The sequence below is a fragment of the Gammaproteobacteria bacterium genome (genome assembly GCA_021648145.1).
In the GTDB taxonomy this organism is placed as follows: Bacteria; Pseudomonadota; Gammaproteobacteria; order JAADGQ01; family JAADGQ01; genus S141-38.
The window spans coordinates 115,344-172,714 of the sequence record JAKITI010000004.1; the positions used below are offsets into that span (position 1 = coordinate 115,344).

The window sequence follows — 57,371 nt, forward strand, 5'->3', positions numbered from 1 at the left end:
GAAGGTTCTGTTGTAAACGTACTGACTTCTTTGGTTGGTAACGTATTCGGATTTAAAGCAATTCGTTCTTTAAGACTTGAAGATATCCGTTTCCCAGTTGCATTTGTTAAAACTTGCATGGGTCCTCCAAGTGGTATCCAGGTTGAACGCGACAAATTAAATAAATACGGTCGCCCAATGTTGGGTTGTACTATCAAGCCTAAATTAGGTCTGTCTGCCAAGAATTACGGTCGTGCAGTTTATGAGTGTCTTCGTGGTGGTCTTGATTTCACTAAAGATGATGAAAACATTAACTGTCAGCCTTTCATGCGCTGGAGAAATCGTTTTGAATTCGTTGCTGAAGCGGTTCATAAAGCACAAGCCGAAACGGGTGAGGTTAAAGGTCATTATCTGAACGTTACTGCGGCAGATTGTGAAGCGATGATTGAACGTGCAGAATTTGCTAAAGAATTGGGTATGCCAATCATTATGCATGACTTCTTGACCGCTGGTTTTAGTGCGAATACTTCGCTGGCTAAATGGTGTCGTAAAAATGGCATGTTGTTACATATCCATCGCGCAATGCATGCAGTAATTGACCGTAATCCTCGTCACGGCATTCATTTTCGTGTTCTTGTTAAATGTTTACGTTTGTCTGGTGGTGATCATCTGCATACTGGAACCGTTGTTGGTAAGTTGGAAGGTGATCGTGCGACAACTTTGGGTTTTGTTGACTTGTTGCGTGAAGATTTCATTCCAGAAGATCGTGCTCGTGGAATCTTCTTTGATCAAGACTGGGCCTCTATGCCTGGTGTATTCGCAGTAGCATCGGGTGGTATTCATGTATGGCACATGCCTGCACTGTTAAATATCTTTGGTGACGACTCTGTTCTACAGTTTGGTGGTGGAACACAAGGTCATCCAGATGGAAATGCAGCGGGTGCAGCAGCAAACCGTGTTGCATTGGAAGCTTGTGTTAAAGCTCGTAACGAAGGTCGTGATTTAGAAAAAGAAGGTGGTGACATCTTACGTGAGGCGGCTCAGCACAGTAAGGAACTTGCTGTTGCTCTTGAGACTTGGAAAGAGATCAAGTTTGAGTTTGATACTGTTGACAAGCTAGACGTACGTTAATTTTTTATTAGTTAATATATATATAAGCATTTAATAGGAGTTCAATTATGAGCCAACAAATTCAAGAAGATTACCGCACAAAGTACACCCTGGAGACCTTTTCTTTTTTGCCTCCATTAACTTCTGATGAGATCTATAACCAGATCGTTTACATTATTAATCAAGGCTGGACACCTGCTCTTGAGCATGAAACACCTGAGTCAGCTTCTGCCCATTACTGGGGTATGTGGAAACTACCATTCTTCGGTATGCGTGATCCTAATGAGGTTTTGCAAGAAATTGAGGCGTGCCGTCAACAATACCCAGATCACCTGATCAGAGTGTTGGGATATGATAGCTATACTCAATGTCAAGGTCACAACTTTGTGGTTTATCGCCCTAGAGGCATGTAGTCATCAGCAAAGAAAGAGTATGGAGCCTTTAATATGAGTAATTCTATAAATGACGTGAGCGGACGCTCGCAGTCAAAGGCACGTCGTAAGTCAAAGCTTTCTGGTGGAAAATCAGGTGTAGCTAGAGCGACAAGAGTCCCTAGAAAAAAATCTGAGCCAGTCATTTTGGCTTCAGGTTCTAGTGCTTCTGTTGTAGCTGCGCCTGTTAAGTCTGAATTCACTTCAGCTTCTACAAAGCGTCAATCGCCTTCTCTGCAATCCATTACAGTTGCTGAAGGGCGTGCGATGGCGAAGCAAAAAAGAAAGCGGATGATTCGTGGTAAAACTGGGTCATCTCAAACAAATACGCAAGGTTCTTTGAAAACGAGAAAAAAGCCTGATGAGATGATTGAGCTTCGTTCTACTACTACAAGTAAAAGCGCTGCTTTGAAGGGTAAAAAAGTTTCTCCTGCTATTAATAAATCGCAGGTTAAATCTGAATCATCAAAGGGTCGCAATATGTCAAAAGCCAGGCGTAAAGCTCTTGTCAAAGGCAAAGCTGGTCAGTCCTCTTTTAGTAGTCAGTCTAGCTCTGTTGCCAAGATGGCTAATCCCGGCGCTTCGGTAAGAGATGTGGCTCGAGTGGTAAGGGCAGAGCGCTGCAGCAAAGGCAAGACAGTTTGTTCTGCTGTTACAAAGTCTTCTAGGCGACAAAAGCGTAAAAGTGTAAATGATGCTCCAGAAAAAGTTTCTTTATCTGAAACTTTGAGTGGTAGCGTTGTTTCTGGCGTGCATGTGGGTCAAGGCCAGTTAACTGGCGCAGAGAAAGGTGCTTGCAAAAATGTGAGTGGTACTGAGTATTTGGGAATGGAAGAGTTTGTAACGCACTGCTCTACTGTTCCTGAAGCATCACCTTCAAAAGTTTCTTTTACTCAAACAAGTAAAGGAAGAACGGTGAGTGGTACTGAGTTTGGGCAAGACAAATCTGTCACGGGTGATAGAGCGGGGCTATGCTCTTCAGTGACGGGTACAGAGTACCTTCCTGCGGATCAAGGTGATTTGTTTTGTGGTGCTGATCAAGCGTTAACGAAGTCTGACACAGGTTCTATGATTCCACGTCTAATGAAGCCGAGTTGTACGCCTAAGTCAAAAGCTGTTCCTGCTAAAGTGGTTATTTCAACGACAATGGCTGGGAATATGACGACTGGCACACAAGTTGGAAGAGGCTTGTCCGTGACTGGTGATGAACGTGGTTACTGTCAAGCAATTACTGGTATTGGTTATCAAGGTAAAGAGGAGGTTTCGGCTGTTTGTGAAACGAAATCTCCTGTTTCCCCGCCTGCTAAAGTATTAGTTTCTGGTACGGTGGGTGGTCAAATTGTGACGGGCGATCGTAGTGGCAGCGTAAGTGGAATGACCGGTGCAGAAATTGGAAGCTGTCAGCCTGTGAGCGGAACTGCTTATGTAGGCACAGAGTTTGCCTCAGATAGTTGTTCAGTAGAAGCTCAGGCATCTATCGCTCAGCGTTCAAAACAAGCAGCGGTTCAAAGTAGCCAGCCTATGACGGGTGTTCGGCCCGGTATGATGGGTCTAACAGGGGCTCAAAAAGGCGCTTGTGAAGTTGTTTCTGGAACGCATTATCAATCTGCTTCTGAAATGAGTCAGTTGTGTGAGGGCAGTGGTGCTGCAACACTTGGTGAGTCTGATTATCCTATGATAATTGGTCAAGCGACTGCAGCAACTCTTGCGGGTAGTGTTACAGCGCCTTCGGTTTCACCACCGAGTGCTATCACCGGTGATGGTTGGGAAAAAGGTAATAAAGTGACGGGTACTGATGGTGCTTGGGCTGCAAAGCGTAATCCTTCTATCCGAGGGGTTCAAGGGCAGTCTCCAATGAGCGCATCTAACTTTAGACCGCACTCAATGCCTGAGGTACCTCAGAGTCCAATTACAGGTTCCTCTGGAAATACCACGGAAGGGAGTAAAGTGACCCTTTCTGGTGGCGCAAGAGCGTAATTGGAAAAAGTGATGTTAAGCACAAGCTATCGCAAAAGCTCTATGTTCTCTAGATCGAAGGCTAAGCCGCCAGCTCTTGGTATGCGTCCTATAAAAAGGACCTTTAAGGCAGGTGGCAGTCTTGATGTGGCTATGAAGATGGAGAGTTTTTCGAGCTTTAATAGCAACCCTCTTGTTAGGGTTGAGCAAAATAATACTTTTCATGATTATGAAGTTCGCATCAAAGCTGGCTTTGATGGTGTTGAGTCTGTTGTTCAGCAGTTGGTTGTAAAACAAAAATGTCTAGACTTTCTGAAAACTGCTTATTTACTAATCCAGGAAAAGTTAAATCTTTCACTCAGTAATGAGCAGTTAAACATTCTTAGTAAAGATCAGTTTGACAGTAATGATTTTTATGCGGAATGCATTTTTGCGCAGTTTATGAGAATGTCAGAAGATTTTTTTAAAAATGACCCGTTATGTGGGCAAAATAAAATTGAAGCAGAAAATGTTTTCAAAAAATTGGGTTTTCATGCGGTTGGAATTGCGGCATGTTCTGATGGACGTTTAGCTCATTTTTCTACCTATGTATTGCGATTACCCTACTCGTTACCTCGAAGGAAGTTTCATGCTGGAACTTTATTTGATGTCAGTGAGAGTGTACGTAATTGGGTCTTTATTGAGCACGGGCGTTTCAGAGAAGGAATACCTAACTCAGCTGAAGAAGCAACTAAATATTTAAAAATTGCCGTATATCATTTCTCTAAGTCTGACCCAGAGCATCAAGGTTGTGCCGCGCACGGTAGTGATGATAGCAAGGCCGCGACAAGTGCTTTGTCAAAGTTAAATGATTTTAAACAAGCAATTGAAAATAGATTTGGGTGTGGGTCAACCATTAAGACATTATTAATCGGTATAAATACAGATGATGATAGCTTGAAGATTCACGTCCCTAATGCGCATGGAAAAATGTGTTTGCAACGTTTTGTTGAGACGGATGCGCTTTTTTTACAAACAATCGGGCTCAATGCCGAGCAGGCTAAGTTAAGCATTAAAAAATCTGTTGGTGTATGTGGTGGAAAAAAGGTAGCGAACTCTTCAGATTCGATGAACGCTTTAATCTGTTGGTTAATTGAGAATAATTTTTCCCAGATAGAGTACGTTAAAAGCTATGAAAATGGTTTCTATCATGATACGGGTCATGCAGAGCGTTTTATCGGTATTGGTAGTGGATTTGAAGAGGTTCAACTTCGTAATTTAAGTTACTACAGTTTCTTGAATACAGTTGAAGAGGGTTTGAATGATGTCAATATTGGCATCAAAATTTTTACGGGATTGAATTTAAGTAAAGGTTTACCAATTCCTATTATTATTCGCTCTGATTATGATGGCAAAGTGCCTGGCTCAAAAAATAGAGCTCAGGAGAAGGTTTTTCGTATCGAGCAAGCATTACATGAGCGCTACCAAGAGTTGTCTATGCAAGGAAAATTAAAGTCTATGTGTACTTTAAAAGACAACACTGGTCACAAACCAGCTGAAAGAGTTTCAAACTTGGTAGAGCAATAACTATTTGGGATCTTTTAGTTTATGAAAATTTTAAAAGTTGATAAGACACTGGTTTCGACAAATAGAATTTCAAGCATGGATCACAAGCCTTTGTTGGTTGTGCGTGAGAAAGATGGTGGAACACCACAAGTGGCTGTTGACCCTGTAGGCTGTAAACCAGGTGATTGGGTGCTTTGTGTTGGTAGTTCTGCTGCAAGGGATGCCACGGGTATAAAAGCTTACCCGAGTGACTTAACCATTGTTGGTATTATCGATAAGTGGGAGGTGTGATTTCTTATGGAAATACACCAGGTTAAGCAAAAATTAATTGTAACGAGCAGGTTGGATGGCTTAGGTCACTTGCCTATTAAAGTGCTGCAAAGTGTATCGGGTGCAAGACTTGTTGCACTTGATCCAATCGGTGTTAAAGCAGGGGACTGGGTGTTTACAATTGCAAATTCAGCGGCCAGAACTGCCGCAGGTGATGACAAAATTTTAACGGACTTAACAGTCGCTGGAATTATTGATAACTGGCAATCATAAATAAAATTTAAACTTAGGAGAAAAACCATGAGCACAGAATACGGTATTGCTTTAGGAATGATAGAGACACGCGGGTTAGTTCCTGCCATTGAAGCAGCAGATGCGATGACTAAAGCAGCAGAAGTTCGCCTGGTCAGTCGTGAATTTGTAGGCGGTGGTTATGTCACTGTATTGGTTCGTGGTGAAACGGGCGCAGTCAATGCCGCAGTTCGTGCGGGCGCTGATGCCTGTGAGCGTGTTGGAGATGGCCTTGTTGCTGCCCACATCATTGCGCGTCCTCATAATGAATTAGGGTCTATGCTATAAATAGCAAAGTCTATTATTATAATAATTAGAGTACTTTAGAGGGGAAAACCCTCTACGAAAGGAAAAAATTATGAGTTATCGCCCATTTATGCAAGGCAATGCTATGTCTGGTGCAGCTGGTTTTCCTAGATTTGATAGTTCTACACAGCTAGAGAGTAATTCTAAAATACTAGGGTATTTAGGACGTTCTTTAAGCTTGGAATTTACCTCTGGTCAGCATTATTTGGCCCAGGCTTCTTTGGCTAAGTTTCGTAATGAGGCTCATTATGCGCAAGGTTTTGTGACCTTGGCGAATGAAGAGTTTCAGCACGCCAACTTAATTACTGATCGCATCATTACTCATGGTGCTTTACCTGCGGGTAGCGTTCTAAGCCCTTCGACTTATTCTGGCTCTATCGTTGATGCGTTGAAAAGTTGTGAGGCAAGAGAAATTGCTTTAATCCAGCTTTATGGTGAGGCAGCTCAGTATTGTGCAAACATGGGAGCAGCAGAAGATAGCTCTTTATTTAACAGGTTGTTTGAAGAAGAGCAGGCTCAGTTGGTTAGAATTAGAGGCTGGATCAAAGAATATTATCATGTGATGAATGTAAACCCTGCTATGACTAGGAGTTTTGCATGAAAAGTAACTGGAGGAAGAAGGAAAAGCCTCCTTTATTAGAAGCTAGATTTGAGTTTACAGAATTTAGGGTTTTGATGTCTTTTTTAGATTCCTTAGCAGAGGTTGCTGAAGAAATGGATCACCACCCTAATATCAGTTTTAGCCGTCAGCATGTATCAGTTGTGATTTATTCAAAGACGGAAACACTTAATGATACTGATTTTAAACTCGCAGAAGAGATAGATGTGAGGCATAAACAGTCGATAGACTTTTCAAAAGGAGTTCTTGAATGAGCAAGCTAGATGATAAAAAAAAACAAGCTGTTATTAATCAAAAATCTGTACAAAAAGCAGTTAAACCTATCAAAACAACAAAAAAATCTGTAATAAAAAAAATAAATCCGGCTGTAAAAGCTATGCCTAAAAAAGATAATGTTAAGTTGGTAGCCAGTAAGTCAGTAGTTGTTGTTAAGCCATCCTCAGCTAATGCTCAAAAAAAACCAGTGTCAGCGAAGTCTTCACCTGCTAATACTCAAAAAAAATCAACAAAAACAAAGAAGTTAATAAGCAAGCCAATGAAGCATATTGCAGATCAAATTAAAGAGTTACCTAGCAAAAGGGTTTGGCCTGACTAGTTAAATTATTAGTGCTTGGTTCAAAATTAATGGCGGGAATGTTACCCCGCTTTTTTTATGTGAACTTGCTTTGTAGCGAAGTTGGTATTTATTTGAAAAAATAGCAACAACCTATTGACTACTCTCTATACATGAGAGTTGTATTACCAACTTCTATTCTAGTACTATTTTTCGTATCATACTCGCACTAAAAATAAATGTTCTATACACAGAGGCGAATACACCTCTCTTAACAGTATAGAAAAAGGTATAAATTATGGGATTAGACAGTTTATTAATACCAGCAGTTCTATTTTTTGCATTAGGTGCTTTTGCAAAATTTATTAATTCGGATCTCAAATTCCCTGAAGGGATGACAAAAGGGATTGGTCTATACTTATTAATGGCGATTGGTTTAAAAGGTGGTGTTGCATTAAGTGATGCTGATTTTGGCTTGGCAATTTCCAGTATTATTTGGGGCGTGATTCTTGGTTTCCTATTACCGTTGATTGGGTATGCACTTTTAAGGTTCAGAAATAAAATAAATCCTTTTGATGCAGCCGCTATTGCAGCACACTATGGTTCTGTCAGTGCAGCTACTTTTTTAACTGCCGTTGCTTTCTTAGAAGTTTCTGGTGTGGAATATGAAAGCTACCCAATTATTATGATGGTTATTATGGAAACGCCAGCCATTATTATTGGTCTTGTATTAGCGGCTCTAGCTCGAAAAAAATTAGCAGCAGCTTCTGGAGAGGCTATCCCTAAAACAGAGTGGAGCCCCTTACTTAAAGAGGCATTTACTAATGGTAGCGTGATTGTTTTGATAGGTGCTTTAGTGATCGGTACTGTGGCAACGCCAGAGGCGATGGCTAAAGTGACTCCATTTACGAGTGATATATTCATGGGTGTGCTTTGCTTGTTTTTATTGGATATGGGCATGGAAGCAGCCAAAAAAGCGGGTACGCTTAGGAAGGTGGGTGGCGTTCTAGTTGCATTTGGTGTTGTGATGCCGCTTATTGGTGGTACGATTGGTGTGGTTGTTGGGGTCTCTTTTCTGGGGTTTTCGGTCGGAGGCGCTTTCTTGTTAGCCATATTGTCTGCCAGTGCATCGTATATTGCCGTACCTCCAGTGATGCGTTACGGGGTGCCTGAAGCAAACTCATCGTATTACCTAACCTTATCATTGGGGATTACTTTCCCATTTAATGTCGTAATCGGAATACCATTGTTTTATCAAATGGCGATTATGTACTCTGCACTCTAAAAAGGAGCTAAATTATGCCTGCTACAATGTGCCCTGGAAAATCTGTACACATCATTGTTAATGCAACCTTTGAGAATGAACTGGTTAGAGTATTAGATAAAGTCGGTGTCACTGGTTATACGCAGCTAGATGCTAGAGGAAATGGCTATTCTGGTGTTCAAGATGGTCATTCAGAAGGTGAGACAAATGTGATGTTTATTGTCTTGGTCACCTCTGAAGTCGCAGAAGTATTGATTGAAAGTCTGATTGATTATATCAAGCGTGGATACCCTATTGTTTCTTATACTAGCGATGTTGAAGTTTTGACTACTAATAAGTATGGCAAGCCGACAATATAGGATATTCAGATGACACCCTTAGTTCTTGCTACCGGAAACCCTCATAAGGCGATTGAAATTGAATCAATGCTTGCCCCGTATAAGCTTGACCTCCATCGCCAGACTGAATTTTTTTCACAAGAGGTTGAAGAGGATGGGCTAAGTTATCTTGAAAATGCTTTAAAGAAAGCAAGATATGCAAGCCAAAGAACAGGGCTGCCTGCGCTTGCGGATGATTCAGGAATAGAGGTTGATATGCTTAAGGGGAGGCCTGGAATATATTCAGCACGTTACTCTGAAGGCTTTAATGGTTTGCATGCATCGGACAGACAGAACAATGAAATGTTATTACATGAGTTACAAGGAGCCATTTCTTCTCAAAGATACGCCTGTTATATTTGCGTGATGGTATTCATTCGCCATGCTTTAGATCCTAACCCTGTCATAGGTTTAGGGAAATGGTGTGGTGAAGTTTTGTCTCATCCTAAAACCTTGTGCGGTGTTGGTTACGATCCTATTATGTGGTTTAGTGAATACAATAAAACGGGTTCAGAAATATCTATGGAGCTTAAGAATCAAGTGAGCCATAGAGCGAAAGCGCTACAGAGTCTTTTGCAAAATTTAAGACAGGAAGACTCATGGTCGAATTAAGAACCTATGTTTTTTTAGATTCATTACAACCTCAACTAGCTTCTTATATGGGAACTGTTTCTATGGGGTTCTTGCCCGTCCCTGGTGATTCCTGTTTATGGATAGAGGTCGCTCCTGGGATGGCGGTTCACCGTGTTTCAGATATTGCTTTGAAAGCGTCTAATGCCAGGTTGGGCCAACAAGTTGTTGAGCGAGCTTATGGCTCAATGGTGATTCATCATCGTGACCAAAGCGATGTATTAGAGTCTGGAAATCACATTCTGCGCTACTTAAAGACCGAAGATGCTGATCGTCCATCTTGCCTGGTCAAATGGAATGAAGTTATTTGTAATATTACTGTAGATCATGCAACCTTAATTAATCGAGATAATCGTCGAGGTTCTATGGTTTTACCTGGCCAAAGTATTTTCATTATGGAAACCGAGCCTGCCGGGTATATCATTTATGCTGCAAATGAAGCTGAAAAATCTTCAAACATCACCTTGGTAGAAGCAAAAGCAGTGGGTGCTTTCGGTCGATTGATTATGTCAGGTAAAGAAGCTGATATTATGGAAGCCTCTAGAGCTGCAATGCTTGCTTTGCAAAGACTATAGTCTTGTATAAGGAACCTCAGACTTAATCAGAGGTTAAATATGAATGAACAAGATACCTCCTCAAATCTTGCTGGATACCTGATTCGGCATGCTTCACTTCGTCAGATTCAAATTTTTGAAGCCGTCGCTAGAAATCTTAGCTTTACCAATGCAGCAAGGGAATTGTTTTTGACCCAGCCAACCGTATCGGCGCAGGTCAAAAGTTTTGGTGAATCAATTGAAATGCCTCTGTACGAACAAGTGGGAAGAAAAATTTACTTGACGGAAGTGGGGCAGCATGTTGCTTCCAGTTGTAGGGAAATTATACTTCAGCTCTCTAACCTCGAAATTTTATTAGATGATTTTAGAGGTATGACTCGTGGTAGTTTGAAAATTGGTATTGTTTCAACAGCAAAATACTTTACTCCAATCGCTTTGGGAAAGTTTATTAAAAAGCACCCTGATATTGATTTAAGTCTAAAAATAACCAACCGAGACAATTTAGTTAAACGTATTCATGATAATCTGGATGACTTGTATATTCTGGGGCAAGTTCCTGATACTAAGCTTGATTTAGAGGTTATTCCTTTTGCTGCCAACCCACTGGTTGTCATTGCGAATAAAAATAATAAACTGGTGGGTAAAAAAGTTTCCTTAGAAGAGTTATCTAAACAGCCTTTTATTATGAGGGAAGAAGGTTCGGGTATTCGTTCTGTGGTAGAGAATATGTTTTCAAAAATGGATTTAAAGGTCAATGAAAGGGTGACTCTGGAAACAAATGAGGCAATTAAACATTGTGTTGTTGGTGACTTGGGTGTTGCGGTGGTTTCAAAGCAAACGTTATACCTTGAAGGTGATGCTAGCCCTGTAGTGATATTAGATGTCGAAGGGTTTCCGATCAATAAAGAGTGGAATATCGTGTACCTTAGGGGAAAGGAGCTCTCTTTGCTTGCGAAAGAATTTTTAGCCTTTTTGAAAAATAAAGGGACTGAGTACCTTCAATTAGATTAATCTCCTCCAGTTTGTAGTGTTGTTGAGTGAAATATATGAATAATAAAACGATGAATAAAATAGCTGCAATTTTTTTTCTTTTTATTTTAAGCTCAGTCTCAGTGATGGCGGACGATGGCGCTGAGCGACTCTCTACTTTTCTTAAAAAATCACAAACCTTGCAAGCAGTATTTGAACAAACCGTGTTCGATGCGGATGGTGGGGTAAGCCAGCAAGCAAAAGGGCTGTTTTATCTTTCAAGACCGGGCCGTTTTCGTTGGGATTATACCGAGCCTTATAAGCAGCTGATTGTGGCGGATGGAAAAAATATCTGGCTGTATGATGATGATTTGGAACAGGTGACGGTTAAATCACAACAGAGTGGTTTAGGTGACCTTCCTGCGTTGTTACTTGCTGGTGGGGATCAATCACTGGAAAAAAACTTTAAAATTAAATCACTGGGTTCGAGCGACTCTATCGAATGGCTGGAGCTATTGCCTAATACAGAAGAGCGCAGTTTTGAACGTGTGCGTTTAGGTTTGAAAGGTTCTGTTTTACAGGAGATGGAGCTGCTCGATGCATTCAATCAAACCACTCGACTCGTCTTCAGTGATATTAAACTGGGAGTTAAATTATCGCCATCACTTTTTAAATTTACTCCGCCCAAAGGTGTGGATGTTGTGGGTGATGTTGAGTAGTGATTAGCGATCCCTTCCGGCCTTTGGCTGATCGCATGCGCCCTCAGGTGCTGGGTGATTTTTATGGACAAAGCCATCTGTTAGCGGCTAATAAACCGCTGAAATTATCGGTTGAAACCGGACGTTTGCACTCCATGATTTTCTGGGGGCCGCCCGGTACAGGAAAAACAACACTGGCACGAATGATTGCTCGTTGCGCTGATGTTCATATGATTGAGATATCAGCGGTCATGGCTGGAGTGAAAGAAGTACGCGGCGCGGTTGAGCAAGCCAAAAAAATTCGTCAAAAGGAAAATAGAAGCACATTGCTGTTTGTTGATGAGGTTCATCGTTTTAACAAATCTCAGCAAGATGCTTTTTTGCACAGCGTGGAAGATGGCACGCTGATGTTCATTGGAGCGACCACGGAAAACCCATCATTTGAACTCAATAATGCGTTACTTTCACGGGCGCGTGTTTATGTTTTAAAGTCTTTACAATTACAAGAAATCATTCAGGTGCTCAAGCGGGCACTACACGACTCTGAGCGAGGTTTGGGTTCATTGTCTCTTGATATTGAAGAGGCTCAGCTTGAACGCATTGCAACCGCCGCGGATGGTGATGCAAGGCGTAGCTTGAATTTTCTGGATATCGTCGCTGATCTTGCAGAAAAAAAAGGTGACCGGAATGTAGTGAGCGATGCTTTGCTCGATGAAGTTTTATCGGGGGGTACTCGCCGTTTTGATAACAAAGGTGAAGCATTTTACGACCAGATTTCAGCATTGCATAAGTCAGTGCGAGGCTCATCACCCGATGCAGCACTCTATTGGTTTTGCCGAATGCTGGATGGGGGCTGTGATCCGCTCTATCTGGCACGACGCGTGGTTCGGATTGCGAGTGAAGATATTGGCAATGCTGATCCACGTGCTTTGCAGATGGCGCTGAGTGCATGGGATGTTCAGCAACGTCTGGGAAGCCCTGAAGGGGAGCTTGCTGTGGCACAAGCGCTGGTTTATATGGCCAGTGCCGCGAAGAGTAATGCGGTTTATATGGCCTATAAAGCAGCGATGTCTGATGCAAAAAAACTCGGTTCGCTGGAAGTACCGATGCATATTCGAAATGCTCCTACTTCGCTGATGAAAAACCTAGACTATGGGAAAGGGTATCGCTACGCACATGATGAGCCTGAGGCTTATGCAGCGGGGGAGAACTATTTTCCCGAAGAGATGGGGAACCCTGTTTATTACCACCCTGTGGCGCGTGGGCTGGAAATCAAAATTGGTGAAAAATTAAAACACCTGCGTACATTGGATCGCAACCAAAAAGGCCGACAGTCGTCATGATGATGCAGTCGGTTGCCGTTGCAATGGGAGGTGCATTCGGAGCAGTGATGCGCTTTTGGGTTTCGGGCTGGTTCCACAGTATGTTTGGCCGCTCTTTTCCTTACGGCACACTGTTCATCAATGTTACAGGCTCACTGCTGATGGGGTTTTTATACGTACTTATTGTAGAGCGCTCTTCGCTGAGTGAAGAGTGGCGAGCCGTGATATTGATCGGTTTTTTAGGAGCGTTTACAACATTCTCTACATTTTCAATTGAAACACTGAGCTTGATTGAGCAAGGCGAGCGTTTTAAAGCAATACTAAATGTCGTATTGAGTGTCGTGCTGTGCCTCTTTGGAACGTGGATTGGAACGCTGCTTGGGCGACAGCTATGAAGTTGATATACTCGCCTCGATATGTATTGTGACTACTTTGGATTACGTGAACCCCCGTTCACCATAACGCCTGACCCAAGTTACCTCTATATGAGTGAGCGGCATCAGGAGGCACTGGCTCATCTGCTTTTTGGTGTGAAAGATCAAGATGGATTTGTACAACTTACCGGCGAGGTGGGCACGGGCAAGACAACTTTGATTCGTGCGCTGATGGCGCAGCTACCTGATGGTATTGATCTGGCACTGATTTTTAATCCCAAGCTTTCCGTATTTGAGTTTGTTGCATCCATTTGCGATGAACTTCATATCAAATACCCCACTGAAACCGACAGCGTTAAAGTGCTGGTTGATGCGCTTAACCTATATCTTCTGGATGCATACAGCCAAGGGCGGCGTGTGATTCTTGTGGTGGATGAAGCGCAGAATTTGCATTTCGATGTGCTGGAGCAGATCCGACTGCTCACCAATCTGGAAACTGCTAAACACAAACTGTTACAGATTGTTCTTGTAGGACAACCAGAGCTGCGTGAAGTACTCGGGCAGGTTAACCTTCGCCAACTCTCACAACGGATAACCGCACGTTATCACTTGGCACCCATGACACTGCGCGAAACGCAGGGATATGTTGCTCATCGCCTTAAGGTTGCCGGTGCGAAAAGAAACCTTTTCACTCGTGGTGCAATCGATCAGGTTAAGCATCTTTCAGGTGGGGTTCCCCGTCTGATCAACGTGCTGTGTGATCGTGCATTATTAGGCGCTTACGTGAGAGAAGAGTCTCAAGTATCGGAATCTATTGTAAAAAAAGCAGCGACAGAGGTTTATGGCAAGCTGAATACCCACCGGGGAGGAGTGAAGCCCGCGTTGTGGTTGCCAGTGGTTGCCGTGTTTGTTTTGATTCTTTTGGGTGTTTTTTGGAAATTTGGTTCTGCATGGCTACCGAGTGCTTCTTCTGTTGCTGTTAATCAAAACGCGGTGGCGAGACTGCCTTCCGACCCTGCGGCGCTTGCTGATGATGCCTCGGCTGCTATGGCATCAATTAAGTCCGAGGATGAGCTGAAACGGGTACTGCAAACATCACCTGAGAGTAAGAGCATCGGTCTGGCGTTCTCAGGGCTGTTTGCCTCTTGGCGACTGGAGTATGGAAAAACGGTGGGCGTAACCGGTTGTGAGCGAGCGATGAGTCAGCGACTGCAGTGTTACTGGGGGGTTGGAACGTGGGATGAGTATTTGGCTCTGAATCGTCCGGCAATTATCTGGGTGAATGCGGGTGCTCTGGGGGGGAAACAGTACGTTGTGATTAAGTCCTTGCGAGGTGGCGTGGGTGTGGTAGAGATTTCGGGCACACTTTATCGTGTTTCTGAGCAAGTTCTCAGAAAAATGTGGTCGGATCGTTACTTGCTGTTTTGGCAACCACCTACGTTGGGAAAACACTTGATAAAGCTGGGTGATCGCAGTGAAGCGGTGGTGTGGTTGCGTCGTAGCATAGAGAAAATTTTGGGCCGAAATATGATCAATAGAGATGTTGATCTATACGATAAAGCGCTTGAAGGGCATGTGAAAATTCTTCAGCGTAAACATGGCCTGATTGATGATGGAATCGTCGGCATTAAAACTTTGATTGTGATCAACTCATTGAGTGGTGAAGAGGCCATACCCATACTCAATCACAAGGGAAGCGAATCTTCGGGATAGCTTATGTCTTATATTCTTGATGCATTAAAAAAATCAGAAAAAGAGCGGGAAATTGGTAAAGTACCGACGCTGCATAGTGTTGATGGCAGTGGATTGGCGCATACTTCAAAGTCTTTTCCAATACTGTGGATCATTGTAGTCGTACTCTCAATTATCGTTACAGTTTTACTCTATTTTCAATTCAAAGAAATAGCGGTTGAGGTGCACGAGGAGAGTCTACTGGATGAGACCGCACATGTTGATCTGTCTCTGCCAATAGCTGTGGTGGAGGTGGAAGCTGGTGTCACACAAATTCAAAGCACAGCCGAAACTGTTGTACCGCAGGATGTTATCGAAGTGGTTGCGCAGGAACAGGTGCAAAAACGACTGCCGCAAAAGGAGCTGGCACCTGAGCAATCTAACGAAGTGTTACTCAAGGAGGGTGAGATCCTTATCACCCCGACATCACGCAGAGAAGCAGCAGAAACACCTGACGAGACCTCCGTTCCACTGTTAAGTGAAACAGAGTACGATTTTCAGGATCAGTTGCCTGAAATGCACCTTGATGTGCATGTATACAAAAAGCACCCTGAAAGTCGATTTGTGCTGATCAATATGGACAAATACCGTGAAGGACAGAAGATGCCTAGCGGTGTTGTTATTGAAGCGATTGTGATTGATGGTGTCATGATGAACTATCAGGGGCAGCGCTTTTTAATGCCTCTAGATTGAAAAATTCTGAAAAAATGGAGAACAGATAAAAAATGTTAGATCCTCGTTTGATTCGCAATGAACTAGAAGAAACAGCTCAAAAGTTACTGAAAAAAGGTGTCACGCTGGATACTTCAATACTGGCCGAGCTTGAAGTAAAAAGAAAATCACTTCAAGTTAAAACCGAGCAATTACAAAGTGAGCGCAATAAAAGTGCCAAATCAATCGGTAAAGCGAAATCTCAAGGTGAAGATGTCGCACCATTATTGGCGGCTGTTGCAGATCTAGGAGATCAGTTAAAAGATGCTGAAGCGAGTTTGGTTGAAACTCAAGCGGCCCTGAATGAAATTTTAATGGGGATTCCTAACCTTCCTCACGAAAGTGTACCGAGTGGAAAAAGTGAAGAAGATAATCAGGAAGTTCGCCGCTGGGGTGAGCCGAAAGCGTTTGATTTCGAAGTCAAAGATCATGTTGATTTAGGCGCAGCCCTTGGCTTGCTCGATTTTGAAACAGCAGCTAAAATAACTGGCTCACGCTTTTCTGTGATGACGGGGGCGTTGGCCAAACTGCATCGCGCACTGATTACGTTCATGCTGAACACTCATACCAAAAATCATGGTTACACTGAAATCTATGTGCCTTATTTGGTTAATCGTGAAAGTTTGATCGGCACTGGGCAGTTGCCTAAGTTTGAAGATGACCTGTTTATCACCAATAGTGAGCAAGGCTACTGCCTGATTTCAACGGCAGAAGTGCCCATCACTAATACTAAACGCGGTGATATTTTAGAGGCGGATGCATTGCCTCTAAAATATGTTGCTCACACGCCGTGTTTTCGCAGTGAAGCGGGCTCTTATGGTCGGGATACACGCGGCATGATTCGTCAGCACCAGTTTGAAAAAGTTGAAATGGTGCAGTTTGTTAAACCGGATGACTCTTATGCAGCACTGAACAGTTTGACTGAACATGCTGAAACAATTCTGCAAAAGCTGGAGTTGCCTTATCGCGTTGTGAATTTATGCGGCGGAGATTTAGGTTTTTCAGCGGCAAAAACTTACGATCTGGAAGTCTGGCTACCAGGGCAGGGAAAATATCGTGAAATTTCTTCGTGCAGTAACTTTGAATCATTTCAGGCGCGTCGAATGAAAATACGCTGGCGTAATCCTGAAACGAAAAAAACAGAGCTGTTGCATACCATTAATGGCTCAGGTTTGGCGGTTGGGCGTACTTTGGTTGCCATTATGGAAAATTATCAGGATAAAGAGGGGCGCATTCATGTACCAAAAGCATTACAACATTACATGGGTGGCATCAAAATTTTAGAGTCAACAACACCATAAATAATGAACTATTTTCCGATATTTCTAAAAGTTAAGCAGCAACGCTGTTTAGTTGTGGGGGGTGGAGAAGTTGCTGCGCGTAAGATTGCTTTACTGCTACGTGCAGAGGCAACAGTGACTGTGGTGGCTCCTGAACTTAATGAGCAAATTAAGGCGTGGGCTGATGCGGGCAAGATTGCAGCTTCCACCGATGTTTTTTCTATTGATCAACTTGAAGGTTCTCGGCTCGCCATTGCTGCGACGGATGATCCATCATTCAACGAGAGTCTTGCTGAAATTTGTCAGCAGTTGAATATTCCTGTGAATGTGGTCGATAGCCCCGAGCTGAGTTCGTTTATTGTACCTTCGATTATTGATCGCTCACCCGTGATTGCAGCGATTTCAAGCGGTGGAACTTCACCGACTTTGGCGCGATTGCTTCGCGCTAAACTTGAAGCCATGATTCCCGTCAATATTGGGAAATTAGCCGAGCTGGCAGGGCGAATGCGTGAACAGGTTCAGCAAAAATTACCTTCGATGACAGCACGCCGACGTTTTTGGAATCAGACACTCGAAGGCCCAATTGCCGAGCAGTTTTATGCAGGTCAGGAACAGCACGCCGAAACAGCTCTGCAAGAAGCATTGGATCTTTACAGTGCCGGAGAGATGGACGAGTCTTTTATAAAAGGTGAAGTTTATCTCGTGGGTTGTGGGCCTGGTGCGCCGGATCTGATTACATTTCGTGCGCTGCGCTTGATGCAACAAGCGGATGTGGTGCTTTATGATCGTTTGATTCCGAGTGAAGTGCTTGATTTGGTGCGGCGTGAAGCTGAACAAATTTATGTGGGTAAAAAACGAGCTTATCACTCGGTTCGCCAAGAAGAGATCAGCCAGCTATTAGTTGATTATGCCAAGCAAGGTAAACGGGTGCTGCGTTTAAAAGGGGGTGATCCTTTTATATTTGGGCGCGGCGGTGAAGAGATTGCAATGCTGGCCAAACACGGCATTCCTTTTCAAGTGGTGCCGGGCGTGACTGCGGCGGCAGGTTGTGCCAGTTATGCAGGCATTCCACTGACGCATCGTGACTACTCGCAATCGGTAATTTTTGTAACAGGGCAATTAAAAGATGGCACGGTTGACCTGAACTGGAAAGCATTGGCTGAGCCACAGCAAACAATTGTGGTTTATATGGGAATGATGGGTTTGAGCGTATTGTGTCAACAATTGATTGCACATGGTCTGTCGCCACAAACTCCTGCCGCATTGATACAAAAAGGAACCACGCCCGAACAAAAAGTGTTTACGAGCCACTTGCAGGCACTGCCTGATATTGCAAAAAATAACGAAATTCATGCACCGACTCTGATTATTATTGGTGAAGTGGTGAAACTGCGCGCTGAAATGGGTGTGTTTGGTTAAGACGAATGCCTGAATTAAAAGTCAGTGAACTGGCGATTTATCCTGTTAAATCATTTGCACAAATAACATTGAATAGTGCCTTTGTCGATCGCTTTGGTTTGAGTCAGGATCGTCGCTGGATGGTGGTTGATGAAAGCGGCCAGTTTGTTACACAGCGGCAATATCCAAAAATGTGTTTGGTTCAACAAGTGCTGACTGAGCATGGCATTCAAATTTCTGCGCCCGGCATGTCTGACTTGGTTGTTTCAAAATCATCTCATACGATAAGGCAGAAGGTCACAGTTTGGGGTGATCATTGCAATGCACAGGACTCGGGTGATAAAGCCGCAGAGTGGGTCAGTCGCTTTCTTGGTCTCACATGTCGTTTGGTTTTTTTTCCTGAAAATGAATTTCGCCAGGTTGATTTGAGCTATGCCCAAGCGGGCGATCAAACGGCATTCAGTGATGGCTTTCCATTGTTATTGATTTCACAAGCATCACTGGATGACCTTAATGAACGGCTTGAAGTGCCGATTGAAATGGCACGTTTTAGGCCAAATTTAGTGGTCGATGGTTGTGATGCTTTTGCCGAAGATGGTTGGAAGCGGCTGAGAGTGGGGCCGGTCACTTTTCGTGTTGTTAAGCCGTGCAGCCGCTGTGTGATTCCATGTATTGATCTATTAACAGGTAAGCGGGGACAAGAGCCTTTGCGTACTCTGAGTCGTTACCGTCGGCGAGATAATCAAGTCTATTTTGGGCAGAATCTGATTGCTGAGAGTATTGGGGCAATTGAGGCCGGAATGGTTGTTGAGGTTTTGGAGTAGCTTTTCTGGTTTTTAATCTTTGTTTGATTCAATAAAGATTAAAGCATCTCCATTATTACAGTACCTCTTTTTAGTGGGTGCAGGGCCATCTTTAAATACATGGCCATGGTGGCCTTCGCATTGAGCGCAGTGATACTCTGTTCTGGGTAAGATCATTTTGAAGTCAATTTTGGTTTCCAGGCGACCAGAAATAAAGTCGTAGAAACTGGGCCAGCCCGTACCGCTGTCGTATTTCATTTCAGAAGTAAATAGTGGCAGATCACAACCGGCACAAGCATATATACCCGTCCGTTTTTCATCATTTAACAGGCTGCTAAACGGCCGTTCTGTTCCTTCTTCCCGGAGGATGAAATATTGCTCAGGTGTGAGGCGCTTTTTCCATTCATTATCACTGAGTTCCAGTTTTTTAATATTCATATTCTCTTGATGAGCTGGTTTAGCATGAGTGTGTCGTGGAATGATGGGTGTCACAAGAAGAGACAATCCAGCGAATAAAAATTTTCTGCGTTTCATAATTAAAAAATACTACATAGAAGTCAATATACTTGTCAATTTTTCGGTAGCAGGAAAATCTGAATGCGCTAATATCTATATTTAACCGAATACAAAACTGAAGCGGCGGCACAATACGCATGAAAAAAATATTAACATTTGAAGAGAAATATGAAGTGATTGGTCGCAATAATGCTCTCTATGAGGGGGTATTCATCACAGCGGTTAAAACAACAGGTATTTTTTGTCGCCCATCTTGCCGTGCCAGAAAACCAAAATCTGAAAATGTTATCTTTTATGATACTGCTCAGGAAGCCATACAAAATGGTTTCAGGCCATGTAAAGTCTGCAAACCCATGGAAAAAATGGATGAAACACCTGATTATGTCAAAAATATCATCAAAGAGCTGCATGAAAATCCCTATTTGAGAATTAAGGACTACGGTTTAAAAGAAAGGGGAATTGAGCCTAGCCAGATAAGACGATGGTTTAAAAAGAATCACAACATAACATTTCACTCCTACCAACGAATGTTGCGTATTAATTCAGCGTTTAATAGTATCAAAAAAGGCGAGACAGTCACGAGCTCGGCATTTGATAGTGGTTATGGTTCACTCAGTGGGTTTAATGAAAGTTACCGCTCTATTTTTGGTGATTCAGCTACATACTCTAAAGGTAAGTCCATAATAAATATTGTTCGTTTTACAACGCCCATCGGGCCTATGTTTGCCTGCGCCAGTGAACATGGAGTTTGTCTGCTGGATTTTACTGACAGACGAATGTTAGAAACAGAATTTAAAGATTTATGTAAAAAATTGAATGCTGTGATCTTGCCGGGTGCTAATTCGTATTTAGAGCAGGTTCAATCTGAATTATTAGAATACTTTTCAGGAAAACGAAAAAAATTTACGGTGCCACTGCACGCTCCAGGGACTGATTTCCAGCAAGCCGTCTGGAAAATATTACAAGATATCCCTTATGGCGAAACTCGTTCATACAAGCAGCAAGCCATTGCAATGAACAATCCAAAAGCGATACGAGCGGTCGCATCTGCCAATGGTTATAATCGTATCGGAATCATCATTCCTTGCCATCGTGTGATCGGCTCTGATGGTCGTTTGGTGGGTTATGGTGGAGGGTTGCACCGGAAAAAATGGTTGCTTGATTTTGAATTATTAAACATTAAAACAGCCTGAAGGGTATGGAAGTACATTTCGATGAAACACTCAAACGGTTAATTCAATGTTTTTGTGACTTGAGTCGCTGAGTCTATGTAACTAACATTGGTTCTAGGTGACTAAACTTATAGCGATCAAAATTCAGTACGGAGGCAGTATGAAAAAAATTACCATCGTAGGTGTTGGGCGAGTGGGTGAATCTACAGCTCAAATTTTAACGCAAGATGAGCTGTGTCAGGAGCTTGTTTTACTCGGGCGGCGTGATGGCGTACCTCAAGGAGTGGCGCTGGATATTCATGAGTCGTCTCCTCTTTTTCGGTTTGATGTGAAAGTGACCGGAGCCACTGATCCTGCTGCCATGGCAGATTCTGATCTGGTGATTATGACTGCCGGTTTGCCACGCAAGCCGGGGATGTCGCGTTCGGATGTGCTGGATGCTAATTTGAAAGTGTTATCCGGTGTTGTTGATGATGTACTGCGTTACGCGCCTGATGCAAGTCTGTTAATCGTAAGCAATCCCGTTGATGTGTTGACCTATCATGCCTGGAAACAGACGGGGTGGGATCGAAGCCGTGTGTTTGGTTTGTCGGGTGTGTTGGACTCGGCACGTATGGCGGGTTTTATTGCACTGGAAACCAATTTTTCTACCAAGGATATCACTGCAATGGTGTTGGGTGGGCATGGTGACAGCATGGTGCCACTGCCTGATTATACTTGTATTCGCGGCATTCCTATTTCTCAGTTTATGGATCAAGAGACGATTGACCGTATTGTGAAACGTACGCGTCAAGGTGGGGCTGAAATTCTTGCTTTGAAGCAAAATAGCAGTGCTTACAACGCGCCTGCGGCTTCAGTCTCTTTGATGGTGGATGCGATCAGTCGCAGGCGACGGCGTATTCTTCCTTGTGTGGTGCCGCTTGAAGGTGAGTATGGGCTCAATGATATTGCGATGGGAGTCCCCGTTGTTTTAGGTAAAGGTGGTGTTGAACAAGTGGTTGAGTTGAAACTGAGTCAATCTGAACAGGCGCAATTCCATGCCTCTTCTGAGCAAATTCGTGCCGACTTAACCAAAACAGTGAAGGGTTAAGGAGTATGAATATGCCTAAAAAAACATTGACGTTGACTGATAATTCAACAGGAAAGCAAGTTGAATTACCTATTTTAGAGGGAACTCAGGGCGCTTCTGTGGTCGATATTGGGCCGATGGTGCGCGAGATGGGTTATTTCACTCTTGATCCTGGTTTTAAATCTACGGCAAGTTGCTACAGTAGCATTACTTATATTGACGGTGATGAAGGTGTGTTGCTCTATCGGGGTTATCCTATTGAGCAACTTGCAGAAAAAAGTACATTTATTGAAGTCTCTTATCTGTTGCTTAATGGTGAGTTGCCCAATAAAACTGAGCTGGATTCGTTTCAAAATATTATACTATCTCACACGATGATTAATGAAAGCTTGAAAAAACTGTTTGATGGCTTTCACTATGATGCACATCCGATGTCTATTATGGTGGGTGTTGTGGGAGCACTCTCTGCTTTTTATCATGACTCGACAGATATTAGTAATGCACGTCATCGGGAAATTGCAGCGCATCGTTTGATTGCTAAAATGCCAACCATTGCTGCGGCCAGTTATAAACACTCAGTGGGGCAACCCTTTCAGTACCCTCAAAACAACTTAAGCTATTGTGGCAATTTGCTGCACATGATGTTTTCCACCCCTTGCGAAGAGTATGAAGTCGATCCTGTGGCTGAAAAAGCACTTGATTTACTGTTTATATTGCATGCGGATCATGAACAAAATGCCAGCACATCAACGGTGCGTTTGGCAGGCAGTTCTGGGGCGAATCCATTTGCTTGTATCTCTTCAGGAATTACCGCGCTTTGGGGGCCTGCCCATGGCGGAGCCAATGAAGCGGCTTTGAATATGCTCAGTGAAATTGGCGATGTGAAAAATGTTGATAAATATATCGCCAAATCAAAAGATAAAAACGATCCTTTTCGTTTAATGGGGTTTGGTCATCGTGTTTATAAAAATCATGACCCACGAGCGCGCGTGCTTCGAGATATGTGCCATAACGTGCTTAAACATAATGGTAGTAATGGTGATCCGCTGTTTGAGCTAGCTTTGCGCCTGGAAGAGATCGCATTGAAGGATGACTATTTTATTGAGAAAAAACTCTATCCTAATGTCGATTTTTATTCCGGTATTATTTACAAAGCTTTAGGAATTCCCGCGAATATGTTTACAGTAATGTTTGCCATTGCGCGCACCGTAGGCTGGGTCGCACATTGGCAAGAGATGATTGCTGATCCTGCGGTCGTTATCGGTCGGCCACGGCAACTGTATCAGGGTGCTGCCAAACGTGACTATGTTGGACTGAATCAACGTTAATATAAACAGCTACACTCTTTGTTTTACTACAAGGTTGCCTTGCGATCAATGCGCCGGTAACCGATGGCTTCACTTAAATGGGACGTATTGATTGTTTCACTTTCATCAAGGTCCGCAATAGTTCGCGCGACCTTTAAAATACGGTGATAGGATCGGGCGGATAGCTGGAGCTTCTCTATGGCATTTTTCAGTAGCTTTTTATTGTTGGCATCCAGCGGACAATATCGTTCTATCTCTTTGACACCCAAAGCATGATTGGCTTTGTTGCAACGTGTGAGTTGATATTGCCTGGCCTTTTCAACACGTTGTTTTACCGTTTCACTTGACTCAATGTCTTTGGTGGGGGCGTGCAGTACTTCATGAGGCACGTTGGGTACATCAATATGCATATCAATTCGATCCAGTAGTGGGCCAGAAATTTTGGCTCGATAGCGTTGAACTTGTATTGGACTGCAACTACAGCGTCCGCTGGACTCTCCAAGATAACCGCAAGGGCAAGGGTTCATCGCAGAGATGAGTTGAAAGCGTGCGGGATATTCTGCTTGGCGTGTAGCGCGTGATATTGTAATTCGGCCGGACTCCAGAGGCTCTCGCAACACTTCCAGTACATTGCGCTTAAACTCCGGCAGCTCATCAAGAAACATGACACCATTGTGTGCCAGTGAAATCTCTCCAGGGCCAGCGGCGCTGCCGCCTCCGACTAATGCAACACCTGATGCAGTATGATGAGGTGAGCGAAAAGGACGTTTTTTCCAGTTTTTAAGTGAAAAGCCATGATGACTGATGGAGCAGATTGCGGCGGATTCTAATGCCTCTTCTTCAGTCATTGAGGGCAAAATTCCTGGTAACCTTGTTGCCAGCATACTTTTTCCTGTGCCGGGAGGCCCAACCATAAGCAAACTGTGGCCCCCTGCGGCGGCGATTTCCAAAGCACGTTTAGCCTGGTGCTGTGCTCTAATATCGGACAAATCAGGGCCACTGTATTGTGGTTGTTGTATGGTTTTTGGCTGGTAAGCCGGTAGTGGGGATTGATTGTTCAAGTGAGCACAAATATCAAGCAGATGGTTGGCGGCAAGTATATTAACGTCACTGACGAGCGATGCTTCATCGGCATTGTTTTGAGGAATGACTAACGTACGCTGTGCTTTTCGTGTTTGCAGCGTTGCGGGCAGTGCGCCACGTATACTGCGCAGCGCTCCTGTTAGAGCCAGTTCCCCGATAAATTCATACTGATCCAGTGAATTTTTTGGAATTTGATTGGATGCGGCAAGAATGCCGAGTGCGATGGGAAGGTCGAAGCGTCCACCTTCTTTGGGCAGATCAGCAGGAGCTAGATTGATTGTAATGCGTCTGGCAGGGAACTCAAAGTTTGAGTTGAGCAGTGCACCTCTGACTCGATCCTTGCTCTCTTTGACTGCGGTTTCAGGCAGACCCACAATAGAGAGGCTGGGTAAACCGTTAGAGAGGTGAACTTCAACGGTGACTAATGGTGCGCTCATGCCAGTTTGTGCCCGGCTGTAGATCACTGCGAGAGACATATCCTATTCCTTGGTTATTTTAAGTTGGCAGCCTTGCCGTTTAATTTATTTATTTTGTTTCCAGTTCTTTGACCTGTTTTTCTAATATCTCAAGCTTGGCACGAGTGCGTGCCAGTACTTCGCTCTGCACATCAAATTCTTCGCGACTGACGAGATTAAGCTTGGAAAAAGTGCTTTGTAAAATTGTACGAAAATTATGCTCTAAATCTTTTTGTATTGCACCGATGCCAGAAGGGGTGAGTTTTGAGAGGTTACGTGCCAGATCATCCAGTAATTTTGTATCAATCATTTAGAGTTATGCCTATATTGCTTCCCAGATTATTGCGAGTGATGTTATCAGAATTTTAGGTGGCTGTCCGAGAGTGAGAGGTCTTGGTTGTGTGCAAGATAAAGAGGCACCAAAAAAGGGCGTGCGGCTATGTTGGCGCGCTATATTGGTGCGGGTTATTAGCCTTTGTGACTTGTATCATAGATATGATTGCATAAGAAACCAATAAGTTGTTTGTTGGCACAATATATGCTTATTTTTGTTTCTTGAAGGAGCATTAAGTTCTGGTGAAGGATTTAAAATTGGCACGGATATGCTTTGAAATATCGGGAGATAGTAAATGAAATTAGTAACAGCAATTATTAAACCGTTTAAATTAGATGATGTGCGTGAAGCACTTTCTGAGGTTGGCGTACAGGGAATTACGGTCACGGAAGTTAAAGGTTTTGGTCGGCAAAAAGGGCATACAGAACTGTATCGTGGTGCAGAATATGTGGTGGATTTTCTACCAAAAGTAAAGCTTGAACTTGTCATTGATGGGTCGTTAGTGGATCAAGCAATTGAAGCGATCACTAAAGCAGCTCAAACCGGAAAAATTGGTGATGGCAAAATTTTTGTACAAACAATTGAGCAAGCTGTGCGTATTCGTACGGGTGAAACTGGTTGTGATGCCTTGTAATTAAAGCGGGAGTTTCAAAGTGGAAAGTAATATTAATAATATTTTTGAATTGCAATATGCACTGGATACCTTTTATTTCCTGATATGTGGTGCACTTGTTATGTGGATGGCGGCTGGCTTTGCAATGCTGGAAGCGGGTTTGGTTCGTTCTAAAAATACAGCAGAGATATTGACAAAAAATGTCGCCCTTTTTGCTGTGGCCTGTACGATGTATTTGGTCTGTGGTTATCAGATTATGTATGGCGGTGGCTATTTCCTTTCAGGTATTAACGGGGGTGAAACACTGGTTGCTGATGCGTTAGCTTCTTCGGCTGAAAGTGGTTTCGGTGGGGATTCAGTTTACGCCAAGGCTTCTGACTTTTTCTTTCAGGTGGTTTTTGTCGCGACGGCGATGTCTATTGTTTCTGGCGCGGTTGCTGAGCGTATGAAATTATGGGCATTTATTTTCTTCGCAGTAGTGATGACTGGTGTTATCTACCCACTAGAAGGCTCATGGACATGGGGCGGTGCTTCAGTTTTTGGTTTATACAGTCTTGGTGACTTAGGTTTCTCTGACTTTGCAGGTTCAGGCATTGTCCATATGGCGGGTGCAGCTGCGGCACTGGCGGGTGTTATTTTGCTGGGTGCACGTAAAGGTAAATATGCTAAAGATGGCACAGTGAATGCAATTCCTGGAGCGAACTTGCCAATGGCAACATTAGGTATGTTCATTTTATGGATGGGCTGGTTTGGTTTTAACGGTGGCTCTGTGCTGAAGTTAGGTGATATCGCCAGTGCTAATTCAGTTGCTATGGTCTTTTTGAATACAAATGCATCTGCAGCAGGTGGCGTGATCGGTGCGATGATTGTTGCGCGTTTGATGTTCGGTAAAACGGATTTGACCATGATTCTTAACGGTGCGCTTGCAGGTTTGGTTGCAATCACAGCCGAGCCTTCAACCCCGACTGCGCTTCAGGCTATGATGATTGGTGCTGCAGGTGGTGTGATTGTCGTCTTTGCAATTCTAGCTTTCGACAAGATTAAAATTGATGATCCAGTGGGTGCCATCTCGGTTCATGGTGTTGTAGGAATCTGGGGTTTACTGGTTGTGCCTTTGACTAATGACGGCGCAAGCTTTGTTGGACAAATTGTGGGTGGTTTGACTATCTTTATCTGGGTCTTCGGTGCGAGCTTTATTACATGGTTTATTATTAAAGCGATCATGGGCATTCGTGTCACTGAAGAAGAAGAGTACGATGGAGTGGATCAGAGTGAGTGTGGTATGGAAGCTTACCCTGAGTTTACTAACAAGTAATCGTAACTGTTCTACTTGTTTTACAAGCAAGTGAAAAGGGGTTCCTTAATTGAGGAACCCCTTTTTTTATTTAGGCTTCACTCCAGACCTTGAGTTGACAGCCTTGCTGGTCGCAACGTAAAAAACTACCTTGTGTAGGCCAATCTCCTAATACAATTCGGCATGACTCTTGTTGTTCAGTTTGATTCTTATGAATGGCGGGGCGATGTGTATGGCCATGAATGAGTTGTGTTGTATGATGTTGAGCCATTATTTTTGTTACCGTGGCATCGTTTACATCCATAATTTTTTCAGGTTTTTTAGATGATTGAGTGCGACTTTCACTGCGGTAATGGTTGGCAATTGAGGTGCGCTCATCGATTGATTTATCAAGAAAGTCTTGTTGCCACTGTGGGTGGCGCACTATATTTCTAAATTGCAGGTACTCTTTATCATCACTGCATAATGTATCGCCGTGCATTAATAGAGTGGGCGTACCATAAAGATCAATGAGCGTTGGATCATTGATCAGTTGGCAGCCTGTTTCTGTTTCAAAATAATGCCCCATCAAAAAATCACGATTACCGTGCATGACATAGAGTCGCGTACCTTGCTCGGCAAGTTGATGCAGGGCGGTGAGCACAATTTGGTGTTCGGGTGCCACAGCATCATCACCTAGCCAGTACTCAAACAGATCACCTAAAATGTAGAGTGATTCGCAATGAGGTGCTTCATATCGCAAAAAGCTTAAGAACAGCTTTGTAATTTGCGGTTGATCAGCACTTAAGTGAAGGTCGGATATAAACAGAGTATGAGGCATCATAAATATACTTATTGAATGATTTCTACTTTCTCAATAATGATATCTGAAGAGGGCACATCGCTGTATATTTTATAACTTGTGGTGCGGGTGTTTTCAATTGCTTTTACAATTTCCATACCTTCTGTCACCTTGCCAAAAACAGTGTAGCCCCAACCAGAGCTGGTTTTGCTGGTATGGTCTAATGGTTCTTCATTGTTACCAACGTTAATAAAAAATTGTGCTGTGGCGCTGTGAGGGTCCCCTGTTCGAGCCATGGCAATGGTTCCAATTTGGTTTTTCAGGCCATTATTGGCTTCATTTGTAATCGCAGGGTGAGTCTCTTTTTTGTTCATACCCACTTCAAATCCTCCCCCTTGAATCATAAAGCCAGGAATGACCCGGTGAAAAATTGTGCCGTTATAAAAGCCTTGCTCAGCATAACGAAGAAAATTTTTCACAGTTTTTGGAGCCTTAGCCTGGTTAAGCTCTAGAGTAATGGAGCCTTTATTAGTGAACATTTTTACTTTAATTATGGGTGAATTTTTGGATTTTATGTCTTTAGTTTCTGATTGTTCTGCACTGACAGTCAATGTAAAAGATAAAGAAAGTAACAAGATAAGAGTTAAGCGAGACAGAAATTGCATTTTTATTTTCCTTTAGTTAGATCTGGAATCTTGGATGATAAAGGTTTTAGTTCTATCTCGGAAGTCGGTTTTAAAGTTCTTCAGATTTAAAAAAGTGGATACCGGTAAAGCTACAAACTATCAGCTCTTGATAGGCAGCACCAAATTCAGCAGCTTGCGCTTCTATATTGCAACCTCCGTATATTTTGTGTGATATCATATGCGCAAAATAATAAAGCCATTTTAAAAGAAAATTTTGGAGAAATTAATGTCACAAATTGCGGATATCCGTGGGCGCGAAATTTTGGATTCTCGTGGAAACCCAACTGTTGAGGCCGATGTTATTTTAACATCAGGTGTTATAGGTCGTGCAGCGGTACCTTCAGGCGCATCAACGGGTTCACGTGAAGCGGTTGAATTGCGCGATGGTGATGCTGCAAGATATGGTGGTAAAGGTGTACAGAAAGCCGTTGCAGCTGTAAACGGTGAGTTGCGTGATGCCCTGAAAGGCAAAAGTGTGATGGATCAAGCCGCACTTGATCAGGTTCTTATTGATCTGGATGGAACGCCAAGCAAAGCTCGCCTCGGTGCAAATGCATTATTGGCAGTTTCTCTTGCAGCTTCGCGTGCAGCGGCGCAGGAAAGTGGTGAGCCACTCTATCGTCATTTGAATAAAAATGGAAAATATTCCATGCCAGTGCCTATGATGAATGTCATCAATGGGGGAGCGCATGCAGATAACAGCGTTGATATGCAGGAGTTTATGATCGTTCCTGTGGGCGCGCCAAGCCTGACTGAGGCGGTGCGTTATGGTGCTGAAGTGTTTCATGCATTGAAAAAAGTGTTGAGTGATAAAGGTTTAAATACTGCTGTGGGTGATGAAGGTGGATTTGCTCCAGATCTTCCTTCAAATGAAGCTGCCATTGAAGTGATTCTGGAAGCCATTACCAATGCCGGTTATAAAGCGGGTGAGGATATTTGTATCGCACTTGACCCAGCAGCTTCTGAGTTCTATAAAAATGGTAAATATGAGTTGGAGTCTGAAGGGAAATCACTGACATCGGCCGAAATGGTTGAGTATTTTGCCGCTTGGGTTGAAAAATATCCGATTGTATCCATTGAAGATGGCATGGATGAAGGTGATTGGGACGGCTGGGCGCTGTTGAGTAAACGTGTTGGTGATCGTGTGCAATTGGTGGGCGATGATCTTTTTGTGACTAATACTTCTATTTTGAAAGAAGGAATTGATAAAAAAATTGGCAATTCAATTTTGATCAAAGTAAACCAGATTGGTACATTGACTGAGTCAATTGCTGCGATTGAGATGGCGCAAAATGCAGGTTATACCGCTGTGGTTTCTCATCGTTCAGGTGAAACAGAAGATAGTTTTATTGCCGATCTGGCGGTTGCCACATCAGCAGGACAGATCAAAACAGGTTCGTTGTCTCGCTCTGATCGTATTGCAAAATATAATCAGCTGATTCGTATTGAAGAAGCTTTGGGGGATCAAGCCGGTTACCCAGGAAAGAGTGTGTTTAAACGCTAATTCATAATAGTGGTTCGGATCGGGAAATTTTTTCAGTATGAAAATTTTAATTAGTAATGATGATGGCTATCTGGCACCAGGCATCCGCTGCTTGGCTGAATTCTTGTCGGAGTTGGGTGAAATCACAGTCGTTGCACCTGATCGAGATCGCAGTGCTGCAAGTAACTCACTGACGTTAGTGAATCCACTTCGTGCCAATAAAGCGGATAATGGCTTTATTTTTGTGGATGGCACACCGACTGATTGTGTTCACTTGGCAATTACCGGGCTGTTCAGTGAAGAGCCGGATATGGTCGTGGCTGGCATTAATGCGGGCGCTAATCTGGGGGATGATGTTATCTATTCTGGAACCGTGGCTGCAGCAATGGAAGGGCGCTTTATGGGCTTTCCTGCACTGGCATTTTCATTGGTGAGCAGCAATCCAACACATTATGAAACGGCTGGAAAGGCAGCTCAAATTTTAGTCAGTCGTTTAGCTAAAAGTTCGTTGCCTGCAGATACAATATTGAATGTTAATGTGCCTGATGTTCCCTGGTCTGAAATTGCGGGTTTTCAATCAACGCGTTTGGGTCACCGTCATAAATCAGAAGCGGTTGTTAAAATGGAAGACCCTCGTGGCCGAACGATCTATTGGGTGGGGCCGGCAGGGGCTGAGCAGGATGCTGGGCCAGGCACCGATTTTCATGCAGTGAAAAACAGTTATATTTCAGTGACACCGATTCAAGTTGATTTGACCCGTTATAGTGCTTTGCAGCAGACAGCAGACTGGTTGTCTGATATTCAAATATCATGAGGCAGCGCCATGAGGGGATAGGGATGACCTCTCGGCGTACTCGTCTCAGATTAATAGATCACCTGAGAGAAGCCGGCATTAAAAATGAAGTGGTCTTAGCTGTGATGCTTGAGATACCGCGGCATATATTTATGGGTGAAGCACTGGCAAGCCGTGCTTATGAAAATACGGCATTACCGATCGGTTATGGCCAAACAATTTCCCAGCCCTATATTGTCGCACGTATGACGGAAGCGCTTTTATCTGGTGGGGCGCTGGGTAATGTGTTGGAAATTGGTACAGGGTCAGGATATCAAGCAGCAATATTGGCTCGATTGGTAAAAACCGTTTACACAGTGGAGCGTATTTCCGCACTATTTTATGAAGCAAGCAAGCGCTTTAAAGAACTCGGGCTGGATAATATCAAAATTCAAAACAGTGATGGTTATGATGGCTGGCAAGCACACGCTCCATTTGATGGGATTATCGCAACAGCTGCGCCATTTGAAGTGCCGAGCATGCTTTTAGATCAATTGGCTGATGGTGGGCGCTTAGTTATTCCTATTGGTGATCACTCTCGTCAAGTTTTAAAATTAATTACTCGCCAGGGAGATCAATTCAAGGAAGAGTCGCTTGAAATGGTGAGTTTTGTACCAATGGTGCCTGGAGGGCGTTAGTGCGCATTTTTTCTTATTTTTACGATAAATCTTTAAAGTGGGCGGAGCATCGTCATGCCCCCTATTATTTGGGAGGGCTCAGCTTTGCTGAATCCTCTTTTTTTCCAATTCCACCCGATGTCATGCTGGCACCCATGGCTTTGGCGCGCCGTAACAGAGCCTGGTTTTATGCGCTACTGACAACCGTTGCATCTGTTTTAGGTGGGATTTTTGGCTATGTTCTTGGCTTTTATGGGATGGAAGCGATTGAGCCAATTTTACAAAATCACGGTTACTGGGATAAATATTTAACCGCTCAGGACTGGTTTGCAGAGTGGGGGTTTTTGGCGATTCTTATTGCTGGGTTTTCTCCAGTTCCCTATAAAGTTTTTACCATCTCTGCAGGTGCGGCTGCGATGAGTTTTTTACCCTTTGTGATTGCATCACTCATTGGTCGTGGGGCTCGCTTCTTCTTAGTGGCTGGGCTTATTTGGTGGGGCGGAGAACGTATGGAAAAAACGATACGCTCAAACGTTGATCGTATTGGCTGGTTTCTGGTTGCTGTCATTGTTGTTGCCTACTTTCTTCTCAGAGGTTAAATATATACACAACACTCATAAAATAGCTCAGGAATTCTAAATTGAAGGCGAACCTTCAGGAAAACTGACCAACCCTTATGAAATAGATATTCACAGGGACAGGAAAAATGATAATGAACAGTAGTAATGGGAAAGATGATCCTGATATTGAGAAGGTTAAAGAAAAACTTACAGGAATAAGCGAAAATGATTTAATCGGTTATGCACTTATGACTTGAATTCAGGATAAAATATTAAGGGATGCAAAGAAAATTGAGTCTGGCTTTGAATCTTTAGAGCATGCAAAGAGAGCGAAGGCCAACAAAAATTAAGAAATATAGAGTATGAATTATGAAAATCTAACAAAATACCACTTCGCGTGGCCATTGAGGCATGTCTAGGCTCATAATTGAGTTAATAAGAAGGAGATAGTAGTGTTATTTATAGATGAAAATGGATGGGTTGATAATCCAAAAATAAATAAAGAGCACCGTCCTGCCATAGAGCATTCGTCTATCGTCGCAATTAATGCTGTGGTATTGCACCGTACAAATACTGGGACTGCAACCTCAGTTTTAAATGCGTGGGAAACACAAAAAGAAGGCACACACTTCTTAATATCAGAGAGAGGTGAAATTTTTCAAACTGCAAGTCTAAAAAAGCAGTGTTGGCATGTTGGCAAGCTTTATTCTAAATGTAGAACTGTGTCATCTTGTAGCAAAGAAGATGCCAAAACAATAGAAGATATACTTCATAAAAAGAATACAAATTGGGGCAAAAAATTTAGGTTGGTTACAAGGCACGAACTAAAAAAAGATTATCCAATTAGATTCCCTCATAACCATGACTCATTTGGGATTGAGATTGTTGGTGTTTATTCGAAAGATAAGAGTGCTTATCCGGCACCTAATGAACTTCAGCTCGATCCGCTTTTTTGGTTACTTGACGAAATCATTTCAATCCACAGTCTTTCCATCAAGGATATTTATGCGCATGGAGAAATTGCACATAAGGATAGAAAAAAAACCGAAGGCGCAGCTGCACTGAAAGCTTACGCAATACACAAACAGGAAAAATAGAATGAAGTCACGTTTGTTATTTATTACTATACTAATTTTTAATATATCATGTACTTCTCATACTATAGCAAATAAAAACTATAATGAATTTCAGTTTTCTAAAATAAAGTCAGATTATCTCCTGACTGATTCTAATAACTATGGATGCAAAAAAATTGATAACTCTGTGATTATGCATGTTTTGAAAACAGGGACAGTAGTTACTGATAGAGAAGTCCATGACCACTTTTCTACAACAGGGTGCAGTATTAGAGGCTCCATGGTTTTAGATGGTGCCGAAACTGATTTCACCTTTGATTATGGCGGTATTATCTATTTTTCAAGTGGAATGATACTAGGTTGTAGCAAGGAATGTTGTGGTGGAAGTTATCTTTATTGTTCATGGGATGGACAGAATTTAAAAGGGTTGTAATGGCCTGACGACTAGCTCCATGAAACACAAAAAAATGCTACTTCGGGCGCCTCCCCACTGAGCATGGCCGATGCAATGAACTCTTTCTGGATCAAAATTATACTGCTGTTGCCTTTGCTGGCGGGGTGTGGTGGTTTTGTATATCACAAGGTCGAGCTAGGCGATACACTCTCTCATATTGGGGCAAAATATGGTAAAAATTACAAAGATATTGCACGTTGGAATAATATTGCAGCGCCGTATGTTTTAAGGGAAGGTGAAAGGATACGATTGACCCCGCCGGCATCAGGTCTATTTTCTGATGCTTCGCAAACCATTGTAAAGGCCAAGGTTGCACCGCCAGTGAGCTCAGTGGCGACTTCTGTTGTTAAAAAAATCAAAGTCGTCGAGCCACGAAAGCCTTCTGTAAAACATGAAAAAATTCTACCTAAACCTCAAAAACATTCAGTTTTACCTAAGGATAAATCAATTAAGTTTACGGGGTGGTCATGGCCTACAAAGGGGCGTGTGACGAAGTATTTTTCATTTCAAAATGAAAAAAAAGGGATCGAAATCAGTGGCCGAGTGGGCCAGCCCGTTCGAGCGACGGCGGCTGGAAGAGTGATCTATAGTGGTAGTGGTTTAGATAAGTATTATAAAAATCTGATTGTTATTGAACATGAGAACAACTTTTTAAGTACCTACGGACATAATAAAAGCCGCCTGGTAAAAGAGGGTGATTATGTGGCAGGTGGTGAATCTGTGGCGGAGATGGGTACATCCAGCACTGGGGGGGCATTGCTCTACTTTGAAATAAGGAAAAATGGAAAGCCAGTTAATCCGCTGAACTATTTGTCAAAAAAACAATAGCGCCTTACCTTTGAAAGTCACCTATCGTTTTTATTTCATAAACACTGTACGCAGGTTCTTCGTATGGGTGTGCTTCTATGAGCGCTTGAAGCGCCTGAGTTATAAATTTTTCCTGGCAAACCAGCTCCAGTTTGTACTCTTCGATTTGCTCAATTTTACCTTTTTCACCAATGAAAGGGTTACTGCTTTCCAGTGCTCGGAATTGCCCTGAGCCAAGCGTTTGCCAGGCGCAATGGTCGTATTGACCCAAATGCCCAGCACCCGCATTAAATAGTGCCGTTTTGACCTTATCAATATCCTTTATTGGTACAAAAACAGATATTTGATACATTAAATTGTCAGCAATTTAATATCAGTTATTGGCGCTCTGTCAGCGTGCCTTTGACATTATCCCAGTTTGCAGACCAGACACCATTGCCATTGATGTAGTGAACACCATCATTACGTATTACAGCACGGTCACCCGATGTATCACCATAACCATATTTTGTGTTATCGGCTGTTTCTATAATCATTTTTCCTTGCTCTTCAATTGAGGCAGGTTTGCCTTGTGAGCCATCGTTAACATTAAAAAGATAGAGACCCGTGTGTGTCCACGGTGCCCAGCTAGAGGGCTGTTTTGGGTCAAATAGCTCACCGTTGCTTTGTCCGTGTAATTTGATTGGCAGTGCAAGCTGTGCTGAGCCATCATCGGCGGCCAGCCAGGTAAAGGCTAGGTGATCTATAAGTGCCTCTGATTGTGTGCCCCGTTGCCCGATGCTCAAGCTTTGCAGCTCTTTGGGGTTAGCTGGGTCAGCAATATCAAAGAGTGCAAGTTTCAGGCCTTGAACCCAAGCCCCACGTCCATCACCAAACTCTGATGTAGTATCCGCAACAGCGTCTTTACCCAAGCCAATCATGAGGTTGTCATTGACTGGATGTAAATAATCTGAGTAGCCAGGAATCTCCAGGTCTCCTGCAATGAATGGATCCGTTGGATCAGAGAGATTCAGTACATAAAGCGGGTCAGTCATGCGAAATGTTACCAGATAGGCACGATCACCAATGAAACGTGAGGCATACAGGCGCTCTCCAGGTTTTCCTATGGCAGCGGGGCGCTCTTTGTTTGGTAAGCGAGCAATCTCCTCCAAGGCTAATGCATCCGTTTTTTCGGTTTCACGAAATAGTGTCAAGCGCGTTGTTGCTGTTGCATTCCAATCATCTCCAAGGGAAGTTGCAATACGTAAAACACCATCATTTTCACCCATACGGAATGATTTTTTATCCTGCTCCCAACCTAAGTGACCATCAGCAACACCTGAGCCACGATATTCAGGGCCTTGGTCGGTGAAGGAAAATTTATGGATTTCTGTTGTAATTTCTTGTGGGTAGACAACGCTACGTATTTCTGGAACGGGTTGAATTCCTGCACCAGGTTGAATGCTGTAATCATAGCGAGTGGTTGCCAGGTACATTGAATCCAGTGAAACATAAATAGTTTCTGTCGGGCCGATCATGCAGCTCGTGTTAGGTTTGCTCTCGGGGCGAGTCAAATCAATGGCTACAACGCTGATAATATCTGCACTGCCTCGCTCATTATGAGTGGGTGCGAGATAGCAGCTTTCGGCGCTTAAAAGGTCTGTTTTTTCAGCATCTCCAATGCTCCACTGTGGAAGCAAGTCTGCCAATGCAGTTTCATCCAGTAGCGTTTGGTTTCGCGTCTCTTCTTCGGGGGTTGAAGGGTAAGTAATGTAGTCTTTGATATAGGGGTTAAAACGTGTGACCAAATAGAGTATTTCACCAATACGACGGCTAGAAACCAGATGGCCGTCAAACTGCAGTGTGGTTTCAATGGTTGGCTCCACCGGATTATCGACCTGGATCAGGTTAATTCTTGTCGTGCCTGATTGCCACACCCAAGGTGAAGCGAACCAGTCACGGGCAATCGGTTCTTGATATTGACCGACCGTGACTAAAGTATCTGGCAGAGAATCATCCCGCTCGTTGAGGAGGTAGGTGCCGTTGATATACTCACCTTTTTTGAGTTTTATTTTAGAAACTTCCTCCGCACTTTGTGGATTATCTGAAAATTTTAGTATGCGTATATGAGCAAATTCTGGTTCTGAATTTTGTTCAATGGAGGGTTTTAATATCGAAGTCTCAAAAGCAACATCGTCAGATAGTAGGGGTTTGTATAAAAAGGGGGTGGGTCTTTGAGCTATATAGAGGTATTGACCGTCAGTTTTAATACGGTCAGCTTCATCGACACCGCTTTCTTGAAGGTTCGTTGCTGATACGCGACTTTCAGTTTTTGACCCAGACGCAGCGGGGGCTGCTGCTAAATCAAAATTTTCAACGACACCGTCCTGAATGCCACCTCCTTTGAGGTAAGAGCCAGAATATTGTTGGGTGATGCCTTTTTTGATGCGCTCTTCCAGTGCATCAGGGGTTGTGAAGTTTTTTAATAGCGCGTTGTTTGCGGGTTCATCCGTTTCTGGGGAATCGTTATTTTTTTCAAGTTGCTCTGTCAGTTGAGGGCAACCGCTGATGAGTACGATACCTGCAATAATTGTAATAATTTTTACTGTGCGAAATGGGGGAGGCATAATTAAATCTTCCTTGTTCTTTATTAAAGATATAAAAATAAAACAAGAGTGCTGAATATTTTCATTATGACATGGATCTTGACTATTAGTTCGGTTTGTATGTTGGCAATGGAGACAGATAAAATAGTGATGTGCTATGAATAATACTGTCACAGTGATTCAAATAGCGGTATTATCTAGAGTTAAGTTGTAATTTTTATGGTGATCTCTGGTTTTTTTATTTATTCGTGAGTTTTGCGCGAAGAGCGTATTTTTCACTTGACGGTCAATTGATCAGAGATTGTGTGCTTGAGTGATACGAAATCAGCTAGTTTAGATGGAGCTTTCGTGCAAAGATTTCTATTAATAATTCCTTTTATTGGCCTGGATGTTTTGGGGTCTCACCTACTATTTGCATCTGATGAATACACAAAACCTGAAGCTGAGCTGGAAGGTGTTCTTATGCAACAGCAAAGTGGGTCTGATGGGTTGTTAGAAGAGGTGACTGCATCCGAAAAAGAAGCTGTAGAGGTGTTGGTGTTTGATTTTGTTGAGCTAGGCCGTTGGAGTCTGACTGATGATGGCGGCGATGAGTCTTGGGAAGGGAGCTCTCAAGGGTTAGATGCCAGGGTCAAATTGCCTGACGATAATAGCCCAGTATTTGTAGTTGATCGTAATGTTGATCAGATGCGTGACTCATTGCGAAACTCATTGTCTGCTAAAGGTCGGCCGGGTGATCAGGCACGCAGTATTATTGGCCAATTTCGTGACCAAAACGGCGAAGATCCCGCAGAGCTTTATAATAACGCTTTGCAGTTTACGAAAAGTGGAGAGGCGATGGATGCTTACCTTTTGTACTATTTTGCAGCTAGAGAAGGGCATATAAACGCCTCTATAGCCTTAGCCAAAATGTATGATCCAATCCGCTTTTTAAAAGAGCGCAGCCATATTGAAAAAGCTGATGCCGCATTGGCTTTTAATTGGTACAAAAAAGCAGCAGGCAGAGGAAGCCGTGTTGCGGCAGACCACCTAGAGTCCCTTCGTCATTGGGTTGAGACATCATTGCCTGACTCTACGCTAGAAAAACAACGTTTACTTTTACTTTGGAAAAAGCTTTAATTTTCGGATCAAACTTATGAATTACTCCACTGTTTTTTTTATCATACTTTTTGTTCTTGCGGGTATGATTTTTCAGACATCTCAAGTGATGGCCAATACTTCAGACGCTGAATTTTATCAAGAAAAAAAAAGGCCACTGCTACTGCCTGGAAAAAAATCACTTTATCAGCGTGTGCTTGCCCGACCTGGCGCTATTTTATATAAAAAATTACAAAAAAATTCAGAGACTTTAAATATTGATCCTTTTTCAGTGTTTTATGTTTATGAACGTGTAAAAAAGAGAAGCGCAGAGTGGTTGCTTGTGGGCTCAAATAGCCATGGATCAATAAAAGGATGGATTAAAAACCGACAATTAATTCAATGGGATCAGGCGCTGACGATCTCATTTCGAGAGCCTTTGGGGCGTGATCGTACTTTGCTATATCGAGATAAAAACTACTTGAAAAATCTCATTATGGATTATGACCTTAGCGAATATCGAAAACTTTACAGGAGTGCAAAAAAAGGCAACATAGATTCAAATTCGCCTGTGATTGCCATTCAGCCCGAATCGTATACAGATATTCAGAATGATTTTTATCTGATTCCAATCCTGTCACATGAAGATATCTATTTAGGAGGGGAGCAGGCGCGGATGTTACAGGTCGCGACTGTGCCGTTGGTGCGGCCAGATTCAAAACCTGCAAAAGCAAACATTAAAGCCACTCCTGCGCCTATTACTGAAGATAGTTACCGTTCAGGTATTGTTTTTGTGATTGATACTACACTGTCAATGGGGCCTTATATTGATCGTACACGTGAAGCCGTACGTAGAATTTATGACGAAATTAGTCGTGCAAATTTGACGGATCAGGTCAGTTTTGGTTTGGTGGCTTTCCGTGACAGTTTACGCGGTGTGCCAGATCTTGAATATACAGATCGACTTTATGCAGATCTTGGTCAAGGAGAAAATGCAGAGCAATTTTTGCATTTAGTTGATAATGTGCAGCCCGCCAGCGTATCAAGCCGAGGCTTTAATGAAGACCCATATGCAGGTATCAAGCGAGCCATTGAGGGCGTTGACTGGGACGGCTTTGCCGCACGTTATGTGGTTGTGATTACTGATGCAGGGGCAAGACAAGGGTATGATGTTCGCTCAAAAACAGGCATGGGTGCTGAAACATTGAGGCAGATGGCAGAAGATAATGGAATTGCTCTCTGGACGTTGCATCTATTAACCCCAGACGGCAAAGACAATCATGCCAGTGCAGCCGAGCAATATAAAACGCTTTCCAGATACCCCGGCATTGGTGATTTATATTACGGTGTTGATATGGGCAATGTTAATGAGTTTGGTCATGTGTTGGAAATAGCAGCTAAACAAATTACACATCAGATACGTATTACCGCAGAATCCAAACCATTACAGATCACGCCTCCGGTTCAGTTTGCAGAAGATGCCGAATTCACTTCATTTCAGGATAAAGTAGCGACATTGGGCTACGCGCTCAGAATGCGTTACTTGCAGCGCCAAAAAGGGGTAGAAATTCCCAGCATATTTAGTGCATGGTTGGTGGATCGTGATTTTCAAAGGCCGGAAGTTCCCGCACTGGATGTCAGAGTTCTTCTGACACGCAGCCAATTGAGTGACCTGCATGTTGTGCTCAAGCGAATATTAGAGGCCGCTGAGGATGGCATTATATCCCCCCAGAATTTTTTAAATGATTTGAAAAGCCTCGCCGCATCATTGAGCCGTGATCCCACATCGGCAAGCAATAGCACACGAGCAACAAGCAGCTATGGCGGAAATCTGGCTGATATGGGGTATATGCGTGAATTTATAGAAGGCTTGCCTTACAAAGGTGAAATTATGAACATCTCTCTGGATGACTGGGAAGTGTGGTCGGCGAAACAGCAGTTATCATTCATTCATAAATTAGAAGAGAAAATTAACTACTATAGTGCGTTGTATGACAACACTGATTTATGGGTCTCATTGGGTGGCGGGCCGATTAATGGTGACTCTGTTTTTCCTATTGCACTTGATATGTTGCCATAGTTTCAGAATATGTCGATGCTGTATCACCTTGAAGGGGTTGTGAAAATCCGTGTTGATAATCACTTTGAATTTCGGCTCAATATTCCAGACCTTAAAATTTATAAAGGTGAAAAAATTGCCTTAATTGGTGTCAGTGGCAGCGGTAAAAGTACTTTGTTGGATATTCTGGCAATGGTGCTGAGCCCTTCAAGCACTCAACTGTTTCACTTTACATCGCCTGCAGGGACGACCTTTGACCTGAAAAAAATTTGGCAGCAGCATGACCAGAACCAGTTGAGTGATCTACGTCGTGAACATATCGGTTATATTTTACAAACGGGTGGGTTGTTGCCATTTTTGACCGTACGGCAAAACATCATGTTACCACGTACTTTATTAGGCGTTGCTGATGACCAGTCTATTGAATTTATGGCAGATGTTTTGGGAATCAAGCGACAGCTGGATAAACGTCCCGGTGCACTCTCTGTTGGAGAGCGGCAACGTGTCGCCATTGCACGAACATTAGCCCACCATCCCTCAATTGTTTTCGCAGATGAGCCAACAGCATCACTCGACCCCATAAATGCAGCTAAAACAATGACACTGCTCACTGAGTTGATTGATGTGCTGGATATCACCATGATTATTGCCAGCCATGACTGGCAATATATGGAAAAGCTGGGGCTGCGCTGTTTAAAACAGACATTCGAGCAGAGTCATGATGGCACATTAATCGAGTCAACATTTACAGGGTGAGTTCGGCTAACAATGAGTACTAAACAGCTACGTCATGTCGCGTGGCTTGCACTAAGAGACTACCTCTACGAATGGCGACTTTCCAGTTGCTTTGTGCTTTCGCTGGCCGCAGTGTTAGCACCGATGATGATACTGTTCGGCTTGAAGTTTGGTGTTGTAAGCAGCATGGTGGATCAATTGGTGGAAGATCCCCGAAATCAGGAGATTCGCCCTGTGGGCAGTGGTTACTTTGAGGAAGAGTGGTTTACTAAGATGGCCGCTCGGCCTGATGTTGCATTTGTTATTCCGCGCACTCGAATCCTGTCGGCAACAGTACAACTACAACGTCTGGATGGGGGGCGGATTGTTTCAGTTGAGTTGATTCCGTCAGCAAAAGGTGACCCGCTATTGGGTGACTCCATTACAGCGCCACAAGGGTTTCAATCGGTTGTTTTAACCGCATCCGCTGCTCGCAAGCTCGGTGTGACTGTGGGTGATAAAGTTGACGGCAGTTTGCAACGTCGCTACGAAGGAAAGCATCAGCGTGTTCACATGGAAATGGTCGTGACAGCCATCAATCACGAAGGGCTGTTTAACCGTGATGGTGCATTTGTATCACTGGGTGTTGTTGTGGCGACAGAAGCATTTCGTGATGGATATGCCGTCCCTCAGCTCGGTTGGTCAGGAAGAGAAGCGACAACAGAACCGAGACTGTTTTCTGGCTACCGTTTATATGCACGCTCCATTTATGATGTCGCGCCATTGCAGCAAGCTTTAGAACGTCAAGAGCTGGAAGTGCGATCTAAAACAGCAGATATTGAAGTCGTACAAAATATTGATAAAAACCTTTCGGTTCTATTTTGGGTCATTGCGTTAATCGGCATTACAGGAGCCTCTTTTTCATTAGGCGCAAGCCTTTGGGCCAATGTCGATCGTAAACGAAAAGAGCTGAGTGTTTTAAGACTGATTGGATTGCGTACAGGCAGTATTGTCTGGTTTCCAACGTTACAAGGTCTCTTTACTGCTATTTCCGGATGGTTATTAGCCAGCCTGATTTATCTATTTGTTGAGCTTAGTGTTAATTTATTGCTGGCTGATATGTTAAATATGGGCGGCTCAATTTGCCGTCTTTTACCCAGCCATTTCGCAATTGCGGGTATACTGACTGTTGGAGCCGCGCTTATTGCATCAGCATTAGCAGGTTATCGAGTTTCACGTGTTGAGCCATCCGATGGGTTGCGTGATTTATAGTTCACTATGGGGAGAAAGAATGAAGCGGTACTTATCTGTTATTGCAGTTGTTTTATTATTAACAGGATGTGACGGAAGTAATAAGAATAATTCAGCACCAGAGCTTTTTGGTGAATGGAAAACCCAGATCTGTAACTTTGAGATTGGCTCAACCTATTACGATGCAGGGCATTGGAAAGAGGTTATTTATGACTTCAAACGCGATGAACGCATTATAAAAACCCAGCTTGTTTATGGTGATTCCGAATGCAACGGTGAATTTCAGCGCATTGCCCCTCCTGCTGATAGCATGGCCGCAGGAAGTTTCCTTGACTTAGGCGAAGCCCAGCTTGAAGAGGGTGTCGATGGTGGCCGTCTACAGGTTGGCTTGATCTTTCTAAGCGAGTCATATACCTACGAAGGTTTTTACACAATTTTTGATCATAAAATTTGTTTCTCCGACCTGTTTAATTTTGGCACGATAGCAATTTCAGCTTCAAATAATGGTCGCACAGCAATTAATTATGAAGACTGCCTTGTGAGAATGAATGAGTCGAAGTCGTCTTTATAATTAAAACAACAATTATGATAGTCTTCTGATCTTTGAAATAAATAAGGAGAGCCAACATGGCAATCGCACGAGTGACCGAAATCACATCATCATCCACCGTCAGTTTTGAAGATGCAATGCAACAAGGCATCAAACGAGCCAGTAAAACACTGCGCAATATAAAATCGGCCTGGGTTCAAGAACAGACCGTGAAAGTTGAGAATGGTGAAATATTAGAATACAGAGTCAACATGAAGGTTACATTTATCCTAGACTAAACTCGTTTCTACCGTGATTTATATATCAATAGATGAGAAAACCAATGAGAGCGCATGAAAAAATAAATTATGTCGAACTTCCAGCCAAAGATATCAAGGTCGCAAAATCATTCTTTAAGTCTGCTTTTGGGTGGTCTTTTGTTGATTTCGGGGATGAATATACAGCCTTCTCAAATGCTGGAGTAAACGGTGGATTTTTCAAGTCCGACCGACCCGCTTTAACATCTAATGGCAGCGCTCTTATTGTTCTATACAGTGAAAATCTAGAAAAAACGCAACTAAAAATAGAGAGCCTTGGCGGTTCAATTATAAAGCAAACTTTCGCATTTCCAGGCGGTCGTCGTTTCCATTTTTGTGATCCAAATGGCAACGAATATGCCGTGTGGTCGGATAAAGGTGCATAGCAAATAGCCCTAATGGATCATGCCATTATATTGCAATTGAGAATTCAGTGGCCTATTTATATCTTGCAGTAGCAATAGTGGCTGAAGTCATTGCGACGAGTGCATTAAAAGCATCGGAAGAGTTCACGAAGCTGTATCCGAGCCTAATCGTTGTGATCGGGTATAGTATCGCATTCTACTTTATGACACTGGTGTTGCGAACCATACCAATAGGAATTACGTATGCAGTTTGGTCTGGTTTAGGTATTGTTCTGGTAACTATTATTGGCATAGTGCTATACAAAGAGATCCCAGATATTCCCGCAGTGATAGGCATGGGGTTCATTATTGCAGGCGTTGCGATCATTCATATATTTTCTGGGTCGGTGAAACAAGGTTGAGAAGGGTGAAGCCTCACCGGCACCTACGCAACATCTAAAGTAAACTCTATAGCCAAAAAATGGACTAAAAAATTAGCTCAGCTCAATAAGGATAGGAGCCACTATGGATGACATTTCCCCCAGTGATTTAAAAGCAATTCTACACTCCAAACGCGCCAATATTTACTACCTCGAAAAATGTCGCGTCATGCAAAAGGGCGGTCGTGTTGTTTATCTCACCGAAGAGAAGGTCGAGAAACAATACCCCCCTGTGTCAGGCTAGTTGTCGCCTCTAATTTTCATATAGAGGTAGAGAGAAATGAGAAGAAACTTCACAAAATCATTTAAAATTCAGGCCGTAGAAAAAGCACTGGGTCGAAGTGAAGAAACAACGATAAGTGAAATTGCCAGCACATTGAATATGAGTGAATCAACATTAAACAAGTGGATTATGAAAGCAAAAAGACAAGAGCTAGCAGAAGACTTTCCTGAAGATGGCACAAAGATGTCACAAGAGAAACGGCCACAGGACTGGACAACAAAAGAACGCCTTAACATGGTAATCACGTGTAGCTCATATGAAGGTGAAGCCTTGAGCTCCTATTGTAGAAAACAAGGTGTTTACCCACACCATATAGAGCAGTGGAAACTCGACTTTACTCGCGAAAACATTAAAAACACAGGAGTCACTTTCCGCACAGAGATCAAAACGCTGAAGAGTGAAAATAAAGCACTAAAAAAAGAGTTGACCCGCAAAGAAAAAGCGCTGGCTGAGACAGCGGCGCTATTAGTTCTCCAAAAAAAAGTCGACGAGATCTGGGGAAAAAACGAGGGCAGCTCACAATGAACAGAGAACGAAAAGAAATTATTGAGTTAATCAATCAGGCGCGGGGCGCAGGAGCCAGGCAAGGGTTAGCCTGTGAAGTCATCGGAATCAGTACCAAGACTCTTCAGCGCTGGGAAGACCCCGACAATAAACAGGATGGTCGTCCAGCGGCAAAACATGCGCCCACAAACAAACTCACTGAACTTGAGAGAAAGCGAGTTCTTAAAGTGGCCAACGAACCAGAGTTTGCTGATTTACCGCCTTGCAAAATAGTACCTAAACTTGCTGATCAAGGGAAATATATTGCATCACAATCAAGCTTTTATCGTATCTTAAATGAGAATAAGCAACTGAAACATAGAGACAAAAGCAAACCGTCAAGAAAAATGACAAAACCACGTGCATTGACAGCGAGCGCAGTGAATCAGATATACACCTGGGATATCACCTATTTGCCGACTCAGATTAAAGGTGTCTACCTCTATCTGTATTTAGTACTGGATATTTACAGTCGTAAAATTGTGGGCTGGCAGATTCATGGTGAAGAGCGGAGCCTGCTTGCAGCGGATTTGATCACAGATATATGTCAACGTGAAGGGATCAAGCGTAATCAAGTCACGCTCCATTCAGATAATGGCAGCCCAATGAAAGGAGCCACCATGTTGGCGACATTACAAGAATTAGGCGTGGTGCCCTCATTTAGCCGCCCCTCAGTGAGTAATGATAACCCATATTCTGAGTCTATTTTTCGTACATTAAAATATCGCCCGGAGTATCCAGAAAAGCCATTTATAGATATCGGTGCGGCGAGGTACTGGGTCAGCGAATTTGTTCAATGGTATAACCATGAACACCTGCATAGCGGCATTAAGTTTGTGACACCGGATCAACGTCATACGGGTGAAGACATTCAAATACTGGCCAATCGAAAGCAGGTCTATGAAAAGGCAAAAGCTCAAAATCCGAGTCGCTGGACAGGTGAGATCAGAAACTGGGATCGAATCGGTGAGGTTTATCTCAATCCTGAGAAAGGTAAATCTGAAATTGATCAGAATAAGGCGGCATAAATTTAATCTTTAGGCGACAACTCTCTTGAAAAACGCCGCGTTATGCATTGCATCATGCAAGACAGCATAAGCTGGATCGGATTATCTACATCATCCCGTTTACTTCCATAATTGAGCAGAACGCCGCAGCCATTAGGGGTGTTGTCGAAGACTCAAAAGACACAAGCCCTTGGGTGCTAGAGCAACATTCGAATCTGGAGCCAGAGCAGCAGAGTTGGCATAGCAAATTGGTGAGTGAAAACTGGGATGCGCCTATCGTAATGACCACGATGGTGCAGTTTCTTGAGGTGCTGTTTTCAGGAGGAACCAGAGGTGCAAGGAAGCTGCATCAATTGGCCAATACGGTATTGATATTTGATGAAATTCAAACACTTCCCATAAATTGTACCCACCTGTTTTGTAATGCGCTCAATTTTATCACTAACTATTGCAATACCACAGCAGTGCTTTGTACCGCAACACAACCACTGCTTGATCAGCTTAAATCACCCGAGAAAGGCCAATTAATCATCCCACCTGAAAATGAGTTGATCAGTGATGTACCTAAACTGTTTGAAAAGCTAAAGCGTGTGAAAGTGAGTAATAAGGTAAGACCTGAAGGTTGGACAACCGAACAGATCGCGGCACTCGCACTGGATGAGTTTAAAGAACTTGGTAGCTGCCTGATTATTGTCAATACAAAATCCTGGGCGCAGCAGCTTTATCTGGAAATACAAGCCGGTGCTGAAGTAGATAAAGAGTCGCTGTTTCAACTGAGCACCAGCCTTTGTCCAGCACATCGTAAAGTGATTTTTGCAAAAGTTAAGGCGCGACTGAAAAATAACCAACCGGCATTGTGTATTAGCACTCAACTGATTGAAGCGGGTGTTGATGTGGATTTTGCATCAGTTATACGGTTTCTCGCCGGGTTGGACTCCATCGCGCAAGCTGCCGGGCGTTGCAATCGAAATGGTTTGCGTAAAGAAGCCACGGTGCATGTGGTTAACCCCGCAGAGGAAAATATTGATCTACTAACAGATATCAAAGTAGGTCGAGACAAGGCGCAGCGTGTTATGGATGAAGGCTTTGATGATTTATTGGCCCCCGATGCCATCAAACAATATTTTAACTATTATTTTTATGATCGAGCTGAGGAAATGAGCTACCCCATATCGGCTAAAAAACTGGGTAGGGATGATGATTTACTCAACTTGTTGAGTTGCAATGCAGTAAATATTGGGCGTAACAAAAACACATTACTGCTTCAACAATCCTTTATGACCGCTGGCAAAATGTTCAAGGCGATTGACTCGCCAACGCAGGCCGTCATTGTGCCTTATGGTGAAGAGGGGAAAGATTTAATTGCAGAGCTGGGGCGGGTTGCAAAAGAGTTCGATGTAAAAACCTATCGAGCACTGCTCAAGCAGGCGCAAAAATTCAGTGTTAACGTATTTCCCAATGTATGGAAACAGCTACAAAATGAAGGTGCTGTTCATGAAATACAGCCGGATGAAGGTATATTTTATCTCGATGAAAAATATTATAGCGATGAGTTTGGACTTTCAGTTAAACCCTGCAACAAAATGAGTTTTCTAGGAGTGGATTGAATGCATGATAAACCTAAAAACAGTGTCAGCTTCAAAGTGCATGGACGATATGCCCTGTTTACTGACCCTGTAACCAAAATCGGCGGTGAGAAATGCTCTTACCATTTGCCGACCTATGAAGCCATCAAAGGTGTGCTGAAGTCTATCTATTGGAAACCAAGCATTATTTGGTATGTGGATAAAGTAAGGGTGATGAAACCATTACGCACGCAAACCAAAGGTACAAAGCCACTGGTGTGGGGCGGTGGAAACAGTTTGGCTATTTATACTTTTTTGCACCATGTGGAATATCAGGTAGAGGCACACTTTGAATGGAACGAGCACCGCCCTGAATTAGCTAAAGATCATATTTCTGGCAAACACTTTGCCATTGCCAAGCGTTCAATCGAACGGGGTGGTAGACAAGATATATTTTTGGGGACGCGTGATTGCCAGGCTTATGTAGAAGCGTGTGAATTTGGCGAAGGTACTGGTGCTTATGATGACATTGAAGAGTTGGGGTTTGGTCTGATGTTTCATGGTTTTGACTACCCGGATGAGACGGGAAAAAATGAACTGCATAGCCGCTTTTGGAGCGCCACTTTAAAAAAAGGCATTCTGGAATTTCCTCGGCCTAAATATTGTACAGTGAGCCGCTTTATTCGCCCGATGTTGCCTAAACAATTTGAAGAAGGTGAAAACCTTTTATCTGTAGAAATTGAGGAGGCGAACTTATGAGTTGGATGGCGAAGTTGTATGAAACCTATGAGGCTGGGATGCAGCTTGATTTACTTGACTCAGATAAATTGATGCCGATTAGCCATACACCTCAAAATGCTCACATAAAAATTACCATTGATGGCGAGGGAAATTTTAGGCGGGCTGAAATATTACAAAAAACCCAAATTATTTTACCTGCAACAGAAAGATCGGCTGGAAGATCCGGTAGCGGTGCGGCTCCGCACCCATTGGCAGACAAAATACAGTATGTGGCAAAGGACTACCCAAACTTTGGAGGAAAGAAAAAAACCTTTTTTAATGAGTATTTAAATCAAATTAATGAATGGTGTGAATCCTCATATTCCCACCCAAAGGTTAGGTCAGTATTTAAGTATATTGAGAAAGGAACGGTTGTTAGCGATTTGATTGAAAATAATATTTTGCAAGTCGGAGAAGATAAATCCCTGTTGTTGTCGTGGCCTAAAGATAGTGAAACTGAGGCACCTCTAATATTTAAAGTTTTGCCAAAAGAAAAAGGAAAACTTGATCAAGGGAATGCACTCATTTGCTGGAATGTAGAAACGAAAGATGACTTAGTTAGTGAAACTTGGAGAGATCGCAGTTTGCAGAAGGCGTGGGTTTCATACGATCTATCGAAAAACGAAAAAACAGGGCTTTGTTATATCACCGGTAACCAAGTGCCTTTGGCAATAAACCATCCGGCAAAACTCCGCCATACTGGAGATAAGGCAAAGCTTGTTTCATCAAATGATATGTCGGGTTATACCTTTAGGGGGCGATTTACAGACAGTAAAAAAGGCATAGAAAAGTTTGGTGCACAATCAGTTGGCGTTTCTTTTGATGTTACTCAAAAAGCTCACAATGCTTTGCGCTGGTTGATTTCGCGTCAAGGATTCAGAAATGGAGACCAAGCAATTATAGCCTGGGCTGTGTCAGGCGAAGAGATACCTCAACCCATGGAGGATATTTGGGATGCAATGTCTGATGAAATACAGGAGGTATCCGGCCTGCCTCTATCGGCGGAAACCCAGGTTGATCACACAAATGATCTTGGCCAGTCATTTTCCATAGCACTGGGTAAATACATGGCGGGTTATCGAACCAAGTTAAAGCCAACGGATAACATCATCATAATGGGGCTGGATTCTGCAACGCCAGGTCGCATGGCGGTTACCTATTACCAAGAGTTCTTTCCTGATAATTACATTGAGCGTATCTCAAAATGGCACGAAGAGTTTGCTTGGTATCAACGCCATAAAGTAGAAGAGGATGTAGGTAAGAAAAAACCAATTTCGAAGACCGTATGGCCTGTTTGCACGCCATCCCCTAGGGCAATCTGGGAGGCTATTTACGGAAGCATCGTAAATGACTCACTCAAGAAAAATACGATAGAGCGTATTTTGCCTTGCATTGTTGAAGCACGGCCTTTTCCGCAAGATTTAGTTGAAAAGGCGGTACGGCGTGCCAGTAATCGCAGCTCATATAAATCTGATGAGCAGTGGTTATGGGAAAAACATTTAGGAATAGCATGTGCCCTGTATCGGGGTTTTTGTAAACGTCATCCAAAGCAGAGTAAGGAGTATATCGTGGGGTTAGAACAAGAGAATAATTCAAGAGATTATTTATATGGTCGTCTGCTGGCGATTGCAGAGAGAATTGAAGATATGTCCTTGTATGTGTCGGGTGAAAATCGTTCCACTACTGCTGGGCGTTTAATGCAGCGTTTTGCCGACCGTCCGGCATCCACTTGGCGTAATATTGAGTTAGCATTGCAGCCCTATATACAGCGTCTCAAAAATAATCGCGCTGGTTTTTTGCACAACATTCAAACGTTACTGGATGAGGTTATGTCTAAATTCAAAGAGGGTGAGTTTGTAAGCGACAAATCATTAAGCGGCGAGTTTTTGTTGGCCTATCATACTCAGCGGCGAGAACTGCGTGATAAAAAACAATCAAACGAAAAAACAACTACTGGAGATAACGAATGAGCTTACAAAATAAAATTGATTTCGCCCTAATTTTTAGTGTTAAAAATGCCAACCCTAATGGTGATCCGCTGAACGGTAATCGCCCACGTACCGATTACGATGGTTTTGGTGAAGTTTCGGATGTCTGTATTAAACGCAAAATTCGTGATCGATTGCAAGAGGCGGGTGAACAGATATTTGTTCAATCGGATGAGAAAAAAACTGATGGAATGCCGAGTTTAAAAACTCGTGCAGAATCAGCAGAATATGGCTTGGGTAAAGATGCCTTTAATGTCAAAAAAACTACACCAGTAGAAACGGCACGTTTAGCCAATGAGAAATGGATTGATGTTCGTAGCTTTGGTCAGCTGTTTGCTTTTAAGAGTGAGAATAAAGATGGCGTTTCTATTCCCATTCGAGGCCCAGTTTCAATACAATCTGCATTTAGTATAGAGCCTGTCAGCATTACTAGCCTGCAAATCACTAAAAGCGTTAGTGGTGAGGGAGATGGCAGCAAAAAAAGCTCAGATACAATGGGCATGAAACACCGAGTGGATAGCGCTGTTTATGTCACTTTTGGCGGTATGACCCCACAGCTTGCTGAGCGAACGGGTTTCAATGAAGAAGATGCGGACAAAATAAAACAAGTTTTACCAAAACTATTCGAAGGCGATGCTTCTTCCGCACGCCCAGAAGGCAGTATGGTGGTTGAGAAAGTCATTTGGTGGAAACACAACTGCAAATCTGGTCAATACTCATCGGCAAAAGTTCATCGGACGCTCTCCGTGAAAGAGGATGGTAGCTATACACTTACCAACCTGGATGGGCTTGAGCCAGAAGAAATTGATGGATTTTAATCTAATGCTCATCTACCAAGCCGAAGATGGACAGAGCCGTTTCTCGTTCCCACGCTCTGCGTGGGAACGCATACGGAGGTAATGGTATGAAAAAACTCATCCGCAACTCCACTGCTGAATTCCTGATCTTCACCTCTCAGGCAGGTGAAGAGAGCATCGAAGTTCGGGTGGAAGAAGAGACTGTCTGGTTAACTCAAAAGCTGATTGCTGAGCTGTTTGGTAAATCGGTATCCACCGTCAATGAGCATATTAAGAATATTTATACTGACAATGAGCTGGGTGAGACTGCCTCGCTGAGAAAATTCGGAAATTCCGAATTTTCTACTAAACCGACCAATTTCTACAATCTGGAGATGATTATCTCCGTGGGTTACCGCGTCAACTCAAAACGCGCCACTCAATTCCGCCAGTGGGCTACCCAGGTGCTACGCGAGTTCGCTATTAAAGGTTTTGTGCTGGATAACAAGCGTCTTGAAAATGGTTCTTTTTTAGGTGAAGACTATTTTGAGAGATTACTGGCTGAAATCCGCGAAATCCGGCTTAGCGAGCGGCGTTTTTATCAAAAAATAACCGACATTTATGCCACCAGTCTGGATTACAACAAGGATGCTAATACGACCAAGATTTTCTTTGCTAAGGTGCAGAATCAACTTCACTTCGGCATACACGGTCACACGGCGGCTGAGTTGATTGTGCAGCGGGCTGATAGTGACAAAACGCATATGGGATTGACATCTTGGGGCAGTGCGCCCGACGGCAAGATCATTAAAACCGATGTGAGCATTGCCAAGAATTACTTGAGCAAAGAGGAGCTGGAATCTTTGGGCAGAATCGTCAGTGCCTATCTGGATTTGGCAGAAGAGCGAGCCAAGCGAAATATCCCCATGACCATGGACGACTGGAGCAAGCGGCTTGATCTGTTTCTTGAGTTTGATGAGCGGGATATTTTGCAAGATGCGGGAAAGGTCACCGCTGAAATTGCCAAAGCGTTTGCTGAAAGCGAATTCGAAAAATATCGCATTGTGCAAGATAGGCTTTTCAAATCAGATTTTGACCGGTTGCTGGAGCAGCAAAAAAAATGAGTGACGAGCCACAAACCATCATGCTCTCTGCATTGCAGCACTACGCTTACTGTCCACGCCAGTTTGCATTGATACATGTCGAACAAGCCTGGGCAGATAACCGCTTTACCGCCGAGGGAAATATATTGCATGAGCGGGTGGATTCTGGTGCCGCCGAGCAGCGTAAAGGCACACGCTACGAGCGCAGTGTGATGTTGAAATCGCAGCGCTACCAGCTTACCGGTAAAATGGATTTGTTAGAGATTGAGCAAGGCGATTCACCGAAATATCTACCGGTGGAGTATAAGCGTGGCAAACCAAAAATTGAGGATTGGGATCGAATACAGGTATGTGCTCAGGCGCTCTGTATAGAAGAGATGCGCGATACCCATATTAGCGAGGGCGCGATTTGGTATTGGGAGGTGCGTCGTCGAGAAGTGATTCAGATTGATGATGCATTACGAGCGGCTACTGTTGCGGCCATTGAGGGCGCGCATGCCATATTGGCTTCAGGGAAAACACCCGTTCCAACCGATAAAACCAAGCGGTGTCGCGCCTGTTCGTTAGTAGATTTGTGCGAGCCTGGTACCTTTCGGCGTGATCATTCCGGTGTTTATATTGAAGGAATTTTTTTAGATCATAATGTGTATACAATCAGTGAAAAATCATGAAAAAACTACTGAACACCCTCTATATTACGCGTCAAAAAAGCTACCTTCACAAGGAGCGGGAAACTATTGTTGTAAAGCTGGATAAAGAAAAGCTCGGACAGTTCCCTGCGCTGACGGTCAGTAATATTCTCTGTTTTGGTCAGGTGAGTGTCTCTCCATTTTTGATGGGTTATTGTGGTGAAAAGAGTATAGGGCTTTCGTTCTACACGGAATATGGAAAGTTTTTAGCACGCGTTCAAGGCAAACAAACGGGTAATGTGTTGTTGCGGCGCACACAATACCGGTGGGCAGATGATGAGTTGAAGTCGGTATCTATCGCTCGTTTGATGGTGGCTGCAAAAATTGCGAATGGCCGGTCAGTGCTGATGCGCGAAGTGCGGAATCATGGTTCAAATGAGCCGATCGAAGCCGCGATTAAACACCTTGCTGCAAGCTTGCGCCGAGTGCGTCATGTCACAACTGTTCCAGAAATACTCGGAATAGAAGGGGATGCCGCAAACTGTTATTTCGGTGTGTTTAACGCGCTGCTAAAAGGCAATGGTTTTAAGTTTGGAGGGCGCGTGCGCCGTCCACCGACTGACCCTGTTAACGCATTGCTTTCGTTTGCTTATACATTAATCACGCACGAATGTGCATCGGCATTGCAGGGCGTAGGGCTTGATCCTTATGTTGGATTTTTGCATCAAGACAGACCGGGGCGAGTGAGTCTTGCGGTTGATCTGTTGGAGGAGTTTAGAGCGCCTTGGGCGGATCGATTTGTTCTTACCCTGATTAACAGGCAGCAGGTTAAGCTCAATGACTTTGTGACGGAAGCCAGCGGTGCCGTTCGGTTAACGGATGACGCACGCAAAACTCTATTAGTTGCATGGCAAGAGCGAAAACAAGTTGAAGTCATGCATCCTTATTTAGATGAAAAAGTACCGGTTGGTCTACTGCCTCATTGTCAGGCTATGTTATTGGCGCGCCACCTACGTGGTGATACAGAATATTACCCCCCTTATCTGGTGAAATAATTATGCTGGTTTTAGTGACATACGATGTAAGTGTTTTAACAAGCGATGGCAGGCGGCGTTTAAGGAATATAGCCAAGACTTGTTTGGACTATGGAATGCGAGTGCAAAACTCTGTATTTGAGTGCGAAGTTGATCCCGCGCAGTTCACTATATTTAAAAATAAATTGATGGAAATTTATAATCCGAAAGAAGATAGTCTTCGTTTTTATTTTCTTGGTAAAAAAGGAAGGAGTAAGGTTGAGCATGTTGGTGCAAAAGTTACTCTTGATCCGATAAGAGATGCGTTAATTATTTAATGCGCTAACCTTGTGCTCTCATGAAATCGTAGAGAAGTTAGCGGGCGGGCTAACTCATTGATATTAATTGAATATAATAGTTTGCATTTTGTTTGTAGTTTTATTTGATGAAAAATTATCTCGGATTAGCGGAAAATTATCATTTGTTCTTTAAAAATTAGTAAGTTAGTATTTAACGGTCGCACCCTTCGCGGGTGCGTGGATTGAAACCCCTTTAACTCCTGGACTTTTAACGTGTCAAGCTCGTCGCACCCTTCGCGGGTGCGTGGATTGAAACGATATTTTTGAAATGCTTTTTGTCGGAATTGGCGTCGCACCCTTCGCGGGTGCGTGGATTGAAACGTCCAGTTTTAGTATCAAAGCGAGAGACTATACAAGTCGCACCCTTCGCGGGTGCGTGGATTGAAACTAGCTCGTTAATTAAGCAGATGGATTTACCCGCAGTCGCACCCTTCGCGGGTGCGTGGATTGAAACCCCCCCCCTGCAAAGTGTCTGGCGCAATATCACGGTCGCACCCTTCGCGGGTGCGTGGATTGAAACAAACTCTTTGTACCAATCTGCTGCTTTAAGAGACGTCGCACCCTTCGCGGGTGCGTGGATTGAAACTGTACTATTTAAAATGAGGATTAAGTAAATGTCACGTCGCACCCTTCGCGGGTGCGTGGATTGAAACATGCAGTGCTTAGTTGGCACGTAAACCGTTTCTTGTCGCACCCTTCGCGGGTGCGTGGATTGAAACATTTTTACGTACCAAATCAATTCTCAATTTAATATGTCGCACCCTTCGCGGGTGCGTGGATTGAAACTCGTGATACCTGCGCACCCACTACAACGGGAATAGTCGCACCCTTCGCGGGTGCGTGGATTGAAACTTTGAAAGCAGCCATACATTAATTTTGGAGAAAAGTCGCACCCTTCGCGGGTGCGTGGATTGAAACAATCCTTTGCCTTCGCAGCAATCTCGGAATTCTGTCGCACCCTTCGCGGGTGCGTGGATTGAAACTCCTTGTTTGCTTTGGGTTAATCCCTTAGCTATGGTCGCACCCTTCGCGGGTGCGTGGATTGAAACAACAAATCCCGCGCCCATTTCTTGTAGGTCTTTGTCGCACCCTTCGCGGGTGCGTGGATTGAAACCTTTACGTGTACTTTTCCTTCATCAGCGATGCGGTCGCACCCTTCGCGGGTGCGTGGATTGAAACCAGCTTCTTTTGTTGCTTTAATGGCCGCTTCTTGGTCGCACCCTTCGCGGGTGCGTGGATTGAAACTAATACATATTGATATGCTTAATGTACTTGATGATGTCGCACCCTTCGCGGGTGCGTGGATTGAAACAATAATATTATTGCTTGATACACCTGATATTGCGGTCGCACCCTTCGCGGGTGCGTGGATTGAAACGCAGGATGAAATTGATTTGATGAATGAAGGAAAGGTCGCACCCTTCGCGGGTGCGTGGATTGAAACAAATATCAGAGTAATTGCCTTGAGACTGTCCGAGGTCGCACCCTTCGCGGGTGCGTGGATTGAAACCCTGTATTTCCAGAAAAATTGATTTCCAGTGAATGTCGCACCCTTCGCGGGTGCGTGGATTGAAACCTGCGCAGCAAGCCCGTGCAACAGGTTATGGAGCAGTCGCACCCTTCGCGGGTGCGTGGATTGAAACTGCCGAGCAGGGTCATGAGCAAATGAGCCAGAGAGTCGCACCCTTCGCGGGTGCGTGGATTGAAACCTGATGGATATGATTTTGATTCGTCATCGAGATGGTCGCACCCTTCGCGGGTGCGTGGATTGAAACAGACCTAACAGTTTGCTGGACACCCGTGGAAATAGGTCGCACCCTTCGCGGGTGCGTGGATTGAAACGTGCAAGTCATCAAAATCGCACTCACGAATATGTGTCGCACCCTTCGCGGGTGCGTGGATTGAAACTCGCGGGGCCAGTTTGAGTAATGCTAATATTATCGTCGCACCCTTCGCGGGTGCGTGGATTGAAACTAGACAAGCGATAGTTGTTTCGTTTTCTTTAAAGTCGCACCCTTCGCGGGTGCGTGGATTGAAACTTTGCCTGCTGCCATCGCAGCATCATTTGCCTCGTCGCACCCTTCGCGGGTGCGTGGATTGAAACTTTTTGAGTGCTTTATCTCTTTTTGCAATATTACTGTCGCACCCTTCGCGGGTGCGTGGATTGAAACTGCTAAGCGCCAACTGGGTTTGCCGTTTGCTTTATGTCGCACCCTTCGCGGGTGCGTGGATTGAAACAATTGGTATGTCAGAGTTTATTGACTCCATTGATGTCGCACCCTTCGCGGGTGCGTGGATTGAAACTCAATAAGTTGGCTCGGCGGTTCACTCTCCGTTTGTCGCACCCTTCGCGGGTGCGTGGATTGAAACTAGGCGAGTGCGAAAATAGAAATATTATTGTTCAGTCGCACCCTTCGCGGGTGCGTGGATTGAAACATATCAAAGCACTGATTGTTTTTAAATCCAGTCAAGTCGCACCCTTCGCGGGTGCGTGGATTGAAACCAAAAATGATAAAAGACGACGAATGGCCGAAAATGTCGCACCCTTCGCGGGTGCGTGGATTGAAACTAAAATTTATAAACTTAATTATAATAAGTGTCAGTCGCACCCTTCGCGGGTGCGTGGATTGAAACTAATGCTGTTTATTTTGCTGCAGTATGCTAATTCGTCGCACCCTTCGCGGGTGCGTGGATTGAAACTTAATAAAGACCCCAGAAAGATGAACTGGTCTTCGTCGCACCCTTCGCGGGTGCGTGGATTGAAACATAAAAACGCGGAGCATAGCGGCGGAGAATTTAGTCGCACCCTTCGCGGGTGCGTGGATTGAAACTTAAAGTCGAAACCAATAGTTCGGATATAGAATGGTCGCACCCTTCGCGGGTGCGTGGATTGAAACTTGACCCCATAAACTTTAAAACCATTGCGTTTTAGTCGCACCCTTCGCGGGTGCGTGGATTGAAACATTGTCTTAAAAAGGTATGTCATCATCAAAGTCGTCGCACCCTTCGCGGGTGCGTGGATTGAAACGACACGTAATTGAGGATTATTTATTGATTCACTTGTCGCACCCTTCGCGGGTGCGTGGATTGAAACGGTTTTTTTATGCAGCAGCGCTTACGGGATTTAGTGTCGCACCCTTCGCGGGTGCGTGGATTGAAACATGACCTGCGAGAGCGACGACTAAGTGTAAATACGTCGCACCCTTCGCGGGTGCGTGGATTGAAACCCAAGCAGCAAATGGAACCTCTTTGCCGCGCTTGTGTCGCACCCTTCGCGGGTGCGTGGATTGAAACTCTAATTGATGGCTTGATGGCTATCCTAAATCAAGGTCGCACCCTTCGCGGGTGCGTGGATTGAAACAACGCAAAACGAAAGTCAGCAGTCAAGGCACGGGTCGCACCCTTCGCGGGTGCGTGGATTGAAACGAGGGGGTCGTCCGCAATACTCAGGCAAACGAAGCCAGTCGCACCCTTCGCGGGTGCGTGGATTGAAACAGATATAAACGCACAATCAATCAACCTACGTAAAGTCGCACCCTTCGCGGGTGCGTGGATTGAAACGACTTTCGGCAGTCGTGGTAGAACGGCCAGTTACCTGACCGCCCCCACACAGATCCGGACGTGCGGAATTACCGCATCCGGCTCTTCAATTATATCGTTGCTCGTGTAAAGCACCAACCCTCTATGGGTTGGTGCTTT

Annotated in this window: 58 protein-coding genes, 2 pseudogenes and 1 CRISPR repeat array (1 of these 61 only partly in view); of the genes and pseudogenes, 53 read left to right on the forward strand and 7 right to left on the reverse strand. The window is 43.7% G+C overall.

The annotated features are described in order from the left end of the window. The 23 genes from L3J70_03850 to L3J70_03960 form a co-directional block, all read left to right on the forward strand. Positions 1–1,110, forward strand: the 3' portion of a protein-coding gene (locus tag L3J70_03850; GenBank protein MCF6235495.1) for a form I ribulose bisphosphate carboxylase large subunit. 306 nt of this gene lie to the left of the window's left edge; only the last 1,110 of its 1,416 coding nucleotides appear in the window; its start codon lies off the left edge, out of view; the stop codon is at positions 1,108–1,110. Positions 1,111–1,157: 47 nt separating this feature from the next. Next, positions 1,158–1,502: a ribulose bisphosphate carboxylase small subunit gene (locus L3J70_03855; protein ID MCF6235496.1), complete on the forward strand. Its 345-nt coding sequence runs from the start codon at positions 1,158–1,160 to the stop codon at positions 1,500–1,502. 33 nt (positions 1,503–1,535) lie between these two features. Further along, positions 1,536–3,497 (forward strand): CsoS2 family carboxysome shell protein, encoded by a 1,962-nt coding sequence (locus L3J70_03860; GenBank protein ID MCF6235497.1) that lies wholly within the window; start codon positions 1,536–1,538, stop codon positions 3,495–3,497. A gap of 9 nt (positions 3,498–3,506) precedes the next feature. After that, positions 3,507–5,042 carry a carboxysome shell carbonic anhydrase gene (locus tag L3J70_03865; GenBank protein MCF6235498.1) on the forward strand — a complete coding sequence of 512 codons (1,536 nt, stop codon included), beginning with the start codon at positions 3,507–3,509 and terminating at the stop codon, positions 5,040–5,042. Between the two features lie 21 nt (positions 5,043–5,063). After that, on the forward strand, positions 5,064–5,312 hold the full coding sequence (locus L3J70_03870) for a carboxysome peptide A (GenBank protein ID MCF6235499.1): 249 nt from the start codon (positions 5,064–5,066) through the stop codon (positions 5,310–5,312). 6 nt (positions 5,313–5,318) lie between these two features. Continuing rightward, positions 5,319–5,564, forward strand: coding sequence for a carboxysome peptide B (locus L3J70_03875; protein MCF6235500.1), 246 nt, complete (start codon positions 5,319–5,321; stop codon positions 5,562–5,564). Between the two features lie 27 nt (positions 5,565–5,591). Then, positions 5,592–5,870: a BMC domain-containing protein gene (locus tag L3J70_03880; GenBank protein MCF6235501.1), complete on the forward strand. Its 279-nt coding sequence runs from the start codon at positions 5,592–5,594 to the stop codon at positions 5,868–5,870. Between the two features lie 70 nt (positions 5,871–5,940). Beyond that, on the forward strand, positions 5,941–6,489 hold the full coding sequence (locus L3J70_03885) for a ferritin (GenBank protein ID MCF6235502.1): 549 nt from the start codon (positions 5,941–5,943) through the stop codon (positions 6,487–6,489). Beyond that, on the forward strand, positions 6,486–6,761 hold the full coding sequence (locus L3J70_03890; protein ID MCF6235503.1) for a 4a-hydroxytetrahydrobiopterin dehydratase: 276 nt from the start codon (positions 6,486–6,488) through the stop codon (positions 6,759–6,761). Before L3J70_03885 ends, L3J70_03890 begins: the two co-directional genes overlap by 4 nt. After that, entirely contained in the window at positions 6,758–7,102 is a 345-nt protein-coding gene (locus L3J70_03895) for a hypothetical protein (GenBank protein ID MCF6235504.1), read from the forward strand. Before L3J70_03890 ends, L3J70_03895 begins: the two co-directional genes overlap by 4 nt. 256 nt (positions 7,103–7,358) lie before the next feature. Then, positions 7,359–8,345, forward strand: a complete 987-nt coding sequence (locus L3J70_03900) for a sodium-dependent bicarbonate transport family permease (GenBank protein ID MCF6235505.1) — start codon at positions 7,359–7,361, stop codon at positions 8,343–8,345. Between the two features lie 14 nt (positions 8,346–8,359). Then, positions 8,360–8,683, forward strand: a complete 324-nt coding sequence (locus L3J70_03905) for a transcriptional regulator (GenBank protein ID MCF6235506.1) — start codon at positions 8,360–8,362, stop codon at positions 8,681–8,683. Positions 8,684–8,692: 9 nt separating this feature from the next. Further along, positions 8,693–9,313, forward strand: a complete 621-nt coding sequence (rdgB, locus tag L3J70_03910; GenBank protein ID MCF6235507.1) for an RdgB/HAM1 family non-canonical purine NTP pyrophosphatase — start codon at positions 8,693–8,695, stop codon at positions 9,311–9,313. Then, the gene (locus L3J70_03915) at positions 9,301–9,906 is read left to right on the forward strand and encodes a hypothetical protein (GenBank protein ID MCF6235508.1); all 606 of its coding nucleotides are present in this window, start codon (positions 9,301–9,303) and stop codon (positions 9,904–9,906) included. Before rdgB ends, L3J70_03915 begins: the two co-directional genes overlap by 13 nt. A 39-nt stretch (positions 9,907–9,945) precedes the next feature. Beyond that, a complete protein-coding gene (locus L3J70_03920; protein MCF6235509.1) occupies positions 9,946–10,896 on the forward strand; it encodes a LysR substrate-binding domain-containing protein in 951 nt (316 codons plus the stop codon). Positions 10,897–10,931: 35 nt separating this feature from the next. After that, positions 10,932–11,573, forward strand: coding sequence for an outer membrane lipoprotein chaperone LolA (gene lolA, locus L3J70_03925; GenBank protein MCF6235510.1), 642 nt, complete (start codon positions 10,932–10,934; stop codon positions 11,571–11,573). Positions 11,574–11,608: 35 nt separating this feature from the next. After that, entirely contained in the window at positions 11,609–12,895 is a 1,287-nt protein-coding gene (locus L3J70_03930; GenBank protein MCF6235511.1) for a replication-associated recombination protein A, read from the forward strand. Then, complete coding sequence (crcB, locus tag L3J70_03935; protein MCF6235512.1) at positions 12,895–13,269, forward strand: fluoride efflux transporter CrcB; 375 nt, start codon at positions 12,895–12,897, stop codon at positions 13,267–13,269. Before L3J70_03930 ends, crcB begins: the two co-directional genes overlap by 1 nt. A 90-nt stretch (positions 13,270–13,359) precedes the next feature. After that, positions 13,360–14,961, forward strand: a complete 1,602-nt coding sequence (locus L3J70_03940) for an AAA family ATPase (GenBank protein ID MCF6235513.1) — start codon at positions 13,360–13,362, stop codon at positions 14,959–14,961. A gap of 3 nt (positions 14,962–14,964) precedes the next feature. Further along, positions 14,965–15,672 (forward strand): general secretion pathway protein GspB, encoded by a 708-nt coding sequence (locus L3J70_03945; GenBank protein ID MCF6235514.1) that lies wholly within the window; start codon positions 14,965–14,967, stop codon positions 15,670–15,672. A gap of 32 nt (positions 15,673–15,704) precedes the next feature. Then, the gene (gene serS, locus L3J70_03950; protein ID MCF6235515.1) at positions 15,705–16,991 is read left to right on the forward strand and encodes a serine--tRNA ligase; all 1,287 of its coding nucleotides are present in this window, start codon (positions 15,705–15,707) and stop codon (positions 16,989–16,991) included. Positions 16,992–16,994: 3 nt separating this feature from the next. Continuing rightward, the gene (gene cysG, locus L3J70_03955; GenBank protein ID MCF6235516.1) at positions 16,995–18,389 is read left to right on the forward strand and encodes a siroheme synthase CysG; all 1,395 of its coding nucleotides are present in this window, start codon (positions 16,995–16,997) and stop codon (positions 18,387–18,389) included. Between the two features lie 5 nt (positions 18,390–18,394). After that, complete coding sequence (locus L3J70_03960; GenBank protein MCF6235517.1) at positions 18,395–19,192, forward strand: MOSC domain-containing protein; 798 nt, start codon at positions 18,395–18,397, stop codon at positions 19,190–19,192. Between the two features lie 12 nt (positions 19,193–19,204). Here L3J70_03960 and msrB read toward each other — a convergent pair whose 3' ends face one another. Then, on the reverse strand, positions 19,205–19,705 hold the full coding sequence (gene msrB / locus L3J70_03965) for a peptide-methionine (R)-S-oxide reductase MsrB (protein ID MCF6235518.1): 501 nt from the start codon (positions 19,703–19,705) through the stop codon (positions 19,205–19,207). Between the two features lie 119 nt (positions 19,706–19,824). On the opposite strand from msrB, the gene L3J70_03970 reads away from it, so the two are divergent. The 3 genes from L3J70_03970 to L3J70_03980 all read left to right on the forward strand — a co-directional run bounded on the left by L3J70_03970 (position 19,825) and on the right by L3J70_03980 (position 23,256). Then, positions 19,825–20,880, forward strand: a complete 1,056-nt coding sequence (locus L3J70_03970; protein ID MCF6235519.1) for a methylated-DNA--[protein]-cysteine S-methyltransferase — start codon at positions 19,825–19,827, stop codon at positions 20,878–20,880. A gap of 139 nt (positions 20,881–21,019) precedes the next feature. Further along, complete coding sequence (mdh, locus tag L3J70_03975; GenBank protein ID MCF6235520.1) at positions 21,020–21,949, forward strand: malate dehydrogenase; 930 nt, start codon at positions 21,020–21,022, stop codon at positions 21,947–21,949. Positions 21,950–21,960: 11 nt separating this feature from the next. Beyond that, a complete protein-coding gene (locus L3J70_03980; GenBank protein ID MCF6235521.1) occupies positions 21,961–23,256 on the forward strand; it encodes a citrate synthase in 1,296 nt (431 codons plus the stop codon). 26 nt (positions 23,257–23,282) lie between these two features. Here L3J70_03980 and L3J70_03985 read toward each other — a convergent pair whose 3' ends face one another. Further along, a complete protein-coding gene (locus L3J70_03985; protein ID MCF6235522.1) occupies positions 23,283–24,794 on the reverse strand; it encodes a YifB family Mg chelatase-like AAA ATPase in 1,512 nt (503 codons plus the stop codon). Between the two features lie 49 nt (positions 24,795–24,843). Next, complete coding sequence (locus L3J70_03990) at positions 24,844–25,083, reverse strand: accessory factor UbiK family protein (protein MCF6235523.1); 240 nt, start codon at positions 25,081–25,083, stop codon at positions 24,844–24,846. Between the two features lie 319 nt (positions 25,084–25,402). On the opposite strand from L3J70_03990, the gene L3J70_03995 reads away from it, so the two are divergent. Together L3J70_03995 and L3J70_04000 are read left to right on the forward strand one after the other, a co-directional pair. Then, entirely contained in the window at positions 25,403–25,741 is a 339-nt protein-coding gene (locus tag L3J70_03995; GenBank protein ID MCF6235524.1) for a P-II family nitrogen regulator, read from the forward strand. A gap of 31 nt (positions 25,742–25,772) precedes the next feature. Further along, positions 25,773–27,035 (forward strand): ammonium transporter, encoded by a 1,263-nt coding sequence (locus L3J70_04000; protein MCF6235525.1) that lies wholly within the window; start codon positions 25,773–25,775, stop codon positions 27,033–27,035. Between the two features lie 70 nt (positions 27,036–27,105). Here the strand turns inward: L3J70_04000 and L3J70_04005 are convergent, their stop codons facing one another. Continuing rightward, entirely contained in the window at positions 27,106–27,837 is a 732-nt protein-coding gene (locus L3J70_04005; GenBank protein ID MCF6235526.1) for a UDP-2,3-diacylglucosamine diphosphatase, read from the reverse strand. An 8-nt stretch (positions 27,838–27,845) separates the two neighbouring features. Beyond that, positions 27,846–28,334, reverse strand: coding sequence for a peptidyl-prolyl cis-trans isomerase (locus L3J70_04010; protein ID MCF6235527.1), 489 nt, complete (start codon positions 28,332–28,334; stop codon positions 27,846–27,848). 373 nt (positions 28,335–28,707) lie between these two features. Between L3J70_04010 and eno the strand changes: the two genes are divergently transcribed. From eno to L3J70_04045, 7 genes are all read left to right on the forward strand, one after another. Then, entirely contained in the window at positions 28,708–29,985 is a 1,278-nt protein-coding gene (gene eno / locus L3J70_04015; protein ID MCF6235528.1) for a phosphopyruvate hydratase, read from the forward strand. A 37-nt stretch (positions 29,986–30,022) separates the two neighbouring features. Then, positions 30,023–30,778 (forward strand): 5'/3'-nucleotidase SurE, encoded by a 756-nt coding sequence (surE, locus tag L3J70_04020; protein ID MCF6235529.1) that lies wholly within the window; start codon positions 30,023–30,025, stop codon positions 30,776–30,778. A gap of 23 nt (positions 30,779–30,801) precedes the next feature. Next, the gene (locus tag L3J70_04025) at positions 30,802–31,434 is read left to right on the forward strand and encodes a protein-L-isoaspartate(D-aspartate) O-methyltransferase (GenBank protein MCF6235530.1); all 633 of its coding nucleotides are present in this window, start codon (positions 30,802–30,804) and stop codon (positions 31,432–31,434) included. Next, positions 31,434–32,012, forward strand: coding sequence for a DedA family protein (locus L3J70_04030; GenBank protein MCF6235531.1), 579 nt, complete (start codon positions 31,434–31,436; stop codon positions 32,010–32,012). Before L3J70_04025 ends, L3J70_04030 begins: the two co-directional genes overlap by 1 nt. Positions 32,013–32,425: 413 nt before the next feature. Continuing rightward, a complete protein-coding gene (locus L3J70_04035) occupies positions 32,426–33,070 on the forward strand; it encodes an N-acetylmuramoyl-L-alanine amidase (GenBank protein MCF6235532.1) in 645 nt (214 codons plus the stop codon). 1 nt (position 33,071) lies between these two features. Next, on the forward strand, positions 33,072–33,482 hold the full coding sequence (locus tag L3J70_04040) for a hypothetical protein (GenBank protein ID MCF6235533.1): 411 nt from the start codon (positions 33,072–33,074) through the stop codon (positions 33,480–33,482). 63 nt (positions 33,483–33,545) lie between these two features. Further along, complete coding sequence (locus tag L3J70_04045; protein ID MCF6235534.1) at positions 33,546–34,331, forward strand: peptidoglycan DD-metalloendopeptidase family protein; 786 nt, start codon at positions 33,546–33,548, stop codon at positions 34,329–34,331. 4 nt (positions 34,332–34,335) lie between these two features. Here the strand turns inward: L3J70_04045 and L3J70_04050 are convergent, their stop codons facing one another. Both L3J70_04050 and L3J70_04055 read right to left on the reverse strand, forming a co-directional pair. Then, a complete protein-coding gene (locus L3J70_04050) occupies positions 34,336–34,662 on the reverse strand; it encodes an NGG1p interacting factor NIF3 (GenBank protein MCF6235535.1) in 327 nt (108 codons plus the stop codon). A gap of 25 nt (positions 34,663–34,687) precedes the next feature. Next, positions 34,688–36,916 carry a beta-propeller domain-containing protein gene (locus L3J70_04055; protein ID MCF6235536.1) on the reverse strand — a complete coding sequence of 743 codons (2,229 nt, stop codon included), beginning with the start codon at positions 36,914–36,916 and terminating at the stop codon, positions 34,688–34,690. A gap of 327 nt (positions 36,917–37,243) precedes the next feature. Between L3J70_04055 and L3J70_04060 the strand changes: the two genes are divergently transcribed. From L3J70_04060 to cas2, 18 genes and pseudogenes are all read left to right on the forward strand, one after another. Continuing rightward, positions 37,244–38,014, forward strand: coding sequence for a hypothetical protein (locus L3J70_04060; GenBank protein MCF6235537.1), 771 nt, complete (start codon positions 37,244–37,246; stop codon positions 38,012–38,014). A gap of 16 nt (positions 38,015–38,030) precedes the next feature. Then, a complete protein-coding gene (locus L3J70_04065) occupies positions 38,031–40,052 on the forward strand; it encodes a VWA domain-containing protein (GenBank protein ID MCF6235538.1) in 2,022 nt (673 codons plus the stop codon). A gap of 9 nt (positions 40,053–40,061) precedes the next feature. Further along, a complete protein-coding gene (locus L3J70_04070) occupies positions 40,062–40,787 on the forward strand; it encodes an ABC transporter ATP-binding protein (protein ID MCF6235539.1) in 726 nt (241 codons plus the stop codon). Positions 40,788–40,799: 12 nt separating this feature from the next. Further along, positions 40,800–42,017 (forward strand): FtsX-like permease family protein, encoded by a 1,218-nt coding sequence (locus L3J70_04075; protein MCF6235540.1) that lies wholly within the window; start codon positions 40,800–40,802, stop codon positions 42,015–42,017. 19 nt (positions 42,018–42,036) lie between these two features. Then, a complete protein-coding gene (locus tag L3J70_04080; GenBank protein ID MCF6235541.1) occupies positions 42,037–42,567 on the forward strand; it encodes a hypothetical protein in 531 nt (176 codons plus the stop codon). A gap of 56 nt (positions 42,568–42,623) precedes the next feature. Continuing rightward, positions 42,624–42,824 (forward strand): dodecin family protein, encoded by a 201-nt coding sequence (locus L3J70_04085; protein ID MCF6235542.1) that lies wholly within the window; start codon positions 42,624–42,626, stop codon positions 42,822–42,824. Positions 42,825–42,868: 44 nt separating this feature from the next. After that, positions 42,869–43,228, forward strand: a complete 360-nt coding sequence (locus L3J70_04090; protein MCF6235543.1) for a VOC family protein — start codon at positions 42,869–42,871, stop codon at positions 43,226–43,228. A 47-nt stretch (positions 43,229–43,275) separates the two neighbouring features. Beyond that, positions 43,276–43,608: a multidrug efflux SMR transporter gene (locus tag L3J70_04095; protein ID MCF6235544.1), complete on the forward strand. Its 333-nt coding sequence runs from the start codon at positions 43,276–43,278 to the stop codon at positions 43,606–43,608. Positions 43,609–43,711: 103 nt separating this feature from the next. Next, positions 43,712–43,852, forward strand: a pseudogene (locus L3J70_04100) (subtype I-F CRISPR-associated endonuclease Cas1). Between the two features lie 54 nt (positions 43,853–43,906). Next, positions 43,907–45,480, forward strand: a protein-coding gene (locus tag L3J70_04105; protein ID MCF6235545.1) for an IS3 family transposase whose coding sequence is annotated in 2 segments (ribosomal slippage) — positions 43,907–44,393 and positions 44,393–45,480 — 1,575 coding nt in all. Because the reading frame shifts where the segments join, the coding sequence is not laid out codon by codon here. 38 nt (positions 45,481–45,518) lie between these two features. Further along, a pseudogene (gene cas3 / locus L3J70_04110) lies at positions 45,519–47,066 on the forward strand (CRISPR-associated helicase Cas3'). Then, positions 47,067–47,783: a type I-C CRISPR-associated protein Cas5c gene (cas5c, locus tag L3J70_04115; protein MCF6235546.1), complete on the forward strand. Its 717-nt coding sequence runs from the start codon at positions 47,067–47,069 to the stop codon at positions 47,781–47,783. After that, complete coding sequence (gene cas8c, locus L3J70_04120; GenBank protein ID MCF6235547.1) at positions 47,780–49,774, forward strand: type I-C CRISPR-associated protein Cas8c/Csd1; 1,995 nt, start codon at positions 47,780–47,782, stop codon at positions 49,772–49,774. Before cas5c ends, cas8c begins: the two co-directional genes overlap by 4 nt. Continuing rightward, complete coding sequence (cas7c, locus tag L3J70_04125) at positions 49,771–50,610, forward strand: type I-C CRISPR-associated protein Cas7/Csd2 (GenBank protein ID MCF6235548.1); 840 nt, start codon at positions 49,771–49,773, stop codon at positions 50,608–50,610. Before cas8c ends, cas7c begins: the two co-directional genes overlap by 4 nt. Positions 50,611–50,696: 86 nt before the next feature. Continuing rightward, complete coding sequence (locus L3J70_04130) at positions 50,697–51,692, forward strand: virulence RhuM family protein (GenBank protein ID MCF6235549.1); 996 nt, start codon at positions 50,697–50,699, stop codon at positions 51,690–51,692. Further along, positions 51,689–52,342 (forward strand): CRISPR-associated protein Cas4, encoded by a 654-nt coding sequence (gene cas4, locus L3J70_04135; protein MCF6235550.1) that lies wholly within the window; start codon positions 51,689–51,691, stop codon positions 52,340–52,342. The genes L3J70_04130 and cas4 overlap by 4 nt, the downstream gene beginning before the upstream one ends. Further along, the gene (cas1c, locus tag L3J70_04140) at positions 52,339–53,355 is read left to right on the forward strand and encodes a type I-C CRISPR-associated endonuclease Cas1c (protein MCF6235551.1); all 1,017 of its coding nucleotides are present in this window, start codon (positions 52,339–52,341) and stop codon (positions 53,353–53,355) included. The genes cas4 and cas1c overlap by 4 nt, the downstream gene beginning before the upstream one ends. A gap of 2 nt (positions 53,356–53,357) precedes the next feature. Further along, positions 53,358–53,651 carry a CRISPR-associated endonuclease Cas2 gene (gene cas2, locus L3J70_04145; GenBank protein ID MCF6235552.1) on the forward strand — a complete coding sequence of 98 codons (294 nt, stop codon included), beginning with the start codon at positions 53,358–53,360 and terminating at the stop codon, positions 53,649–53,651. Between the two features lie 178 nt (positions 53,652–53,829). Beyond that, positions 53,830–57,233: a CRISPR direct-repeat array (repeat unit 32 nt; unit sequence GTCGCACCCTTCGCGGGTGCGTGGATTGAAAC). The last annotated feature ends 138 nt before the right edge of the window (positions 57,234–57,371 follow it).

Coding starts and splice junctions, on each gene's coding strand:
- cas5c (MCF6235546.1), top strand. CDS start 47,067: ATGCATGATAAACCTAAAAACAGTGTCAGCTTCAAAGTGCATGGACGA.
- L3J70_04010 (MCF6235527.1), bottom strand. CDS start 28,334: ATGTTCACTAATAAAGGCTCCATTACTCTAGAGCTTAACCAGGCTAAG.
- L3J70_04040 (MCF6235533.1), top strand. CDS start 33,072: ATGAAGTCACGTTTGTTATTTATTACTATACTAATTTTTAATATATCA.
- L3J70_04065 (MCF6235538.1), top strand. CDS start 38,031: ATGAATTACTCCACTGTTTTTTTTATCATACTTTTTGTTCTTGCGGGT.
- msrB (MCF6235518.1), bottom strand. CDS start 19,705: ATGAAACGCAGAAAATTTTTATTCGCTGGATTGTCTCTTCTTGTGACA.
- L3J70_03985 (MCF6235522.1), bottom strand. CDS start 24,794: ATGTCTCTCGCAGTGATCTACAGCCGGGCACAAACTGGCATGAGCGCA.
- serS (MCF6235515.1), top strand. CDS start 15,705: ATGTTAGATCCTCGTTTGATTCGCAATGAACTAGAAGAAACAGCTCAA.
- lolA (MCF6235510.1), top strand. CDS start 10,932: ATGAATAATAAAACGATGAATAAAATAGCTGCAATTTTTTTTCTTTTT.
- crcB (MCF6235512.1), top strand. CDS start 12,895: ATGATGCAGTCGGTTGCCGTTGCAATGGGAGGTGCATTCGGAGCAGTG.
- L3J70_03895 (MCF6235504.1), top strand. CDS start 6,758: ATGAGCAAGCTAGATGATAAAAAAAAACAAGCTGTTATTAATCAAAAA.
- L3J70_03960 (MCF6235517.1), top strand. CDS start 18,395: ATGCCTGAATTAAAAGTCAGTGAACTGGCGATTTATCCTGTTAAATCA.
- cas4 (MCF6235550.1), top strand. CDS start 51,689: ATGAGTGACGAGCCACAAACCATCATGCTCTCTGCATTGCAGCACTAC.
- L3J70_03875 (MCF6235500.1), top strand. CDS start 5,319: ATGGAAATACACCAGGTTAAGCAAAAATTAATTGTAACGAGCAGGTTG.
- L3J70_03890 (MCF6235503.1), top strand. CDS start 6,486: ATGAAAAGTAACTGGAGGAAGAAGGAAAAGCCTCCTTTATTAGAAGCT.
- cas2 (MCF6235552.1), top strand. CDS start 53,358: ATGCTGGTTTTAGTGACATACGATGTAAGTGTTTTAACAAGCGATGGC.
- L3J70_04085 (MCF6235542.1), top strand. CDS start 42,624: ATGGCAATCGCACGAGTGACCGAAATCACATCATCATCCACCGTCAGT.
- cas1c (MCF6235551.1), top strand. CDS start 52,339: ATGAAAAAACTACTGAACACCCTCTATATTACGCGTCAAAAAAGCTAC.
- L3J70_03880 (MCF6235501.1), top strand. CDS start 5,592: ATGAGCACAGAATACGGTATTGCTTTAGGAATGATAGAGACACGCGGG.
- cas8c (MCF6235547.1), top strand. CDS start 47,780: ATGAGTTGGATGGCGAAGTTGTATGAAACCTATGAGGCTGGGATGCAG.
- L3J70_03905 (MCF6235506.1), top strand. CDS start 8,360: ATGCCTGCTACAATGTGCCCTGGAAAATCTGTACACATCATTGTTAAT.
- L3J70_03855 (MCF6235496.1), top strand. CDS start 1,158: ATGAGCCAACAAATTCAAGAAGATTACCGCACAAAGTACACCCTGGAG.
- L3J70_03940 (MCF6235513.1), top strand. CDS start 13,360: ATGAGTGAGCGGCATCAGGAGGCACTGGCTCATCTGCTTTTTGGTGTG.
- L3J70_03870 (MCF6235499.1), top strand. CDS start 5,064: ATGAAAATTTTAAAAGTTGATAAGACACTGGTTTCGACAAATAGAATT.
- L3J70_03915 (MCF6235508.1), top strand. CDS start 9,301: ATGGTCGAATTAAGAACCTATGTTTTTTTAGATTCATTACAACCTCAA.
- L3J70_03860 (MCF6235497.1), top strand. CDS start 1,536: ATGAGTAATTCTATAAATGACGTGAGCGGACGCTCGCAGTCAAAGGCA.
- cas7c (MCF6235548.1), top strand. CDS start 49,771: ATGAGCTTACAAAATAAAATTGATTTCGCCCTAATTTTTAGTGTTAAA.
- rdgB (MCF6235507.1), top strand. CDS start 8,693: ATGACACCCTTAGTTCTTGCTACCGGAAACCCTCATAAGGCGATTGAA.
- L3J70_03920 (MCF6235509.1), top strand. CDS start 9,946: ATGAATGAACAAGATACCTCCTCAAATCTTGCTGGATACCTGATTCGG.
- L3J70_04025 (MCF6235530.1), top strand. CDS start 30,802: ATGACCTCTCGGCGTACTCGTCTCAGATTAATAGATCACCTGAGAGAA.
- L3J70_03885 (MCF6235502.1), top strand. CDS start 5,941: ATGAGTTATCGCCCATTTATGCAAGGCAATGCTATGTCTGGTGCAGCT.
- cysG (MCF6235516.1), top strand. CDS start 16,995: ATGAACTATTTTCCGATATTTCTAAAAGTTAAGCAGCAACGCTGTTTA.
- L3J70_04080 (MCF6235541.1), top strand. CDS start 42,037: ATGAAGCGGTACTTATCTGTTATTGCAGTTGTTTTATTATTAACAGGA.
- surE (MCF6235529.1), top strand. CDS start 30,023: ATGAAAATTTTAATTAGTAATGATGATGGCTATCTGGCACCAGGCATC.
- L3J70_03930 (MCF6235511.1), top strand. CDS start 11,609: ATGCGCCCTCAGGTGCTGGGTGATTTTTATGGACAAAGCCATCTGTTA.
- L3J70_03900 (MCF6235505.1), top strand. CDS start 7,359: ATGGGATTAGACAGTTTATTAATACCAGCAGTTCTATTTTTTGCATTA.
- L3J70_04045 (MCF6235534.1), top strand. CDS start 33,546: ATGGCCGATGCAATGAACTCTTTCTGGATCAAAATTATACTGCTGTTG.
- L3J70_03990 (MCF6235523.1), bottom strand. CDS start 25,083: ATGATTGATACAAAATTACTGGATGATCTGGCACGTAACCTCTCAAAA.
- L3J70_04090 (MCF6235543.1), top strand. CDS start 42,869: ATGAGAGCGCATGAAAAAATAAATTATGTCGAACTTCCAGCCAAAGAT.
- L3J70_03945 (MCF6235514.1), top strand. CDS start 14,965: ATGTCTTATATTCTTGATGCATTAAAAAAATCAGAAAAAGAGCGGGAA.
- L3J70_03980 (MCF6235521.1), top strand. CDS start 21,961: ATGCCTAAAAAAACATTGACGTTGACTGATAATTCAACAGGAAAGCAA.
- L3J70_04075 (MCF6235540.1), top strand. CDS start 40,800: ATGAGTACTAAACAGCTACGTCATGTCGCGTGGCTTGCACTAAGAGAC.
- L3J70_04005 (MCF6235526.1), bottom strand. CDS start 27,837: ATGATGCCTCATACTCTGTTTATATCCGACCTTCACTTAAGTGCTGAT.
- L3J70_04050 (MCF6235535.1), bottom strand. CDS start 34,662: ATGTATCAAATATCTGTTTTTGTACCAATAAAGGATATTGATAAGGTC.
- L3J70_04130 (MCF6235549.1), top strand. CDS start 50,697: ATGAAAAAACTCATCCGCAACTCCACTGCTGAATTCCTGATCTTCACC.
- L3J70_03995 (MCF6235524.1), top strand. CDS start 25,403: ATGAAATTAGTAACAGCAATTATTAAACCGTTTAAATTAGATGATGTG.
- L3J70_04055 (MCF6235536.1), bottom strand. CDS start 36,916: ATGCCTCCCCCATTTCGCACAGTAAAAATTATTACAATTATTGCAGGT.
- L3J70_04070 (MCF6235539.1), top strand. CDS start 40,062: ATGTCGATGCTGTATCACCTTGAAGGGGTTGTGAAAATCCGTGTTGAT.
- L3J70_03970 (MCF6235519.1), top strand. CDS start 19,825: ATGAAAAAAATATTAACATTTGAAGAGAAATATGAAGTGATTGGTCGC.
- eno (MCF6235528.1), top strand. CDS start 28,708: ATGTCACAAATTGCGGATATCCGTGGGCGCGAAATTTTGGATTCTCGT.
- mdh (MCF6235520.1), top strand. CDS start 21,020: ATGAAAAAAATTACCATCGTAGGTGTTGGGCGAGTGGGTGAATCTACA.